Consider the following 57,671-nt stretch of genomic DNA (forward strand, 5'->3'; position numbering starts at 1 on the left):
CACATTTGTGTCGATGGGACCTGGGCATGAAATATTCGTACGGCGCGAAGATATTCTCCTCTTCGGCTCCGGGGTCATTTCGCCTGGACTGAAGTCGTCCCTCGGCGACGCCCAGCTGCTTCACTACGAAATTGTCTCGGATTGACCCGGCCGGACTCGTAGCCGCGACCGGTGTCAGGCTGGTGCGCTGACGCCGTCGATGCCGCGCCCTTAGCCAAAATTGGCTGGGCCAGCCTCGGTTCGTGCAGTCGCGATCTTCTAGTTCAGATCGCCGACGAAAGCGGCGCAGGCCGGATCGGATGTCCTTGCGCGGCGAGGGGCGGGCTTCGGCGGCCGAGAGGTTTTTAGGCGCTTCTTCGCCAGCGTGGCTCGTCAGGGGCCCATGGGCGGCGCGAGCCCAACCACTCTAGTACAGCCCCAAATTACGCTGCAGCGCCGCGGCGAAGTGGGTCTTGATGGCCTCGACTGCGCCGGCTGCATCACGCTTCCGGCACGCTTCGATGATCTCCTGGTGTTCACGCAATGAGCGCAGGGCGAGCGGAACGGACATCTTCCGATCAAGGCGCAGCAGCCTCAGATAATTCCTGATCCGTCGGTAACTCGTGTCGATGAGGGGATTGTTCAGGCTCGCGACGATGGAGCCGTGCAGCAGCTCTTCAAGTTTCTCGAGTTCGCTCATGTTTGTAAGCGTAAGTCCATCGCCCTCCAGTGCGGCTGCGACATCGCTGTGCCGCAACGCCAGCTCGGCAATTTCGACGTCGCGTGCGGTCTCGGCGAAGACGGCGACCGCGGCGGCTTCTATGATGCCGCGGAACTGATAGGTCGACCGCGTCAGCTCCATCCCCGGCTTCACGAACTGGATGCCGGCATGCGGATGGATCGTCACGACCCCTTCAGCCTGGAGCGCTCGCAACGCGTCGCGCAAGGGTCCGACAGGCACGCCGGTTAGTTCCACCAACTGGGCCTGGGATACAAAGGCGCCGGCAGCCAATCTGCGATCGTACAAGATATCGAAGATGCGCCCGTACGCCACGTCGCTTAGACGCGTCCCTTCTCCAAACGCAACGGCCGCTTTGCGCGGATTCTTGGCTGACACCCTCTTTTCCTTTCCAAGGTATTGGTCTATTGGCGCATTAGAGCGATATATCAGTGCGGTGAATTAATAGATCAAGATGCGTATTTCCTCGTTCGAACTCACCCGCTTTCAGTTTGCCCGTGACCGTGTCATCGGCGACAGCCAGGTCCGCGCCGACGAAGCCAATATCGCCGCGCTCGAACTGATTGACGAGAACGGAAATCGCGGTCTCGGCTTCGTCCAGGTCCTTTTCCACGCTTTGCCGGCAATAGGTGAAATCATCAGGGTTTTCGAGGCTGAGGCCTGGCCGGGCCTTGAGGGCCAGCCCCCACTCTCGATTGCCCACCGGGTCGGCCGGCCTCGAGGCGGTAACCAGCGTTCGTTCACGCTGCCGTTTCACGAGGCCGTGCAGGTCGCTGTCTGGGATCTCGCGGCCAAGCAGCTCGGCATGCCGCTGCACAGGCTGCTGGGTTCGCGGCGGGACAAGGTGCGCGCCTACGCCTCGGGCCTGGACTTCCATCTCAGCGACGACGAGTTCGTGGCGTTCTTTGAGAACGCCGATGCCCTGGGTTACCGGGCGTTCAAGATCAAGGTCGGGCATCCGGACTTCGATCGGGACCTGCACCGGCTCGATCTGGTCACCAAGGCGGTTCGACCGGGCGCGCAGTTCATGATCGACGCCAACGAAGCCTGGGATGGCAAGGAAGCGGTCGTCAAGCTCGAGACCATTCACCGGGCGGGCTTCGAGTTGCTGTGGGTCGAGGACCCAATCCTGCGCAACGATTTCGATGGCCTGCGCCTCCTTCGGCAGTGCGTTCCCTGGACCCTGATCAACTCAGGCGAATATCTCGACGCCGCCGGCAAGCGCCAACTCATGCTGGCTGGCGGCACCGACATCCTCAACGTACACGGCCAGGTCACCGACGTCATGCGCATCGGTTGGCTGGCGGCGGAACTCGGCATTCCGGTGTCGCTGGGAAATACCTTACTGGAGGTCGGCGTGCATATGGCCTGCGCGCTGCCCGAGGTCGAATGGCTCGAATACTCGTTCCAGAATTTCGAGCACCTGATCGAGGAACCGGTGGAGGTTCGCGACGGCTGGGCTTACGCGCCCAACCGTCCCGGCCATGGCCTCGTGCTGTCGGAAGCTGCCCGTCGCGAATGGGCACGCCCCGAAATCTTGTCGCGCGACCAGCTTGGCTCCGCACCAACCCGTCCTCGGGCTGTTCGGGAATAGGCCTCGCGACGAGCGGAGGAGAAAAGTAACAGGTAACAGGAGGACCGATATGCATAAAGTAGCACTGATGGCAGCGGTCGCTGCCATCATGGTGGCCTCACCTGCGTTGGCGCAGGAGATCACCGTGTGGGACGTGAACGTCGACGAGCCCAGCAATGCGTCATACTATGACCACGCCAAGTCGGCTTTCGAAGCTGCCCATCCAGGCGCAACCCTGACTTTCCTGTCGCAGCCCGACGCCGAATACTACACGCTGCTGGGTACGGCTCTGGCCTCGAAAACAGGCCCGGACGTGATATGGGCCAATGGCGGCGCGCAGGCGAAGAATCTGGTTGGCGGCCTGATCCCGCTCGATGACAAGCTGCCCGACCTCATCTCCAAGCTGGTCGGAAAATCGGCATTTACCGCCCCCGACGGCAAGTTGTACTTCATCCCGACGACCCTGCAGGGTCACGTCGTGTACTACAACAAGGCGCTCTACAAGGCCGCCGGGCTCGATCCGGACAAACCGCCGACGACCTGGGCCGAGATGACCAAGGTCTGCGGTGCCTTCAAGGCGCAGGGCAAGACCGCCTGCTTCCTGATGGCCAACAAGGAAGGCTACGAGGCCGAATTCTTCCTGTCGGAAATGGCGAACCAGTCGCTGACCGCGCAGCAGCAGGCCGATTGGCTGACCGGGAAGCTGCACTGGTCGGATGCGCCCATCAAGGCAATCCTGCAGACCTGGGTCGATACCGCCAAGGATGGCTGGTACCAGGAGGGCGGCAACTCGCAGACCATGTTCATGGACGAGTTCACGCTGTTCTCCCAGGGCGGCGCGGGCAACGTCTGGGGCCTGTTGTCAAACGTTGCTCACTGGAAGGTGTTCGAGAAGGACATGGGCGTCGACAATGTCGGCGTCTATCCGATGCCTTCGCCGACCGTCGCCGCCGATCAGCACCAGGGCGCACCGGGCGTGCCGCTTGATGGCGGCGTCGGCTACGGCGTGAACAAGGACTCGCCGAATGTCGATCTCGCTCTCGATGCGGTGAAGACGCTGGCTTCGCCCGAAGTGCTGACCTACCTGGTGAACGACGCGGGTATCGTTCCGGCAAACACCCTGGTCGATACATCCGGCATCGACAGCCCTGGACTGAAGCGCATCATGGGCTGGCTGGCAACCAGCGCCGTGCCGACGACCCATGCCAACTCGTCGGCAGCAGAACTCGACGAATGGCATCGCCAGAGCCAATTGCTGCTCAACGGCGATACAACGGTCGACGCTGCCGCGGCGGCCCTGGACAAGGTCCAGGCGCAGGCCAAGCCACAGAAATAATGGAACAAATTGGGGAGCGCTTCGGTGCTCCCTGTTCCTCTAAGCTTGGTGACCTGCCATGGCCAGAAGTTCGTTGACCGAAACCGCCGTAGCCCCACGAACGCGCAAGCGTTCGCACCGCAGCCGCCGAGCCGAGGCCATCGTGGCGGTGCTGTTCCTCGTTCCGGCTCTCCTGCTGGTCTTGGTGTTTCGCATCATTCCCCTGTTTTGGGGCTTCGGCATCTCGCTGACGAGCGCCACCGCGACCGATCCGGGCGAGTTCATTGGCGCGGCCAACTACCTGCGGGCACTTGACGATCCGAATTTCCGCTCCTCCATGGTCAATGCCGGGGCAATCCTGCTTGCAGTACCGTTCTTTGTGACGATCCCGATGATACTGGCGATCCTGATTGACCAGGGCGTTCCGGGACGCGGGTTTTTCCGTTCCGTCTATTTCTTTCCGGCCGTCCTTTCGAGCGTAATCATCGGCTCCATTTTCAGCATCGTGCTGGGTTTCAATGGAAGCCTCAACGGTGCGCTCAAGATGCTGGGCATCCCAGGCGTGGACTGGCTCGGTCGCTCCAGTACGGCATTGCCGGTGACGCTTATCATCCAGTCGTGGTCAACCTTCGGCATGGGGGTTCTCATCTTCCTTGCCGGCCTGTCGACCGTGCCTAGGGAGATGGTTGAAGCGGCGCGGCTCGAAGGCGCCAAGATGTGGCAGATCTGGTGGCATATCATCATCCCGGAGCTTCGCCCGATTATAGAGTTTTCGACGGTCATCACCACGATCGGCCTGCTGACGTCGATGTTCGGGCTGATCTACGTGCTGACCGGCGGCGGACCGGGCACGTCGACAACAGTCCCCGAATATCTGATCTGGACCGCGCAGGGCCGGCTCAACCAGCCCGCCTACGCCGCGGCACTTTCTATGACCCTGTTTGCCGTAACGGGCGTTCTGGCCTGGCTGCAGATCCGCATGCTGTCGCGCAACGCAAACCTCTGAGGGATCGCAGTGGCTGGAGCAGGAAAACGGCAGAGGCTGGTCCTCAGAATTGCGGCGATCCCGATGGGATTGCTGGCGCTGAGTTGTCTTTATCCAATCTTCTTCGCGGTCAACAATGCGCTCAAGACCCGGCACGACTATCTGCTGGACCGCTTCGGGCTGGCGATGCAGCCGACATTCGACAATTTCGTGCAGGCCTGGACGCGGTCGCATCTCGACCAGTATTTCCTCAATTCGGTGATCACGACGGCTGGCGCCGTGATCCTGCTGATGGTCATCTCGTCCCTTGCCGGTTTTGCACTGGCTTGCCTGCGCTTTCCCTATCGGCGCTTCGTATTCGTTGTGATCCTGTCATCGCTGATGATTCCCGTGCAGGTCGTGCTGGTGCCTTACATGCGCACCATGGTCGGCCTGCACCTGATCGACACGCGTATCGGACTGATCCTGTCCTATACGGCGTTCTTTCTGCCGTTCTCCGTCTACATGATGACGGCGTTCTATTCCGGCCTGCCTCGTGAATTGATCGAGGCGGCGCGAATCGACGGCGCCAAACTGTTACAGGTCTGGTGGCACGTGATGGTGCCACTGGGGATGCCGGCGATGATAACGCTGGGCATCCTCAACACTCTCAATTGCTGGAACGATGTCCTGATAGCCTTGCTGACCATGCAGAAGAACCGCACTCTCATGGTGGGAATTTCCGCTCTGAAAGGCCAGTATTCCGACCAGATTCCGCTGTTCACGGCCGGTATTGTCATTGCGGCGGCGCCGATCGTCATCCTTTACATCATTTTCCAGCGGCGGATCGTGACCGGCATCGCTGTCGGCGCCGTGAAAGGCTAGCCATGGCGCGTGTTGAACTTAAACACGTCAGCAAAAGCTTCGGTGCAACCCAGGTCGTCCACGATGTTTCGCTGGCCATCGAGGAAGGCGAGTTCACCGTGTTCGTTGGGCCGTCGGGCTGCGGGAAATCGACCCTGTTGCGGATGATTGCGGGCCTCGAGGAGACAAGCAGCGGAGAGATATTCATCGGTGAGACCGATGTCACCGATGCGGAGCCGTCCGACCGCGGCCTTGCGATGGTGTTCCAGTCCTATGCGCTTTACCCGCATATGACGGTGGCGGACAATATGAGCTTCGGCTTGCGCATGACGCATCGCCCCAAACCGGAAATTGCCGGGAAGGTCGCGAGGGCAGCGAAGATCCTGCGCCTGGAGGAGTATCTGCAGCGCAAGCCGGCGCAGCTTTCCGGAGGGCAGCGCCAGCGCGTCGCCATCGGCCGCGCTATCGTGCGCGACCCCAAGGTGTTTCTGTTCGACGAGCCGCTCAGCAACCTCGACGCGGAGTTGCGGGTGCAGATGCGGGTCGAGATTTCCAAGCTTCACACCATGCTTGGCAACACGATGATCTACGTCACGCACGACCAGACCGAAGCTCTGACGATGGCGGACCGGATCGTGGTGCTGCGGGACGGACGCATCGAGCAGATTGGAACGCCGCTTGGTCTCTATCACGACCCGGACAATGCGTTCGTTGCCGGGTTCATCGGCTCTCCACGAATGAATTTCCTGTCGGCGACTGCGCAAGCCGGCGGGCGGCTTGCAGCAGGGGGGATCGAAATTCAAAGCCCGGTGCCGACCAGGTTCGAACCCGGGACGAGATTGCAGCTGGGGCTGAGGCCCGAGCACCTCGACCTGCGTGAGGGCCCCGGCTTTAAGGCGACCGTGGAATTGGTTGAGGCACTGGGATCCACCTGTTACCTCCATGCGACGCTGGCAACCGGGGAGACTATAGTCGCGGAGCGCCGGTCGTCTCTGCCCAGGACAGGCGACACGATCACACTCCACTTCGCACCCGCGTCGGCGCACATCTTTGGAGAAGGCGGCGAACGCATCCGATGACCGGTGAGCGAAGAGGTTGATTGCCGCGACCGGATCGCCACTCGACGCTCGCGTATCGGTGTCGCCGCATTGAACGCGGCTCGGGCGCCCCACTCTATGAAGCGATAAGCTTCGCCAGCCGATCCGATGCCTCGGTTCCACTCACTCCGAGGTCACGAACGCTGCTCATGTGATTGGCGCCGGCGAGGGCGGTTCGAGAGACGTGCAGCCCCAGCTTTCGCAGATGCTTGGCAAATGCTTCTGCCTGGCGATGGAACGGCGGCGTTTCCGCTGCTCCGACTGCGATCTCAATCTCTACCGACGGATCGAAGCGATGTGTCAGCGGTGAGAGGCTGGCGACCTCGTCATCCGTTATCGCGATCTCGCCGGCAAGGAACGAGGTCCGCAAAGGCTTCAAGTCGTACAGTCCGCCAAGCAGCAGCGCGCCTTTGATGTTGGACGATCGATTGGGATCATTGAACAGCATCGTTGCCAGGTGGGCGCCGGCCGAGTGCCCGCTGACAGTCAGTCGATCGGGATCGCCGCCATGCTCGGCGATGTGCTCGAGCACCCAACGCTTGGCCCGGCGCACCTGATCGACTATGGCGGCCATCCTCACCGAGGGCATCAGCGCATAGTCGACGATGACCGCAATCGCGCCGGCTCGGGTGACGATGTCCGCGACATAGGAATAGTCCCGCTTGGAGAACATCCGCCAGTAGCCGCCGTGGATGAACATATGAACCGGCAGGAGGTCGCGTTTTCCCGGGGGAAAGAACAGGTCGACGGTTTCGGTGGCGTCCGGCCCATAGGCTACATCGGCGACGGTCTGAATTCTCGCCCTGGTCTCCGCGCTGCGGCGAACGATCTCGGCGACGATATCGTCGAATTCGGGAACGTGGTCGCGGATGCGAAAAGGATCCTTGATCACGCCGGCGCCCTCACATCGTCACGGCGATGTACTTGGCTTCCAGGAACTCGCTGATGCCGTGCTTTTGGCCGCCTTCGCGCCCCAACCCACTCTGCTTCACGCCTCCGAAGGGAGCTGCGGGGTCGGACATGAGGCCTCGGTTCAGCGCGATCATACCGGACTCGATCCTTGATGCCACGCGCATGCCCTTGGCAAGGTCGCTTGTGTAGATATAGGCCGCCAAGCCGTATTCGGTGTCGTTGGCGCGTGCGATGACTTCAGCCTCATCGTCGAAGCGCATGATTGGAGCGACCGGCCCGAATATTTCCTGATGCGCAATCTCGGCAGCTGGGGGCACATCGCAAAGAACGGTTGGCGGGTAGAAATAGCCCTTGTCATCCGCGACAGCGCCTCCGCACAAGATCCTTGCGCCGCGACGAACCGCATCCTTGACGAGCCGGTCGAGCTTCTCCACGGCCTTCCGAGTGATCATTGGGCCGCATTCGGTCTCGGCGTCGATGCCAGGGCCAATCTGGAGTGCGGCCATGCGTTTGCGCAGTCCCTGCGTGAACGCGTCATGGATACCCGCCTGGACATAAAGCCGGTTGGCGGCCGTGCATGCCTCGCCAGCATTGCGCATCTTGGCGATCATTGCTCCGTCGAGAGCAGCCTCCAGGTCGGCGTCGTCGAAGACTATAAAGGGGGCGTTGCCGCCAAGTTCCATCGAACAGGAGATGACGTGCCTGGCGGCTTCGGCCAGAAGAACGCGCCCGACGCCGGTGGAGCCGGTGAACGAAAGTTTGCGCACCCGCGGATCAGCCAGCATGGCGGCGGTCAGCGGCCCGGGATTGGAAGTCGTGAGAACGTTAACGACGCCAGGCGGGACGCCGGCGTCCTCATAAAGCGCGGCAAGCGCGTAGGCGGTCAACGGCGTTTCGCTGGCGGGCTTGAGGATGACGGTGCAGCCGGCAGCGAGCGCCGGCGCGATCTTGCGTGTGGCCATGGCGGCAGGGAAATTCCACGGTGTGATCAGCAAGCATATGCCGATGGGCTGGTAGTCGACGACGATACGGTTCGCACCCGAAGGTGCAAGGCCGAACTCGCCGCTGATGCGAACCGCTTCCTCTGCGTTCCAACGGAAGAACTCGGCCGCATAAGCAACTTCGCCGCGTGCGTCGCGCAGTGCCTTGCCGTTCTCCAGCGAAATCAGCGCGGCCAATGTCTCCGCCCGCTCGGTCATCAGTTCGAAGCAACGTCTCAGGATTTCCGACCGTTTGCGTGGGGCGGTCTCGCGCCATCCGGCCGCCGCCTTAGCGGCGGCGTTGACGGCGGCGGCCGCGTCGGCCGGCGTTGCATCGGGAACGGCCGCGATGACGGCTTCCGTCGATGGATCGAACACCTCGATAACGCGCTCATCGGACGAGGGCCGCCATTGCCCGCCGATATAGAGCCCGTGTGAGAACGTGGAATATTCGGAGATGTCGGCCTCCTCATCAAAAACCACCGGAGAAATATTCATGAGATGTGTCTCCCTCCTTCACATCAGACTGGCGGACATGTCGCCGTCATAAGCGGCTTGCACCAATCGTCGCATCGAAGCGGCATCGAAAGGGCGGGGGTTGTTCTTGATCAAGCGATCGATGCCGAGCGCCTGCTCGGCGGTCCACTCGATCCTGCCGGACGGCAAGCCCAACTCGCCCAGCGTTCGTGTGATGCCGATCGCGCCGAACAGCCGCGAAACCTCTGCAATGGTCGCGGAAGCTCTGTCCTTGAATTCCATGCCCGCCTGGGGGAGACCGAGCGCGCCGCCGACCTCGGCAAACTCGCTGACGGCAGCGGGCAAATTGTAGTTCATCACATAGGGAAGCATGGTCGCCACTCCCAATCCATGCGGCGTGTGGGTGAGCGCGCCAACCGGATATTGCACAGCATGGGCTGCCGCTGTTCCGGCCGTACCGAAGGCGCAACCAGCCGCCAGGGCGCCCATCATCACATCGGCGCGCGCATCTTCGTCCGAACCGTCGCGCCAGACCCTTTCCAGGCTGCGGCCAAGGAGCTTGATGGCCAGCAACGCGAAGTGGTCGGTAAGAGCGCTCTTTCCTACAAAGACATGCTGCTGCGGCAAGCTGGGGTCGCTGCCCCGTTTTGCCGCGGTAAAGGCTTCGATGGCGTGCGTAAGGGCATCAGCGCCGGCGATCGCCGTGAGCGCGGGCGGGCAGGTCGCGGTCAGTTCCGGGTCGCACAGCGCCACGGCGGCGATGAGGTGCGGACTTGAAATGCCGACCTTCAGCAGGCGCTCCGGATCGGAAATGACGGCTACGGGGGTCACTTCAGAGCCGGTGCCGGCGGTGGTCGGTACTGCAATCAACGGAAGCGTCGGCCCCGGCACCTTGAACTCACCATAATAGTCTTGAAGCCTGCCGCCGTGACTGATCAGCAGCGCCGCGCATTTGGCCATGTCGAGGCAGCTTCCACCACCGATCCCGATGACCATGTCTGGTTGGAAATCCTCCGCCTCGGTTACGCAGACCGCGACGCTGTCCCGCGGCACGTCGGGCAGGGTGCGGTCGTAGACGAGGATTTCGAGCGAAGCTTTTCTCAGCGCCTTCATCATCTCGGCAAATGCGGCCGTGGCCGCGAAGCGCTCGTCGGTGCAGACGAACGCGCGCTTGCCATGCCTGGATGCAACGTGCGGCAGCACCTGGCGCTGGCCCTTGCCGAACAAGATCTCGCGCGGCAATCGCGCTGCGGCGAACAATGTCATCGACAGGTCCTCGGTGATCCATGGTCCATCATCAGAAAGTATCTGCTATAAAATCGTATAGGATATAGGATTGAATTGGCCGGAGCATCGTGATAGTGCTCCCGCCTGTCAAGAGGCAAAAAGATGCAGAATCCCATCGTGACGGTTGATGACGAAGCGCGGCCGACAGGCCGAATCCAGCGCGCCAACAGCCTGGCGGGCGACGTCTACGACGCGATCTTCCAGCAGCTGATGTCACTCAGGATTGCGCCGGGATCCCGGATAACGGTCGACAATCTCGTCAGGGAGCTGGATGTCTCGCATACGCCGATCCGCGAGGCTCTTGGGCGGCTGGAGGGCGAGGGCCTGGTGATCAAGACCCATCTGATCGGCTATCGCGCCGCGGCGCAGATCACACGGCGGCGTTTTGACGAGCTTTACGAATTGCGCCTGTTGCTTGAGCCTGCCGCCGCGGCCAAGGCAGCGGCAGGCCTGGACGAGACCCGGCTGGCGGTCCTGCGGGAGGCCGCGGGGGTGATGACCCGCCGCGAGGGCAGGGACGAACGGCTCCGCTATTCGAACTTCGCCCGCCAGGATGCCATCTTCCATGACAAGATCATGGAGTTCGCGCAAAACGAGCTCATCCGCGAGACGCTGAACCACCAGCATACGCATTTTCACATTTTCCGCCTGATGTACCACTCGCGCGTAACCGAGGAGGCGCTCGACGAGCATGAGGCCATTCTTTCGGCTTTCGCTGCCGGCGACGCGACTGCCGCGCGAAAGGCGATGCGGGTGCACATCGAGAACTCACGCGACAGGCTCCTGCCTGCATTCGAGTAGGCAGTCATATGTCGCCAATGGCACGCGACAGCAGCCCCCGAAACACAAGCGTGACGGCGCGCCTTAGCCTGACAAACAACCAAGAGGAAGAACCATGCCAGCCAAAAAGATCCTGATGCTGACCGGAGAGTTCACCGAGGAATACGAAATCTTCGTCTATCAGCAGGCGATGGAGGCCGTAGGCCATACTATCCATGTCGTGTGTCCCGACAAAAATGCCGGAGACCGGATCAAGACCTCGCTGCACGACTTTGAGGGCGACCAGACCTACACGGAAAAGCCCGGACATTACGCGCTGATCAACAAGACGTTTTCCGAGGCGGAACGGCAGATTGCCCAGTATGATGCGGTCTATTGCGCCGGCGGCCGCGGGCCGGAATACATCCGCACCGACAAGCGCGTCCAGGCGATGGTGCGCCACTTCCACGAGGCCGAGAAGCCGATCTTCACGATCTGCCATGGTGTGCAGATCCTGATCGCGGTGGATGGTGTCGTGCGCGGCAAGAAAGTCGGCGCACTGGCGGCCTGTGAGCCGGAGGTCACCCTTGCGGGCGGCACCTATATCGACCTGTCACCCACCGACGCCTATGTGGACGGTACCATGGTTTCAGCCAAAGGATGGACCGCACTTGCCGCCTTCATTCGCGAGTGTCTCAAGGTGCTGGGTACGGAAATCCGCCACGACTAGGGCGATTTCCGGGAAAGGGCGTAGCGCTTGATCCGTTGTTCGGTGAGGAGTTCGCAGGGGAGACACCAGCAGCTTGATGCACCGCGATCAGGTCCATATCGATGTCAATATCGTTCGCGAGATGGTCTTCGGCCAGTTCCCGGAATATCGCCACGAGCGGATCGAGCAGGTAGGCGCGATTGGTACGGTCAATGCCATCTTCAGGATTGGATCGAGTGTAGCAGCAAGATTCCCCCTGCGCGCAATGGAGCCAGTCGCGTGCGCCAATATCCTGCGCAACGAGGCCGCAGCCATGACGGAGTTTGCTACGCATTCTCCGGTTGCCTGTCCTCGACCGATCGGGCTTGGTCAACCAGGCCCGCTCTATCCGTTACCGTGGGCAATGCAGACTTGGATAGAAGGTGACGTCGCCAAGCAAGATGGGCTCGCTGCTTCCACGGCCTTCGCACTGGATATCGCCAACCTGATTGCTTCGCTACGCGCAGCGAACACATATGGCCGTCGTTTTGATGGGCAAGGGAGGGGCGGCAGCCTTCATCAACATGACGACTGGATGTCGATCTGTTTCAAGAACAGCGAGGGGCTCCTGGACGTGTCTCGTCTCCGTCGCATTTGGGATCGGCTGCGTGAACTGCCGCAGTCCGGTCTCGACGTCATGAGCCACCGCGATCTTATTCCGGCGAACCTCCTCGTGCGAGGGGACCGCCTTGTTGGTGTGCTCGACACAGGCAGCTTCGGACCGGCCGATCCGGCCTTGGATCTTGTTGCCGCATGGCATCTGCTGGACCGCAGCCAGCGCGAAACCGTGCGTACCCATCTTGGATCAAGCGACGTCGAGTGGCAGCGCGGAGCGGCATGGGCTTTCCAACAGGCAATGGGCTTGGTCTGGTATTACCGGAGCACCAACCCCGCCATGAGTGCGCTTGGCCGCACCACGCTCTCCCGTATCATCGACGATGTGGAAGTCTGATCCGAACATGGGCGTTGGTCGGGTCAGTAATACCTCGAGCGGGTCGAAGGCATTGAGCCCGTTCCTTCTCGAACGCCGGGGACCAGCGTGGCTGGAGGTGATAAGCCGCGCCCGGCGCGCGGCGAAAACCCTACTCGGCAGGCGTCTCCGATGGCGCGTCTGCCGGCTCCGAAGGCTCGGCCGCGGCCCGGGGCTTGCGCGGTGAAAACAGCGACCTGACTGTGACGTAGAACACCGGCGTCAGGAACAGGCCGACGAAGGTGACGCCGAGCATGCCGGAGAACACCGCGGTGCCGAGCGACTGTCGCATTTCAGCGCCCGGGCCCGTTGCGATCATCAGCGGCACGACGCCGAGGATGAAGGCGAAGGCGGTCATCAGGATCGGCCGCAGCCTGAGCCGGCAGGCCTCGACGGCAGCCTCGGCGGCCGACAGGCCGCGTTCCTGCGCCTGCCGCGCGAATTCGACGATCAGGATCGCGTTCTTGGCGGCAAGCCCGATCAGCACGATCAGGCCGATCTGCACGAGGATGTTGTTGTCCAGCCCTCGGAACCACACGCCGAGCAACGCCGCGAGCACGCCGAGCGGCACCACCAGCACAATGGCGAACGGCAGCACCCAGCTTTCATATTGCGCCGCCAGCGCCAGGAACACGAACAGCACCGACAGCCCGAAGATATAGACAGCGGCATTGCCGGTGTTGCGCTCCTGATAGGCGAGTTCGGTCCATTCATAGGAGGTACCGGCCGGCAGTGTCGCTGCGGTTATCTTTTCCATCGATGCCAGCGCGTCGCCCGTGGAAACGCCGGGCGCGGCGTTGCCCTGCAGCGGCACCGAGACATACATGTTGTAGCGCTGGACCAGCGCCGGGCCGGTGACGTCGCGGATCTCGATCAACGTGCCGAGCGGAACCAGCGCCCCGGTCGCCGAGCGCACCTTCAGTTTCAAGATGTCGGCGCGATCGAGGCGGAACGCCTGGTCGGCCTGCGCCCGCACCTGGTAGACGCGCCCGAAAGCGTTGAAGTCATTGACGTAGGCGGTGCCCAGATTGATCGACAGCGTCTCGAAGATGTTGGGGATCGGCACGTTCAGGATGCGCGCCTTGTCGCGATCGATCGCCAGGAAGAATTGCGGGCTCGACGCGGAGAAGGTGGTGAACACACCCGTCAGCCCCGGCGTCTTGTTGGCCTTGCCGGCGATTTCGTAGGCAAGCGCCAGGATCTGCCGCATGTCGGCGCTGTTGCGTTCCTGGATCTGCAGCTTGAAGCCGCCGGCATTGCCGACGCCGCGGATCGGCGGCGGCGGCAGTGCGATAATGAAGGCTTCCTTGATGCTTTGCAGGCTGCCGAACAGATTGCCGATGACCTGGGTTGCCGACTGACCGGCTTTCAGCCGCTCGTCAAAGGGCCTGAACCTGGCGAAGATCACGCCTGCGTTGCTGGCGTTGGTGAAGGTCGCGCCGGAGAAGCCGGCGAAGGCGACGGCGTAGTCGACGCCTGGCGTTTTCTGGATGATCTGCGACGCCTGCTGGATGACGGCATCGGTCCTCGACAGCGAGGCGCCGTCCGGCAACTGGATGACGACGATCGCATAGCCCTGGTCGAGCGAGGGAATGAAACCGCGTGGCACCGTCTGCACCATGTAGACCGTGGCGTAGATCAGGGCCGCGAAAACGGCCAACATGGCGCCGATCGTTATCCACGAGCCGACCAGCACGCGGATGATGCTCGAATACCAATGGGCGAGCCTGTCGAAGCCGCGATTGAAGCCGTCGGCGAGCGCCCGGCCGAACCGCGCCAGGAAAAAGCGTGGCGGCGCCGCCGCGGCGTGGTGCGGCTTGAACAGCAGTGCGGCCAGCGCCGGCGAAAGCGTCAGCGAATTGAATGCCGAGATCGCCGTCGACACCGCGATGGTGATCGCAAACTGCAGGTAGAACTGTCCCGAAATGCCGGGGATGAAGGCTGTCGGTACGAACACGGCTATCAGCACCAGCGAGATCGCGATGACGGCCGTGCCGACTTCGTCCATGGTCAGGTGCGACGCCGGATTGGGCGCCAGCCCCGCGGCGATATTGCGCTCGACGTTTTCGACCACGACGATCGCATCATCGACGACGATGCCGATCGCAAGAACCAGGCCGAACAGCGTCAGCATGTTGAGCGAGAAGCCGGCGCCGTAAAGCACCGCCAGCGTGCCGATCAGCGACACGGGGATCGCCACGATCGGCACGATCGCCATGCGCCAGGATTGCAGGAAGACGATGATGACGATGATGACCAGCACCATCGCCTCGAGGATCGTCTTGTAGACCTCCTGGATCGACTCGGCGACGAACTCGGTCGGATTGTAGACGATGTCGTAGCTCAACCCCTTCGGGAAGTCGGCTGAAAGCTCCTTCATCTTGTCCTGGATCTCCTCGGCTGCGGCGAGCGCATTGGTGCCCGGCCGCTGGAAGATGGCGAGCGCCACCGCCGGTTTGCCGTTGAGATAGGAGTTGGTGACGTAATCCTTGGCGCCGAGCTCGATGCGTGCCACGTCCTGCAGCGAGATCAGGCGGCCGTCCTCGGTCGATTTGACGATCACGTATCGGAAGTCGCGTGCGTCGTCGAAGCGGCCTTGCGTGGTGACCGTGTACTGGAACGCCGCGCCGGTGTTGGTCGGCGGCGCGCCGATCGAGCCGCCCGACACCTGCACGTTCTGGTCGCGCAGCGCCTGCACCACATCGCCAGAGGTCATCCCCAGGGCCGACAGTTTTTCCGGATCGAGCCAGATGCGCAGCGAATATTCGCGTTCGCCGAAGATGATGAGGTCCCCGACGCCGTCCAGCCTGAGCAGTATGTCGCGCACCCGCGAGCGCGCGTAGTTCGAGACGTATAGCTGGTCGTATGTATTGTCGGGCGACAGCATGTGCACGACCATCATCAGGTCGGGCGAGCTCTTGGTGGTGGTGATGCCGAGGCGGCGGACTTCTTCGGGCAGGCGCGGCTCGGCGACCGACACGCGGTTCTGCACCAGCACCTGTGCCTGGTCGAGATCGGTGCCCAGCTTGAAGGTGATGGTCAGCGCCATCGCCCCGTCGCCCGACGAATAGGACGACATGTAGAGCATGCCCTCGACGCCATTGATCTCCTGCTCGATCGGCGTTGCCACGGTCGCTGCGACCGTCTCTGCGTCGGCGCCCGGATACTGCGCGCGAACGACGATGGTCGGCGGCGCGATCTCGGGATATTGCGCGACCGGCAGCTGGGTATAGGCAATCCCGCCGAGGATCAGCAGGACGATCGAAACGACCGATGCGAAGATCGGACGGTCGACGAAGAAATGGGCGAACCTCATTGCTGCAACCCGGCGGTTTCGACCTTGGGCGGCAACGTCACCATCTCGACCTTCACCTTGGTGCCGGGCCTGGCGTGCATCAGCCCGTTGACGATGATCGTCTCGTTGCCGGTCAGGCCCGAGCGGATCACCCGGTAGCCGTCGAGAAGCGGGCCGGTGCGCACGGGCTTTGCCGACACCATGCCGGCCTCATCCACCAGGAACACGATCCGGCGATCCTGATCGGCGCCGATCGCCTCATCGGGCACCAGCACGCCGCTGTGCGGCAGAGACCCCGGCACGTTGATGCGCCCGAACATGCCTGGCTGGAGAACGCCGTCGGCGTTGGGAAACGTTGCACGCACCCGCATGGTGCCGGTCGCGTTGTCGATGCGGTTCTCGGCAAAATCGAGCTTGCCCTTGAACACCGCCTCCGCGCGGTCGGCGACGCGAACCACCACCTCGAGCCCGCCGGCGCCTTCCTGCATCGAGCCGCCGCGCTCCTTGGCGTCGCGGGCGTAGCTGAAATACAGGCGCTCATCGACGTCGAAATAGAAGTCGATCGGATCGCGCGTAACGATGGTCGTCAGCAAGGTGGAATCCGGCTGCACGAGGTTGCCGACCGACACAAGCCGGCGGTCGATGCGGCCGGACAAGGGCGCCTTGATCTCGGTGAATTCCAGATTCAGGCTGGCCGACGTCAGCGCAGCCGTCGCGCCCTGCATCTGCGCCTGCGCCGAAAGGTATTCCCGCCGGCGGTCGTCGACCGTCGCGGCCGAGATGTTGCCGGTCTTGGCCAGTTCGTCGGCGCGATCGAGCTGCATCTTTGAGAATTCGAGAAGACTCTTGGCGACGTCCACTTGCGATTTGGCGGCATCATAAGCCGCCTGGTACGGACGCTGGTCGATGGTGAAGAGCAGGTCGCCCTTGTTGACCAGTGCGCCGTCCTGGAAGCTGACCTTGTCCAGATAGCCGCTGACGCGCGAGCGGATGGCGACCTGGTCGACGGCGTCGAAGCGCCCGACGAACTCGTCGTCTTCGACGATTTCACGAACCACCGGCTTGGCCGCCGTCACCACGGGCAGCTGCTGGTCTTGCGCAAATGCAGTGCTGCTGAAAGCCATGCCGAAGAGGAATGCCGCCGACACGGCGGCGCGGGAAAGCCAGCCGGCCGATCGACGGGGTCGCCCGCCCGCGTCGCGGTGCAACTGTCTATTGCCTGGGGTGTCCATTTGCGTCCTCACTCGCTGGACCCGGAGGTCGGTTGATCCGCTTTTACATTCAGGCTTTCGTCGAGATCAGAGCACTGCAGTGTTGTGCATAGCAACATGATAATTTTCCATGTGGGCCGAAATGTCCACCCTCTGGCTGCCCGCCATCCGCCACTGGCCTTGGTCAAACGTTAAAGCCGCCATTCCGCTCTGCATCATCTCTTGTCTGCGGCGTTCTCCTGCCGCCTAGAAAGCGGTCCAGTCGGCAAGACAGACCACCCCGCGGCGAATGACGAGTGCATTGGCGAGAGGCAAAATGGTTCCGTCCGCAAACCTTGGAACAATCTTGCAGCCATACGGTTTCTACCGTCGAAGGAGACGCTCCATGTTTAGATTCCTTATCCACCTCGGCGCGATTTATGCGGCATTCCAGATCGGAAGAGAGTTCGGCCGCAAGGAGACCGAAGTCATGCTCTTGCCGCCCGTTGACTATGAGCGGCGCCCGACATTGAGAAACGAAGCTGAGTTCGGAGAGCTTTAGGACCTCTCGATCCTCTGGGTGATTGCCGTGGTCGCCGCTTCGACGACAAGGTTGGGAGGGTCCCGGTCCGGTTGAGAGAGGCGCACTCGTCAGATAGCGAGAGGCAAAAGTGCAAAACTCATGTATGCGCTACACCTAACATTGCGCGCCGGGCGGATGGGTCTAATCATCTACGGCAACGCGGGGGAATGCGGTGGTTGCCAATCGTCGAAACGACATCCCATCGTCTGAGCGAGGGCTAGGACGCATTCTAGCGGCCGGGACCGCCCATCCGCGCACGGCTCTGCCCACCGTCGCAACTGTCGTCACGACGGTTGCTGCGCTGTATTTCGGTCGCGAGGTTTTTCTCCCGATTGCAATCGCATTGCTCTTGACCTTTGCGCTGGCGCCGGTTGTTGCCGGGCTGAAACGCGCCGGCCTGCCTCGGCTGCCCGCAGTTCTTCTCAGCGTAATTGGCGCGTTCGCGGCTCTGGGCCTGTTCAGCTTCATTGTTGCGACGCAGGTGAGCGAGCTTGCCCAGAACATTTCGGCCTACCAGGCTAATATTCTGACCAAAGTCCGTTCGCTCAAGGAAACGGGCGTCGGCGGCGGCATCATTGCAAGGCTGAGCGGCGTTATCGAGCGTGTCGGTCAGGAGATTGATAAGCAGGAGGTGCCGCCGCCCGTAACCGACAAGCCCCGGCGCGAGCCGGTTCCGGTCGAGATCGTGGCGCGCGAGCGACCTCTCGAGGTCTTGCAGAACATTATCGGACCATTGATCAGCCCGCTGGCCTCGGCGGGCCTGATCATCATCGTGGTCATCTTCATGTTGCTGGAGCGGGAGGATCTGCGCGACCGGTTCATCCGCCTGGTCGGTTACGGAGATCTCCACCGCACGACAGAAGCATTGCAGGACGCTGGCAAGCGGGTCGGTCGCTATCTGCTGATGCAGATGGTGGTCAACATTGTCTACGCCATCCCCATTGCGATCGGGCTTTGGGTGCTCGGCATTCCCAACGCGCTGCTGTGGGGATTGCTGGCACTGGCGCTTCGCTTCGTTCCCTATATCGGCCCCGTGATAGGCGCGCTGCTGCCATTGTTCCTCGCCTTGGCCGTGGCACCCGGCTGGTCGCTCGTGCTGTGGACCGCTGCACTGTTCATCGTGATGGAACTGGTAACCGGCAATGTCGTCGAACCGTGGCTCTACGGTTCGCGCACGGGACTTTCCCCTTTGGCTATCATCGTTGCTGCGATCTTCTGGACATGGCTGTGGGGGCCGCTCGGCCTGGTCCTCTCGACGCCGCTGACGGTTTGTCTCGTCGTCCTCGGCCGACACGTTCCGCAGTTCGAATTTCTCGACGTTCTGTTTGGCAACGAGCCTGTGCTCGAACCTCACGCCCGGCTCTATCAGCGTCTCCTGGCCGGCGATCCCGACGAAGCCACCGACCATGCCGAGGAAATCCTCGAGGAGAAGTATCTGATCGATTTCTACGACAAGGTCGCCATTCCCGCACTCCTGTTGGGCGAGCAGGACCGTATGCGTGGCGTAATGGGCGATCAGCAGCAGAGGCAGGTGGCGGCGAGCGCCCAGATCCTCGTCGCAAATCTCGCCGAGGATGCACTGGAAGAGGCAAGCGAGGAAGATGAGCCTGCAGCCACCGCGGAAGGGAGCGTAAACACGGAACTGGATGGCGTCGAAGCGGACGAGATCGAGCTGCCCGATGGCAAGGACATGTCGGTGCTTTGTGCCGGCGGTCGCGGGGAACTCGATGATGCCGCTGCCGCCATGCTCGCTCAGGTGCTGGAGGTGCAAGGTGCAACAGTGGCGAAGGCGAGTTTCGTCGATATGGAGCCGGCAGCTATTCGCCGTCTCGAGCTCGAAACCATCGACACCGTCGTGGTCGGCTTCCTGAACCGGGACTCCCTCATGCACGCACGCTTTCTGGTCCGCCGACTGAAACGCGCCAAGGCAGGATTGAGAATTGGGATTGTGTTCTGGTCGGACGCGGACGCAGGCGATCAAGAAGGGCCAGCTCTGGCCGCCGAAATCAGCGCCGATTTTGTAGCAAACGGCATGGTCAACGCTGTGCTTGGTGCGCTCTCTCCAGCGCCGGCCGTTCCTCTCAAAGTCGTCTCGAAACGGCGCGATCGACGCCGTCCGGCCCCTCGAAAACGAGCCACGGCTCAGGCGACCGCTGCAACGGCCTAGCTACGAATTCATGTGTCAGGCTGCTGCGCCGGCGCTGGAATGTCAGGTTCTGTCGGGGGTGAGCCAATGATGCGCGGCTCGCGATCGTGCTGAGGTCCCGCAACCAAATAGCAAAAGGCCTGCCTTGTGCGGGCCGTCTTGGTTTGTGATCATGCGAAAGGTAAGGGGCAGGGAGTCAGTTCCCCGTGAACCCCCGTAGACAGGAGCCATCGTGGACGCCAGACCCAATTCCCCTGAGGCACGTGACATCCGCTACCACCTGCATGGCTATACCAACGCCCGCAAACATCAAGAGTCGGGTCCGCTCATCATCGAAAAGGGCGATGGCATCTATGTCGAGGACCTGGCCGGCAATCGATACATCGAAGCGATGGCGGGCTTGTGGAGCGTAGCCGTCGGATTCTCGGAAAAGCGGCTGGTCGACGCCGCCACGCGGCAGATGTCGAAGCTGCCCTACTATCACGACTTTGGTTCGAAATCGCATTCGCCGCTTGTCGACCTGGCCGAGAAGCTGGTCCAGATGGCGCCGGTTCCGATGAGCAAGGCGTATTTCACCAATTCGGGCTCCGAGGCCAACGACACGGCGATGAAGATGATCTGGTACCGGTCGAATGCGCTCGGCCAGCCACTTCGCAAGAAGATCATCAGCCGCAAACGCGGCTATCACGGCGTGACGATTGCCTCGGCCAGCCTGACCGGGCTGCCCAACAACCATCTTTCATTCGATTTGCCGATCGCCAACGTGCTCCATACATCGGTTCCGCATTACTGGCGTGATGCCGAGCCGGGTGAAGGCGAAGAACAGTTCTCGAGCCGTCTTGCCGATGATCTGGAGACGCTGATCCTCGCCGAGGGACCCGAGACCATCGCCGCCTTTTTCGGCGAGCCGATCATGGGCGCGGGCGGGGTCATCGTTCCTCCGGCAGGCTATTGGGAGAAGGTCCAGGCGGTGCTGTCGAAATACGACATCCTGCTCGTCGCCGACGAGGTCATCTGCGGCTTTGGCCGGACAGGCGAGATGTTCGGCTCGCAGACCTTCGACATCAAGCCCGACATTATGGTGCTGTCTAAGCAGATCTCGTCGTCGTATCTGCCGATATCGGCGCTGCTTATCAATGAGAAGGTGTTCGAGCCAATCGCGGACGAGAGCGACCGCATCGGTACGTTCGGACATGGCTTCACGGGCGGCGGCCATCCCGTCGCCGCGGCCGTGGCGCTGGAGAATCTCAAGCTGATCGAGGAGCGCGACCTTGTCGGCAACGCGCGTAGGGTCGGTGCGCACATGCAGGCACGGTTGCGCAAGCTCGCTTCGCATCCGCTCGTCGGAGAGGTGCGTGGTGTGGGTCTGATTGCCGCCGTCGAACTGGTCGCCGACCGGACCAGCAAGGCGCCGTGGGGGAAGCCCGCCGCACTTGGCGGACTGGTCAACGGGTTCCTGCAGCAGAACGGGGTGATCTCGCGCAACATGAGCGATGCGATTGCCTTCTGCCCGCCGCTCATCATTACCGAGGCCCAGGTCGATACGTTGATCGATGCTTTCGAGCGATCGCTCGCCGCCGCTATGCCGTACGTTCGGCCGCCGGACTGAAACAAGGTCTGTGATTGCAGGCGAGTCTTGATGTGCCCACCATCGTCATCGAGCGACGTGCGGGCAGAAGAAGTAATCCTGCCCGTGTGGTTTGGTCCAACTGTCCGAACCATGCCGCATTGCACAATTTTTCTACTTAAGCAGAATGCCACGCATGATCCGCGCTCCACTCGCCGTCCTGGTGATCGATGAAAACCGCATCCGTGCCTCGATCATCGAGGCAGGCTTGCGTGAGGCCGGGCATGAGCGGGTGACAGTTATCCATGATGTGACCGGCATCGCACGCCGCATTGCCGAGATCGAGCCGGATGTCATCGTCATCGATCTCGAAAATCCGAACCGCGACATGCTGGAAAGCATGTTCCAGCTTTCACGCGCTGTGAAGCGGCCGATCGCCATGTTCGTCGACCGCTCCGACGAGGCCTCGATCGAAGCGGCGGTCGATGCCGGCGTGTCGGCCTATGTCGTCGACGGTCTCAGGCAGGAGCGCGTCAAGCCGATCCTCGACATGGCGGTCAGCCGTTTCAACGCTTTCTCGCGCATGGCGCGCGAACTGGAAGAGGTTCGCGGCGAACTCGAGAGCCGCAAGGTGATCGATCGCGCCAAAGGCATATTGATGAAATCGCGCGGCCTGACCGAAGAGGCCGCCTACACGCTGCTGCGCAAGACGGCGATGAACCAGAACCGCAAGATCAGCGACATCGCCCAGAGCCTGGTGACCGCCGCGGGTCTGCTGGGACCGATGGGGGACGAATGAGCATGACTGCTGCGCATCAGATCACCGCCGGGTTCATGCCGCTTTTCGACAGCGCCGTGCTGGTCGCTGCCCGCGAGTTGGGTTTCGCCGCCCGCGAAGGGGTGGAACTCAAGCTGCAGCGCGAGACATCCTGGGCCAACATCCGCGACCGCATCGCCATTGGCCATTTCGACGTTGCCCATATGCTGGGGCCGATGCCGCTTGCCTGCAGCCTTGGCCTGACGCCGCTCGCCTCCGACACCGTCGTGCCGTTCTCCTTGGGCCTTGGCGGCAACTGCGTCACCGTCTCCAACGCGGTCTGGGGCGGCATGGCAGCACATGGCGCCGAGCCGGATCTCGACCCGGCGCGCGCCGGAGCAGCACTTGGCGCATTTATCAGCGAGCGGGCAGCAACCGGCCGAGAGCCGCTGCGCTTTGCCGTCGTGCACCCGCATTCCGGGCACAATTACGAACTGCGCTACTGGCTTGCCGCCTGCGGCATCGATCCGCAGCGCCAGATCGAGATCGTCATCGTGCCGCCACCCTTCATGGCCGACGCCCTGGCCACTGGGCGCATCGACGGCTATTGCGTCGGCGAACCCTGGAACAGCGCCGCGGTCGCCGCCGGCACCGGCCATATCGTCACCGTCAAGGCGCTGCTGTGGAAGAACAGCCCAGAGAAGGTGATCGGCGCGCGCCAGGCCTGGGCCGAGGAAAATCCGCAGGCGCTGGCGGCGCTTCTGAGAGCGCTGCATCATTCCGCCCGCTGGTGTCAGGATGCGGCAAACCGAGCGGATCTGGCCTCGTTGATGGCGGAGCCTCGCTTCCTCGGCCAACCGTCGGCGATCCAGATGCCTGTCCTCACCGGACATCTCCAGCTTGGCGGCGGCGCGGAGCGGACGGTCGAGGATTTCTTCGTGCCGTTCGACAAGGCGGCGAACTTTCCGTGGAAGAGCCATGCGCTGTGGTTCTACACGCAGATGGTGCGCTGGGGCGACATCGCGCACACTCCGGAAAACCTCGCCATCGCCAGCAATTGCTACCGGCCCGACCTCTACCGCGCGGCGCTGAAGCCGCTTGGCGTGGCGCTGCCCGGCGCCAACGCCAAGGTCGAGGGCGCGCTGAAGACGTCAACGCCGGTCGGCTCGGCGGGGGCGAGCTTGGTGCTCGGCCCGGACGGCTTCTTCGACGGCCAGATCTTCGATCCCGATAAGATCGACGCCTACATTGCCAGCCAGAAATCGGGCCTGCTCCGGGCCTGATCATTTTCACGCCATTCTTGTGCATTGCACAAAAAATGTGCGTGCAAATTCTCTAGTGAACAATCTTTGGCCTCCCAGCCCTATGAGCCGGCGTGATGGGAATCGCTTCGAATTGCTGATTTCATTGATGTTTTGTCACTTGTTCAAAACTGGCACGGTTCCTGCTTTGAAATAATCAGGCCCTCACGGGTCACGGAACAGGCGTCCAATGGCGGGCGCCAAAAGGCAAAGCTGCCGCTCAGGTCTACACGCGATCCCGGATGTACGGACGCGAGGCCTGGACGGCAGCTTTTTTGTTTTGAGCCAATCGACGGCGCCCTCGCTTTCAACCGGAGACGACGATGAAGAAGACGATGAAGCAATGGATCGGGACGGGCACGTCGCTCAAGGATGTGACGCGTCGCGATTTTCTTGTCAGCAGTGCTATGACCGCCGGCCTGTTCATAGCGGCTCGCAAGCTCTTTCCCTCGGGCGCCTATGCCGCCACCGCTGCTCCGGAAGTCACCGGCGCCAAGCTCGGCTTCATCGCGCTGACCGATGCGGCACCTCTGATGATCGCCAAGGAGAAGGGGTTGTTCGCCAAACACGGCATGCCCGATGTCGAGGTGCTGAAGCAGGCCTCTTGGGGCGCGACGCGTGACAATCTCATGCTCGGCGGCGAAGCCAACGGCATCGACGGAGCCCACATCCTGACGCCGCTGCCTTACCTGATGCACACTGGCAAGGTGACGCAGAACAACCAGCCTATGCCGATGGCGATCGTGGCGCGGCTCAATTACGACTGCCAGGGCATTTCGGTGGCGCAGGAATATGCCGCCACCGGCGTCGGCCTTGATGCTTCCAAGCTGAAGGATGCCTTCGCCGCCAAGAAGGCGGCCGGCAAGGAAGTGAAGGCCGCCATGACCTTCCCCGGTGGTACTCACGATCTGTGGCTGCGCTACTGGCTGGCTGCCGGCGGCATCGATCCCGACAAGGACGTCTCGACCATCGTCGTGCCGCCGCCGCAGATGGTCGCCAACATGAAGGTCGGCAACATGGACGTCTTCTGCGTCGGTGAGCCGTGGAACGAACAGCTCGTCCACCAAGGCGTCGGTTTCACTGCCGCCACCACGGGCGAGTTGTGGAAGGGCCATCCCGAAAAGGCGCTCGGCCTGCGCGCCGAATTCATCGACAAATACCCGAACGCAACCAAGGCGATCGTGATGGCCGTCATGGAGGCCCAGCAATGGTGCGAGGCCAGCGAGAACAAGGACGAAATGGCCGCCATCATCGGCAAGCGGCAGTGGATGAACGTGCCTGCCGCCGACATTATCGGCCGCCTCAAGGGTGACATCAACTACGGTAACGGCCGGGTCGCCACCGCCACCGGTCTCTACATGAAATTCTGGAAGGGCGGCGTCTCCTACCCCTACAAGAGCCACGACAGCTGGTTCCTCGCAGAAAACATCCGTTGGGGAAAATTCGCGCCGACAACCGACATCAAGGCGCTGGTCGATCAGGTCAACCGCGAGGATATTTGGCGCGAGGCGGCCAGGGACCTCGGCGTCGCAGCGGCCGATATTCCGGCGTCGTCGTCGCGTGGTGTCGAGACCTTCTTCGACGGCAAGATCTTCGATCCGGCAAATCCGTCCGCCTATCTCGACAGCCTGAAGATCAAGGCGTTGGCCTAGGCCGGCGCAAACGGCGCAAGCCGTTTGTCGCCGCCAGCGCAACGGCGCCTTCGCACCGTTCTCGCTCGCACCACCCAAGGAGCTTTCCCAGACATGTCGATCCAGACTATCGAGGACACCAAGTTGAAGGCGTTTCCCGCCAAACCGGCTGCGGTGATCGCTTTCACCGCCAAGGCGCGGCGCCGCTTCGACCCGATCGCCATTGCCGGGAGATTGGCCACCGCCCTGGTGCCGCCGGTCATTGTCATCGTATTCATGCTGGTCGTCTGGCAGATCGCCTGCTCGTCGCCGACCGCAAGCCTGCCGCCGCCCAGCCAGGTCTGGAACGAGGCCTATGATCTGATAGCCCATCCGTTCTTCAACAATGGCCCCCAGGATATCGGGCTGGCGTGGCGGGCGCTGATCTCGCTGCAGCGCGTCGCCATCGGCTTTGGCCTGGCCGCGGTCGTCGGCATCGCGCTCGGCGCGCTGGTCGGCCAGTCGATCTGGGCGATGCGTGGCCTCGACCCGGTGTTCCAGATTCTGCGCACCGTACCGCCGCTGGCCTGGCTGCCTCTGTCACTGGCTGCATTCCGCGATTCCAGCCCGTCGGCGCTGTTCGTCATCTTCATCACCTCGATCTGGCCGATCATCATCAACACCGCCGTCGGTGTGCGCAACATCCCGCAGGATTGCCGCAACGTCTCGCGCATCCTGCGGCTCAACCAGTTCGAATTCTTCGTCAAGATCATGGTGCCGGCGGCCGCACCATACATCTTCACCGGCCTGAGGATCGGCATTGGTCTGTCCTGGCTCGCCATCGTCGCCGCCGAAATGCTGACCGGCGGCGTCGGCATCGGCTTCTTCATCTGGGACGCCTGGAACTCATCGCGGCTGCCCGACATCATCGTCGCGCTGGCCTATATCGGCGTCACCGGCTTCTGCCTCGACCGCCTGGTCGCGGCGGTCGGCGCTTTCGTCACCCGCGGCACAACGGCAAAGTGAGGAGAGGGTGATGAAAGCCTATCTGAAGCTCGACCATATCGACAAATCCTTCGCCCGCGGGAGCCAGGTCAGCGAGGTGCTGAAGGACATCAGGCTGGCCATCGATAAGGGCGAATTTGTCTCGATCATCGGTCATTCCGGCTGCGGCAAGTCGACCTTGCTAAACCTCATCGCCGGGCTGGCCAAAGTTTCCGCCGGCGCCGTGCTGCTCGAAGACAAGGAGGTCGACAGTCCCGGACCCGAACGCGCCGTGGTGTTCCAGAACCACAGCCTGCTGCCGTGGCTGACTGTCTACGAGAACATCAGTCTGGCGGTATCGAAGGTCTTCGGACGTTCAAAGAGCAAAGCCGAACGACATGACTGGATCATGCGCAATCTCGATCTTGTGCAGATGGCGCATGCAAGGGACAAGCGGCCGGCCGAAATATCGGGCGGCATGAAGCAGCGTGTCGGCATTGCCCGCGCTCTCGCCATGGAACCAAAGATCCTGCTGCTCGATGAGCCCTTCGGTGCGCTCGACGCGCTGACCCGCGCCCATCTGCAAGACGCGGTGATGGACATCCATTCCAGGCTTGGCTCGACGACGATCATGATCACCCATGATGTCGACGAGGCGGTGCTGTTGTCCGACCGTATCGTCATGATGACCAATGGCCCGGCGGCGACCATCGGTGAGGTGCTTGCTGTGCCGCTGGCCCGGCCGCGCCGACGCGTCGAACTCTCTTCGGATCGGGCCTTCCTGCGCTGCCGCGAGGCGGTGCTGAAGTTCCTCTACGAACGCCACCGCTTCGTCGAAGCCGCGGAGTAACGTTATGAGCGAAAGACTCGTCATCATCGGCAACGGCATGGCCCCGGGGCGCATGCTGGAGCACCTTTTCGAGCAAGCGCCCGGGCGCTACCAGGTCACCATTTTCAACGCCGAGCCGCGGGTGAACTACGACCGCATCATGCTGTCGCCGGTGCTGTCGGGCGAAAAGGCATTTGAGGAGATCATCATCCACGGCGACGGCTGGTACATCGCCAACGGCATCACCCTCTACAAGGGTCACAAGATCATCGCCATCGACCGGGCGGCGAAGACCGTTACGTCCGATCACGGCGTCACCGAGCCCTACGACAAGCTCGTCATCGCCACCGGCTCGGTGCCGTTCATCATTCCGGTGCCCGGCCATGATCTGCCGGGTGTGCTGACCTATCGCGACCTCGACGACGTGCAGGCGATGATGCTTGCCGCGCAGTCGCGCGCCAAGGCCGTGGTCATCGGCGGCGGCCTGCTCGGTCTGGAGGCGGCGGCCGGCCTCAACGCCCAAGGCATGGACGTCACCGTGCTGCATGTCATGCCGACACTGATGGAGCGCCAGCTCGATCCAGCAGCCGGTTATCTCCTGCAGCGCGCCGTCGAGGAGCGCGGCATCAAGGTCATCACCAAGGCCAACACCCAGGCGATCACCGGCAACGGCAAGGTCGGCCAAGTGGAACTGGCCGACGGCACCGTCATTCCGGCAACGCTGGTGGTCATGGCGGTCGGCATCAGGCCGAATTCGGCGTTGGCGAAACAGGCCGGCATCGCCGTCAATCGCGGCATCGTCGTCGACGCCGGCATGCGCAGCAACGACCCCGATATCTATGCACTCGGTGAATGCGCCGAGGTCAACGGCCAGGTCTATGGGCTGGTAGCACCCCTCTACGAGATGGCGCGCGTTGCCGCCAGCCAGCTTGCAGGCAACGAGGCCGCTGCCTTCGTCCATTCGGACACGCCGACCAAGCTCAAGGTCACCGGCATCGAGCTGTTCTCACTCGGTGACTTCGCCGATGGCGACGACCGCCAGGAGATCGTGCTGCGTGACGCTTCGGCCGGTGTCTACAAGCGCCTGGTGCTCAAGGACGACCGCATCATCGGCACCGTGCTCTATGGTGAGACGGCAGACGGCGCCTGGTTCAACGACCTCAAGAAGAAGCAGACCGATATTTCGGAGATGCGCGACACGCTGATCTTCGGCCAGGCATACCAGGGGGGTGCCCCGCTGGACCCTATGGCGGCCGTTGCAGCCTTGCCGGATGATGCGGAAATCTGCGGCTGCAACGGCGTTTGCAAGGGCAAGATCACCGGCGCGATTTCAGGCAAAGGCCTGACTTCGCTCGACGATGTGCGCGCCCACACCAAGGCGTCGGCCTCCTGCGGCTCTTGCACCGGGCTGGTCGAGAAACTGATGGTGCTGACCATTGGCGACAAATACAACCCGGCCGCCGTACAGCCGATGTGCGGCTGCACCACGCTCGGCCATGACGAGGTTCGGCGGCTGATCATCGCCAAGAGCCTGAGGACCATTCCGGCCGTCATGCAGGAGCTGGAATGGACGACCTCCTGCGGCTGCGCCAAATGCCGGCCAGCGCTCAACTACTATCTCGTCTGCGACTGGCCGGATGATTACGCCGACGACTATCAGTCGCGCTTCATCAACGAGCGCGTCCACGCCAACATCCAGAAGGACGGCACCTATTCGGTGGTGCCCCGCATGTGGGGCGGCGTGACAAACGCCGCGGAACTGCGCGCCATCGCCGATGTCGTCGACAAGTTCGAGATCCCCATGGTCAAGGTCACGGGCGGCCAGCGCATCGATATGCTGGGTATCCGCAAGGAGGACCTGCCGGCGGTGTGGGCCGATCTCGGTCAGGCGGGCTTCGTCTCCGGCCATGCCTATGCCAAGGGGTTGCGCACGGTGAAGACCTGCGTCGGCTCCGACTGGTGCCGCTTCGGCACGCAGGATTCGACGGGACTCGGCATCCGCATCGAGAAATTCATGTGGGGCTCGTGGACGCCGGCCAAGGTCAAGATGGCGGTGTCGGGGTGCCCGAGGAATTGCGCCGAGGCGACCTGCAAGGATGTCGGCGTCATCTGCGTCGACAGTGGCTACGAGATTCACTTCGCCGGTGCGGCCGGCCTCGACATCAAGGGCACCGAGGTGCTCGGCCTTGTGAAGACAGAAGACGAGGCGCTGGAGCATATCGTGGCGCTGACGCAGATGTATCGCGAGCAGGGCCGCTATCTCGAGCGCATCTACAAATGGGCAAAGCGCATCGGCATTCCCGAGATCAAGCGCCAGATCATGGACGATGGCGAGAAGCGCAAGGCCTATTACGAGCGCTTCGTCTTCAGCCAGAAATTCGCCCAGGTCGACCCGTGGTCGGAGCGCGTCTCCGGAAAGGACAAGCACGAGTTCAGGCCGATGGCCTCGGTCGGGTTTGCGCAGGCGGCGGAGTGATGGAGATGAACTGGATTGCAATCGGCGCCATGTCCGACATCCCTCGCCGTGGCGCGCGTTGCGTCGACACGCCGGAAGGCAAGATCGCCGTCTTCCGCACGGCGGACGATCAGGTTTATGCCATCGACGACCATTGCCCGCACAAGGGGGGGCCGCTCAGCCAGGGCATCGTCCATGGCGCGGCGGTGACCTGTCCCCTGCACAATTGGGTGATCTCGCTGGAGACGGGCAGGGCGCTCGGCGCCGATGAGGGCGCGGTGCGCACCATTCCCGTCAGGATTGAGGGCGAGCGTCTGTTCATCGCGCTCGAAGCGCTTGCCAGCCGCGCGGCCTGAAAAATGGAGATTGACGCAGCGCGCGAGGTGAGGACCACCTGCCCCTATTGCGGGGTGGGTTGCGGCGTGCTGGCGAAGGTCGCCGCGGACGGCGAAGTCAGCGTCCGCGGCGACCCCGATCACCCGGCGAATCTCGGCCGGCTTTGCTCCAAGGGCTCGGCCCTGGCCGAAACCATCGACCTCGACGGCAGGCTGCTGTACCCAGAAATCAACGGTCGCCGCGCCGGTTGGGACGAGGCGCTCGACCGCGTCGCCTCGACCTTCTCGCAAACCATTGCCGAGTACGGTCCGGACTCGGTCGCCTTCTATGTCTCCGGCCAATTGCTGACCGAAGACTACTATGTCGCCAACAAGCTGATGAAAGGCTTCATCGGCTCGGCCAACATCGACACCAATTCCCGCCTCTGCATGGCCTCATCGGTGGCCGGCCACCGCCGCGCCTTCGGCTCCGACACGGTGCCAGGCACCTACGAGGATCTCGAGCTCGCCGATCTCGTCGTGCTGGTCGGCTCCAACCTCGCCTGGTGCCATCCCGTGCTCTACCAGCGCATCGCTGCGGCGCGGGAAAAGCGGCCCGACATGAAGATTGTGCTGGTCGACCCGCGCCGCACCATGACTGCCGACATCGCCGACATGCATCTGGCGATCGCGCCGGATGGCGATGTCGCTTTGTTCACGGGTCTGCTCGCCTATCTCGGCCAGCACAACGCGCTCGACCGCGGCTACATCTCGGCGCACACCGCCGGTTTCGGCCAAGCCCTTTTTGCCGCCTCGAAACTCGACCTTGCCGGTGTCGCAGCCGCCACCGGCCTCAGCGAGGATGAGCTCACCCGTTTCTACAGCCTGGTCTCGGTCACCGCGAAGACCGTGACCGTCTACAGCCAGGGCGTTAACCAATCATCGTCCGGCACCGACAAGGTCAACGCCATCATCAACTGCCATCTCGCCACCGGCCGCATTGGCAAGCCAGGAGCAGGGCCGTTCTCGGTGACCGGCCAGCCCAACGCCATGGGTGGCCGCGAGGTCGGCGGCATGGCCAACATGCTGGCCGCTCATATGGAGATCGAAAACCCTGAGCACCGTGGCCGCGTGCAGCGCTTCTGGAACGCGCCGGCCGTGGCGCAAAAGCCCGGCCTGAAGGCGGTCGAGATGTTTCAGGCGCTGGCCGACGGGCGCATCAAGGCGCTGTGGATCATGGCCACCAATCCGGTCGATTCGATGCCGGACGCCGATGCCGTCGAAGCGGCAATCATGGCCTGCCCCTTCGTCGTGGTGTCCGACGTGTTGGCCAGGACCGACACGGTCCGCCATGCCCATGTCCGGTTGCCCGCCGCCGCATGGGGCGAGAAGGACGGTACCGTCACCAATTCAGAGCGCCGCATCTCACGCCAGCGGGCATTTCTGGGCCTGCCGGGCGAAGCGCGGCCGGACTGGAAGATCATTGCTGAAGTCGGCAGACGGATGGGCTTTGGCGCGGCGTTTGCGCACGAGGCGCCCTGGGAGGTCTTCGCCGAACACGCCGCGCTGTCAGGCTTTGAGAATGATGGTGCGCGGGATTTCGATATTGGCGCTTATCGTGCTCTTGGGGAAGAAGGCTACGGCACGCTGGAGCCGTTCCAATGGCCGGCGCCGAGTTCCCAGAAGACCGCACCTGGTCCCTCCATCACCCGTTTCTTCGCCGACGGCAATTTCTACACGCCCGACCGCAAGGCGCGCTTCGTCGGCATTCGAGCCGCCACGGAAATCCGCACCAATCCGGACTATCCGCTCATCCTCAACACCGGTCGGGTCCGCGATCACTGGCACACCATGACGCGGACCGGCAAAAGCGCGCGTCTGTCGCAGCACATCGCCGAGCCCTTCGTCGAAATCCATCCGACGGATGCACAGCAACACGGCATTGGCGACGCCGACATCGTGCGCATCTCCAGCCCGCGCGGCGAGGTGCTGGTGCGCGCAATGATCACGTCCCGCCAGCGCCGTGGCAGTCTGTTTGCGCCGATGCATTGGACCGACCAGTTCGCCGCCAGGGGCCGGCTCGACGCGCTCACTGCGCCGCTGACTGATCCTGTTTCCGGCCAGCCGGCGCTAAAACATGTCGCGGCCCACATCGAGAAATTTGCGGCAAGGGCCTTTGGTTTCGCCGTGATGCGCCGGCGGCCAGCGATGGTTGACGCGGCTTATTGGGCGATGGCCAAATGCATGGGCGGCTGGCGGCTCGAATTTGCTTTTGCCACCGACGACATCGACTGGGCAGGTTTTGCCCGGTCCCTGTTCGGCGCGACGCCGGAAGCCGAAATGCTCGCCTATCACGACCGCGAGGCGGGCCAGCACCGTATCGCCGCCTTCGATCACAAGCACCTCGCCGGGGCTTTGTTCGTTGCGCCCGGGCCGGTTGCGGTATCACGCGGCTGGGCAGCGCAACAGCTCGAGGAGGTGCACGCCAGCCAGCGCGAGCGCTTCCGCATCGTCGCCGGCCGCGCTGGAGCCGAACGGCCAGATGCCGGTGCGATCGTCTGTTCCTGTTTCGGCGTCGGGGCCAACCAGATCGCGACGGCTGCTGCGGCCGGCTGCACGACCGTTGATGCCATCGGCGGCGCCTTGAAGGCCGGCACCAATTGCGGCTCCTGCCGAGCCGAGATCAAGGCGATCATCCAGCTTAACCGCGTTCAGGCCGCAGAGTAGGTGCGCCAAGATCCAAAGCAGAGGGACCTGTGACTTATGGATCAGGAACCGGATTCTTGCCTACTGTGGCATCTCAAGTCCCGGCCGCAATCCTGTCGCGACGACTGAGACCCTGAATTTTCCGGCAAGGGCCCGGTCGAATATCGCGCCAACGATGATGTCGGCATCGGCGTCGACCTCCTCGCGGATGCGGGTGGCGGCCTCATCGACTTCGAACAGCGTCATGTCCATGCCGCCCGAGATCGAGACCAGGACGCCCTTGGCGCCGATCATCGAGGCTTCGTCGAGAAGCGGGTTTGCGATAGCGGCTTCGGCGGCCTTCCTGGCGCGGTCCTCACCCGTGGCTTCCCCGGTGCCCATCATCGCGCGGCCCATGTCGCGCATCACCGACTTCACATCGGCGAAGTCTAGATTGATCAGCCCCTCCTTGACGATGAGGTCGGTGATGCATCCGACGCCGGAATAAAGGACGCGATCGGCCATGGCGAAGGCGTCCGCGAAAGTCGTCTTGGCGTCGGCGATCCTGAACAGGTTCTGGTTCGGAATAACGATCACGGTATCGGCGCATTCGCGAAGCTGCTCGATGCCCTCTTCTGCGGCTTGCATGCGGCGTTTTCCTTCGAAGGTGAATGGTTTGGTGACGACCGCCACCGTCAGGATACCGGCTGTGCGCGCAGCGTTCGCTATGACGGGCGCGGCGCCGGTTCCAGTTCCGCCTCCCATGCCGGCGGTCACGAAGCACATATGGGTTCCCGCAAGGTGGTCCCTGATCTCGTCGATCGATTCCTCTGCGGCCGCACGGCCGACCGCGGGCAGCGATCCGGCGCCCAGGCCTTCCGTGACATGGGCTCCCAACTGGATCAGCCGCGACGCCTTGGACATGGTGAGAGCCTGGGCATCGGTGTTGGCGACGATGAATTCCGCCCCCTGCAGATTTTCCGCAATCATGTTGTTGACCGCGTTGCCGCCACCACCGCCGACACCGACAACAGTTATCTTCGGCCGCATTTCCGAGATGACGGGCTTTGCCGCTGTGCTCATCGTCTTGTCTCCTTGGAATTGATCGACAAAGAATTCATCCCGGAGCGCGCCGTTTGAACACGCCTGGTGCAAGAATCAGGTTCCATAGCCTTGGCGCAGGGAATCAGAGGGTGAGCTTTGCGGCAAGACAAGATGTGGCGCTCGTACCATATATGCTTACCCGAGCCGACCTCCTGAACGAGTCTCCAGTGCGATCGTCCGCGATTGGTGAGCCATTAGCAGTTGGCTTCGCATTCGTGGGGCCGATCGTGGAATGGCTGTGTAGCGATGTTGGGGAACCATTCGGAAGATAGGGGAAGGTTCTCGATTCTGGCCCACGAAAACGGTGAAGCTTGCGATCAATTGCCTATGTTTCCCAGAAACGGATGCGCCGTTCGGCGGCTTTCACGCGGAGGCGCACCGACGCATGACGCCTACCGTATCGGCGTCTCGCCGCGAAACAGCGGCTGGTGCGCCCGCATCAAGGTGGCAATCCGGTCGGCGACCTTTCGTACCGGCGCGGAGTGACGTTCATCGTGATGGGTGACGACCCATTGGTCGGTTTCGAGTTCGGGCAGCGGCTGGGCGACGCGAACCAGTCGCGGATCGCTGTCACCGACGAAGCACGGGAAGATCGAAAGGCCGGCGCCGGCGGCCACCAGTTCGCGCACCGAATGGCTGTCGTTGCCGCGTACGGCGATGCGGTCGCCGTGATGGGCTTGTAGCCAGCGCGCCGAGGCTATGTTTGCCCCTTCACCGGTGACGCCGACGAACAATCCGGCGGCGACGCCGTTGATCAGATGACGTCCGGAGTAAATGGCGTGGGCCACCTTGCCGCTCTGACGGCCCGCCAGCCAACGCTCGGTCGGGCGCTCGCTGCGGATGCCGATGTCGGCGGCGCGGCGGCCGATGTCGACCCGGTCAGTGGTGGTGACGAGTTCCAGCCTTATGCCGTCATCGACCGTCCAGATATCGCCGATATGGGCGGAAATGAAGGCTGAGGTCCATGGCCCGGCCGAGACGCGGACAATACGGTCGGGCAGGGTTCCTTCGCGCCAGCGGGTCAGCGATCGCATTGCCGCCTCGACGTCCTCGGCGCGCCGCAGCAGGTCCTCGCCGACCGCTGTCAGCCGGTAGCCGGTCTGCTGACGAACGAAGAGCGGTTCGCCGATCTGCTTTTCGAGCGCGGTGACGCGTCGTCCGAGGGTGGCCGCGCTGAGGCGCGTGGTTGTCGTCGCCGCGCTCAAGCCACCCAGCCGCGCAACGTCCAGAAACAACCTCAGATCGTCCCAGTCGATATCCATTTTTCAGAAATGAAAAACTCCTTGCGACCTTGGCTGTAGCGCGAAGGGGCATCACGCGCAAGTATGTAGCTATTGGAAGCGTTGAACAATTCCTGCGTGGAAGACAGTGACAATCGCTTCAACGGCCCAAAGCCAGCACAATCCTGTCGGCGGCGAATGAGCCAAGGGGTGTACGCTTTGCGCTTTCGAGTAACCCAAACGCGGAGCGTTCCGCGCACCAAGGGAGACGACCATGCCTTATGACCTTCGACGCCGTTTCGCTCGTTGGCTTGCCTATCGCCAGACGCTTGCAAGCTTGAGGCGGGTTCCGGAGCGCACGCTGGAAGATGCCGGCATTTCCCGCGAAGACATCCGCGAGCATGCCCGCTATGTCACCCTGCGTCGCTAGCACAATGGAGGCGGATGATCGAGCTTTCGGAGGGGCGCTCGGTGCCGCGCATCGGGGTCGGTACCTGGGCGGCCGGTGCGCTGGCCTCGTCAGCCGATCGATACTCCTCAACCGCCGAGCTGCGGCTAAATTGCGCCAATGCGGCGGCCATGCTTGATGCCGCCGCACTTTCGCTCCACATCGTGAGGGATGAAGGACGAGACATTTGAGCGGCGGCGGACTTTGCTGTGGGCCTTGCCCGCATCGCTGATCCTGCATGTGCTCATCGCCGCGCTCCTGATCTACCGGCTGCCCATGCCTCCTGAACAGCCGCAGGAGGAGCCGGTCAATGTCGCGCTGGTGCCTCCGCCGGAGCTGCCAAAGAAGCCCGAGGTGAAAAAGCCACCGGAACCGAAAGTGGAAAAACCGCCCGAGCGGAAGGTTGAAAAGCCTGAATCGCAAGAGCTGCCGCCCATCCCGGTCCTGAAGCCTGTTTTTCAGTTCGGCGACAAAGACACCGGCCCCAGGAAATCGCTGGAAGGCGGCAGTGCTCAAGACAACGCGCCGTCGCCGGGCAAGGCTGACGATACAAAGCCGGCTGCCGTGCCAAAGGATGCAGAAAGCAAACCCGCTTCAGCGCCCGACGCCGGAGGGTCGACAGAGCCGGCCAAGATTGACGAGAAGCCGGGAGCAGACAAACAGGAAGCCGAGGCCTCTGACGCCGACAAACAGGCATCCGCGGCCACAATGCCTTTGGCCGTTCCTGGGGACGACGGTGAGATCGACCTTCCCACGTCGGCCCAAGCGCCGAAGCCTAGACCCGACAGTACGCCGAAACCCACCCCTGCAAAGGTCTCGAAGTCTGGAAGCGGGAGCGCCAGCAGACCAAGCTCAACAAACGTGGCCGCTGCCAGGGCCTATTCGGGCCTTCCGGGCGTCCGCAGGCTCTACTCGCAAGGCGCTTCAGGCGACGCGTTCGCCACGACTGCGATAGATGGCCTGCCGCGCGATGAGAGGGCCGGCCAGCTTTGCTTCAGTGTCTTGGGACAGGAGTTGGAAGGCGGCTCATATGATCCATACGCGTGGCCCCTTTATGTGCTGAAGGAGGGCAACGTCATCGCCCAGCCGCATGCTCATTTCCTCACGCGAACAAAAACATGGTACGATCTGAGCTTCCGCTGCGAAATCGACGCCAATGCGACGCGGGTCGTGTCGTTCGCCTTTCGTGTTGGAGCGCCCAACTCGCCCGAGGAAAGCGCCCGCCTTGAGTTGCAAATTCGCCGGTAGCGCACTCCTGCGCAAACAGGGTCGCCTGCAATCCTTACCGATTGGCTTTGCGCCACTCCTCGTATTCGCCGCGGGCATCGTCATGCAGCGGATAGTAGCGCTGCAGCGGCGCGCCCTGCATCAGCTTCATGCGGGAGAATTCCTCCCAATCGTGATGCTTGCGTGATTCTTCAATCACCGTTGCGGCCATTGCGACGGGAAGCACCACCACCCCATCGTCGTCGGCGACGATGATGTCGCCGGGGATGACCGTGACGCCGCCGCAGGCAATCGGAACGTTGACGGCATTGGGATAGATGCTGGTCTGGACGTGATAATTTGGCGTCCAGCCGCGCAGCCACAGGGGCAGATCGAGCTTTTCGACATTGGGCCGATCACGCATGCATCCGTCTATGACGATGCCCGCACCGCCTCTGCCCTTGAAATAGGTCGACATCATATCGCCGAAGACGCCCGAACTCATGTCGCCGCGCGCGTCGACGACGACCACATCGCCTTCCTGCGCGTGGTAGAGCACGTGCCGGTGCAACTGCGTTTCGGGATCGGCGTATTCTCCCTCGCTGAAGAGGTCAGGCCGCTGCGGCAGGAACTGCAGCGTCAGCGCCGGCCCGACGATCGACTTCCCATGGTTCTGCGCCACCGGACCGACCATATGCGGATTGCGGAAGCCCATATGGCCGAGCGTGCCGGCGACCGTCGCTGCACCGATTTCTCTCAGCGCGTCGATCAGGTCTTTGGGCGGTCGCGTGATGTCGGGAGTATGCGTCATTTTGGACTCCGGTTGACGTTGAACTACCAGTTCGTAACTGAACCATCGCGGCGCTTGAGGTGAGGCGCTTCCCAGAAGCGGAAGCTCTGCGCCTGGATCGCCTCCTCGTTGATCTCGACGCCCAGTCCCGGCAAATCGCTGACCGGGTAATCGGGGCCGCTTAGCCGTGGTTGCACGGGAAAGAACTCGGAATTATCGAAACCCAGCTTCCTTTCCGGCGCCCTGGTCTCGAGCCACGCGAAATTCGGCACTGCCGCGGCGAGATGGATGGTTGCGGCCGTGCAGACTGGGCCAAGGGGATTGTGCGGCATCAGGTCCACATAATGCGCTTCGCTCCAGCCAGCGACCTTCATCGCCTCGGTGAGCCCGCCGACATTGCAAACATCGAGCCGGTTGAATTGGTGGATGCCGCGCTCGATGTACGGCAGAAACTGCCACTTGCTGGCAAATTCCTCGCCGATGGCGAACGGGATGTCGGTCATCGTGCGCAGGGATTCGTAGGCCTCTGGCGTCTCGTCGCGTATCGGCTCTTCAAGAAAATCGAGCACGCCACGGCCGAGCTTGTTGCAGAAGCTCGCCGCCTCGGCCACGGACAGCCGATGATGATAGTCGATACCAAGGACGACGTCATCGCCCAGCACCTCGCGTGCTTTGTTCAGCATGCTCGCGGTCGCGCCGATCGACTCGCGCGGCTCGAAGATGTCTCCGCTGCTTTGCCCGATGGGGAAGAAGCGGATCGCCTGCCACCCCTGCGCGCACAGTTCCCGGGCTCGTTCGATGGCAACATCGCCCTCGGCCTCATCTCCGGTCGAGGCGAAGGTGGGGATGCGGTCGCGCTGTTTGCCGCCGAGTAACTGGTAGACCGGCACCCCCAGCGCCTTGCCCTTGATGTCGTGAAGGGCAATGTCGATGGCGGAAATCGCCGCCTGCAGAACGCGCCCGCCTTCGAAGTACTGGCTACGATAGACCTCTTGCCAGATCCGCCCGATCTGCATCGGGTCGCGGCCGATGAGAAATTCGCGATAGTGCTCGAGCGCGCCGGCCACGGCCATTTCGCGACCGCTCAACCCGCTCTCGCCCCAACCGAAGATGCCCTGGTCGGTCTCGACCTTGACGAGCATCTGGTTGCGCGTTCCCACCCATACCGGATAAGGCTTGATCGCCCTGATCTTAAGCTTCGTGACCATTCACACGCATTCCCCGATTGCATCCGCCCCTGTCTCAATCGGCCTGGAGGGCCATCTCCGTTTCGCCGTCGAACAGATGGATGCGTTCCTGATCGAACTCGAGCCAGATGTGCTCGTCGGGTGTGACGGCGATGTTGGGAGACACGCTGATGTTCACGATCGCGCCGGAGAGGAACGCCTGCACGAAGGTGACGTCACCGGTTGGTTCCACCGTATAGGCCTTGGCCGGAATGGCGCCGGGGGCAGCGCTCTTGTGCAGCCTGATCGTCGAATGTCGCGCGCCGAGCACGACCCTCCTGGTGGTTGCTCGCAGGACCTTGCGCGCGTTGAGTTGCGACAGCGGGAGGCTCCAGCCTTCCGCGCTCGTCAGAACGGTGCTGCCGTTTGCGGTCGATGCCTCTAGCGGGATCAGGCTCATCGCCGGGCTGCCGACGAAGCTGGCAACGAACATGTTGGCGGGATGGGCGAAAACCTGCGCCGGCGAATCGTATTGCTGCAGGTGGCCGCCGTTCATCACAGCCATCCTGTCCGCCATGGTCACTGCCTCGAGTTGGTCGTGTGTCACATAGACAATCGTCGCCTTGAGGTCCTGGTGGAACCGCTTGATTTCGGACCGCATCTGCACGCGCAGCTTTGCGTCCAGATTGGAGAGCGGTTCGTCCATCAGGAATACCGCCGGATCTCGAACCAGGGCGCGACCCAGGGCAACGCGCTGCTGTTGCCCGCCCGAAAGTTCGCGTGGCTTGCGCTCGAGCAGCTGAGTCATATCGAGCACCCGCGCCGCTTCCCTGACCTTCTTGTCGATCTCGCCCCTGGGCAGCTTGCGCATTTGCAGCGGGAAGGCGAGGTTCATATAGACCGACTTCTGCGGATAGAGCGCATAGTTCTGGAACACCATTGCGATGTCCCGGTCCTTGGGGTCGAGGTCGTTGACCACCCGGTCGCCGATGAAGATATCGCCCGACGTGATCGGGATCAGCCCGGCGATGAGATTGAGCGTCGTCGTCTTGCCGCAGCCCGAGGGGCCGACAAGCGCAACGAATTCACCGTCATTGACCGTCAGCGAGACATTGTTGACGGCTTTGAAGCTGCCATAGGTCTTGACCAGATCTTTGAGGACCACGTGGGCCATCGGCAGCTCCTTAGTGCTTGACCGCGCCTTCTGTAAGGGCGCGTACGAAGTATCGTTGCAGGACGAGGAATAGCACCACGACGGGCACGCTCATCATGAAGCTGGCCGCCATCAGACCCGGAAAATCCGTCGTATTTTCCGAGAAGAAGCGCTGGATACCGACCGGCAGTGTCAACTGCTCGTTCTTTGACAGGAATGTATAGGCGTAGATGTACTCGTTCCACGCGCCGATAAAGGAATAGATCGCCGTGGCGATGATCCCCGGCGTCGAGAGCGGCATCACGATCAGGATAAAGGCCTGGAACCGTGTTGCCCCATCGATGCGCGCGGCCTGCTCGAGTTGCACCGGAATGTTGTCGTAGAAGCCCTTGAGCAGCCAGATCGCCAGCGGCAAGCCGAATGTGAGGTAGGTGAGGATGAGCGATCCATGCGTGTTCACCAGCCCCAGCATGCGCATCAGGATGAAGAGGGGTACCAGAAAGATCACGGCCGGAAACATGTTGCGCAGCAGCACGGTGAAGAACAGGAAGTTCCGGCCGGGGAAACGGAAGCGCGAAAACGCGTAGGCCGCAGGGACAGCCACGATCACCGAAAGGATTGTCGTGGCGGTCGACACGAAAAGGCTGTTCCAGAAGAAGCGGAGGAAGTCCTGGCCGACACTGTTCTGCGGATCGAGCAGCTTCTGGTAGCTGGCGAGGGTGGGTTCGTCGGGCCACCATTGCGGCGGGAATTGCATCGCCGCGAACCCGGATTTGATCGAAGTGATCAGCATCCAGACCATCGGCAACGCTGTGTAGAGCAGCATGAACACGAGGAAGATGCGTCCGGCCCACCGCCATCCGTCGACGCCCCCGCGGCGACGGGACCGGCTTCGAGAGGCAGTCTCGGCAATCGTGCTCATGAGTTCGCCTCTTTCCGTTCGTTGCCGCTCAGCGCACGGACGTAGAAGTAGCCCAGCGTCATCATGAACAGGAAGAGGAGCACCGAGTAGGCCGAAGCCACCCCCCAGCGCTGCCGGCCGAAGGCGAGTTCGTAAATATGGGTAATCCAGATATGAGATGCATTGGACGGCCCGCCCCCGGTCATGATCCAGGGGATGATGAACGAATTGAAGTTGGCCACCGCGAGCAGCAGGATCGTCACCGTCGAAACGTCCCTCAGGTGCGGGAAGGTGACGTGCCAGAAGCGCTGCCACGCATTGGCCCCGTCGACTTTGGCGGCGCGCAGCAACTGGTCGGGAACTGTCTGCAGGCCGGCCATCATCATGATCATGGCAAACGGAAACTCGCGCCAGATATTGACGACGATCAGGGAGGGCAACACCGTGCTGACGCTGTCGATGAAGTTCGGCGGCCGGTCGGTCAACCCGAGGCCGACCAGCACCGCGCCGATGATGCCGAAATCCGAATGGTAGATCCACTTCCAGATATAGGAGGCGGCGACCGCGCTGATAACCCAGGGAATGATCAGGATGGCGCGCAGGACGCCACGGCCGACAAAGTCGCGGTGGAGCGCCAGCGCGGCGGCAAAGCCGAGGGCGAAGGAGACGAAGGTGGATGCCAATGTCCAGACAAGGGTGTTCCAGGTGACTTTCCAGAACACCTCACTTGTGAGGATGGCCGTGTAGTTGTCGAAGCCGATGAAGATCTTGTCGCGGAGCTGCAGGCCCGGCGGCGTATTAAAGAACGACAGCTCGACCGTGTAGTAGATCGGGTAAGCGATGACGATGAGCATCACGACGATCGCAGGCAGCACATACGCGTAGTCTGCGCGATGCTCCCAGATATTCCGCCGCAGCAGGCTCCAACGAGCGGGCCGCAACTCTTGCCGAGCCCCGGCCTTGCCGGTCACGATCGTCACTTTGGCGTGCCCTTGTTCTTCGGAACGAACCGGCTGCACTCTCGGCGCAGCCGGTGGATGGCAGGTCAGGCTTCGGCTAGAGTCCGCCGCCCATCAGCTCTTTCACCCTCTTGGCCGCGTCGTCCGCTGCCTGGTCGACGGTCATCGCTCCGGTCAGGGCGTTCTGCAGCATGTCCGGGATGATGATGTTCATGATCTCGGGGGACTGCGGCAGCGCTGGGAACGGGATGCCGTATGGCAACATCGAAGTCGTGACATCGAGGAACTTGATGTGGTCCAGACGTTCCTTCATCCATTTGGTCTTGAAGCCGTTTAAGTTGCCGGGGTTCGAACCGGCATAGGCCATCTTCAGCGACCATTCCGGGCTCGTCCACATGCAGATGATGGCCTTTGCCGCCGGCTCGTCTACCTTGCCGCCCTCGACATATTCGGGCTTGAGGATGTGAATGTTCGAGCCGCCGAACACGACTGCGCGCTTGCCGTCCGGGCCAGTCGGTATCAGCCCATAGCGCATGTTGTCGATAACGGTCTGCGCCTTGTCCTTGTCGGTGCCGGTCGCCTTCTTCTGCAGGTCGAGCATGACGTTATAGTCGGACGGGTGCGAGACCATCATGCCAAGCTGGCCTGCCAGGAACAGGGGCTGGTTGTCTGCCTGCTGGTTGGTGAGTGCCGAGACCGGAACCGATTTGTCCCGAACATACATGTCGTAGGAGGCCTGCAGCGCCGCCTTGCTTTGCGGGCTGTTGAGTTGGATCTCCTTGTAGGTCGGGTTCGCCGTAGCTTCGTCGAAGACGCCGCCGCCATAGGCCCACAGCTGCGGCATGAAACGGTACGGCGTATTGCCGGCATTCTTGCGGGCCACAAGGCCGTAACCGGCAATGCCAAGCTTGTCGTGGATTTGCTTGGAATCCTTGACCACGTCGTCCCAGGTTGCCGGAGCCTTGTCCGGATCGAGGCCCGCACGCTTGAAGATATCGGCATTCCAGATGAACGCCATCGTCTCGTTGTTGGTTGGAATGCCGTAGGTCACCCCGTCCCAGGTTACGGCCTTCATGGCGCCGGGCCAGAAGTCGTCGGTCGAATACCCTACATCCTCCGGCTTGAGCGGCTGCAGATAGCCCTTGGAGGCGAATTCGGTGCCACCGAGGATTTGCAGGCGCACCGCCATCGGCGCGGCATTGCCAAGGAGCGCCGTGCGGAACTTGTCGAGGAGGTCGTTGTAGGTGAGAGCTTGTTCTTCCAACTGGATGTTCGGGTAGGTCTTGCGGAAGGTTTCGAAGAAATCCTTGTAATACTGGCGCAGGAGGTCGGGGTCGCCCTCGAACACGCCCTGATACCAGAAAGTCAGTCGCCCCTTGTAGTCGAGAGGGGTGACCTTGGCGCAATCGGCCGCCGTGTCAAAGTCCTGTGTGCCCGCAATGGAGCGCACATATTCCGGCGACCACTTGCTCAAGTCGACCGGCGCCGCAGCCAGCGCCGGTGCGGACATCAACGATACCATCAAAGCAGTGGAGACAGTGCCGCGCAGGACGGCACCGCCGAGTGAAATCCTCGTCATAGGTATCCTCCAGGTTTCTCTCCCACGCCGCTCTGCGTCGAGGCGAGCGGTCCTGCTCGTCGGTTTCGGGACGTTTTCCGTTCGATGTATCCCTTCGAGCCATTCGTACGTTTTCAGATCGTGAATTATCTGTCAACGCGATAAATCGTACATTGTTTATGGAAACCGTGCATGATATCCAACAGAAATGTGTATTGTTGAGGGGAGCCGGCCTTGGCCGAAGCAAGCGATTTCAAAGCGGAGCCACCCGAAGGGATCGACCCTATCGGAGCCTCCAGTGAGGGCGCGTCGCTTTATCAACTGATCAGGGATGACATCATCGAGGGGCGGCTCGCCGCCAACGAACGGCTTGTGGTCACTGATCTCGCCCGGCGTCACGGTACCTCGACCAACCCCGTGCGCGAGGCTCTGCAGCTGTTGCGCGGCGAGGGCTTTGTCACCTTTGTTGCCAACCGTGGGGCGCGCGTCCGGCCTATAGACCAGGATTTTGTTCGGGATATCTACGAGATCGGAGTCCTGATCGAGCCAGCCCTGACGCGATGGTTTGTGAATATGGCTACCGTCGAGGACATTGCCGAACTCGAACGTATCCAGAGCCTGATTGAAGAGAACAACTTTGCCGACACGTTCAGGCACAGCGAGCTGGATACCGCCTTTCACACCGTGATGTACCAGAGGCATTACAACCGGCATGCCGCCGAGCTTTGGTGGAAGCATCGCGAAGTGCTGCGGGCTGTGAGCCGGCGTTTCAATTTCACACTCGCCCGGCGTGCCGCAATCCTTCGCGAGCACCGCGAGCTCATCGCGCATGTAAAAGCGGGAAATGCCGACGAGGCCGCCGAACTGATTGCGCGCCATGTCGAGGGCTCCGGCCGGCATGTCCTCGAGCACATGCGCGCGCGTAACGCCGCTCGGGCGGGTTAGAACATCCGGTCCGGAACGTCGTTATCCCAACCGAATTCAGACAAAGGTAGTTGAGATGAAAATCACGAGCATTCGGCCGTGGCTGATCAAGTCCGATGCCTCTTATTGGGGAGAGTTCCTGTTCGTCGAAGTGACGACCGACGAGGGGGTGAGCGGCTGGGGGGAGATCACTACGACGACAAGGCTCGCCAACCGCGCCCTCTGCACGATCCTGCGGCAGATCGGTGCCGCAGTCACAGGTGAGGACCCGGCGCGTATCGAGTATTTGTGGCACAAGGTGTTCCGCAGCTTCACCTACATGGGCAGCCGCGGCGCCGCCGTCGAATGCGTGAGCGCCATCGACATAGCTCTCTGGGACATAAGGGGAAAAGTTCTTGGCAAGCCGATCTACGAGCTGCTGGGCGGACCGGTACGTGATGAAATCGCGCTCTATACCCATCCCAACCAACGCAAGTTTACCAGCAAGGAGGCTGTGGTCCGCGAAATTCGAGACATCGTCGAGTCCGGCCACACCGGGCTGAAGTTCGATCCTTTCCCCCACCAGGGTCACACCGCCGATGGCTTGTCGCGCGAACAGCGGGATGGCTACCTCGATGGCAGCATGACCCGCAAGGACGAGCGCGAGGCCGCCGAACTGACGGCACTGATCCGCGAAACGGCGGGGCCTGATGTCGACATTCTCATCGACGCGCATGGCCGCTTCGACGTTCCTACCGCCATTCGCCTCTGCCGGAGCCTCGAGGAAGCCGGCCAGATCGATTGGTTTGAGGAGCCTTGCCCGCCCGAGAGCCTCAATGCCCTCAAGCAGGTGCGTGAGAAGGTCAGCGCCCCTATCTCGTGGGGCGAGCGCGGCCACACGAAATGGGATTTCGTGCCGGTGCTCGAGAACAAGCTCGCCGACTACATCATGCCGGACGTGACCTGGACCGGCGGCATTACCGAACTCAAGAAGATTTCTGCCCTGTGCGAAGCCTACTACATCCCGGTATCGCCGCATGACGCGGCGGGACCGATCAACGTGGTTGCGGGAGCGCAGGTGATGATGACGGTTCCCAACTTCTACAAGCTCGAAACGTCGGAGTGGAACCTGGGCAAATACGATCACCTCATCGACCGACCACTCGATGTCTCGAACGGCAATCTCAAGCTGACGTCGAAAGCCGGTCTGGGTGTTGAGATGAACCGCGACTATCTGCAGGCCCACGAGATAGACCTTGCCTAGCGACGCTCTGCCCCGGCGCAGTGTGCGGGCGCCAGTCGCAGCCAATCAGAACGAGGATAAGTCATGCCAAAGACGGACGCAGCCGGCGAGGTGCTCGATCGGGTGAACACGAACTCCAGGCCGAGCGAATTGCGCATCACCGATTTGCGCGTTGCCGAGATTGTCGGCGCGCCATTCACCTCGGCGCTGGTCAAGATCTACACCAACCAGGGCATCGTCGGTTTCGGCGAAGTGCGCGACGGCGCCAGCGCGACCTATGCGCTGATGCTCAAGAGCCGGTTGCTGGGCGAGAACCCGTGTGACGTCGACCGGCTGTTCCGTCGCATCAAACAATTTGGCGGCCATGGCCGGCAAGGCGGCGGTGTCTCGGCCATCGAGATCGCGCTGTGGGACCTCGCCGGCAAGGCCTATGGCGTACCGATCTATCAGATGCTCGGGGGACGGTTTCGCGACAAGGTGCGCGTCTATTGCGATACCGACGCCGACAAGCCCAGCGGCACTGAGACCGGCAAGCGGCTCAAGGCGCGGATGGATCTCGGCTTCACCTTCCTCAAGATGGATCTCGGGCTGGCGCAGATCTCGCACATACCGGGCGCGGTGGTGGCGCCGGCCGGCGTACTTGACGGTTTGTACTCGCATGCCAGCCGTAGTCCGGCACGCACGCTGGAGGAACGCCGGGCCCGCAACCTCGCCTATGATGCGCAGAACGTGCCGCACCCCTTCACCGGCCTCCATTTCACCGAAAAGGGCATCGACTTGCTCGATCAGTACATCCACGAGGTCCGCGAGGTGATCGGCTATGAGGTCCCGCTCGCGATCGACCATGTCGGCCACATCTCGCTGCAGGACGGCATCCGTCTCGCCCGGCGGATCGAGAAGTACGCACCGGCCTGGCTCGAGGACGTGATTCCCTGGCAGTACACCGAGCAGTATCGCCAGTTGCAGCAGGCTACGTCGGTGCCGATCTGCACGGGTGAGGACATCTACCTCAAGGAGGCTTTCGAACCGCTGCTCAGCGCCGGCATCTCCGTCATCCACCCGGACCTGCTGACGTCAGGCGGCATCCTCGAAACCAAGAAGATCGGCGACGCGGCGCAGGACCACGGCGTTGCCATGGCCATTCACATGGCCGAAAGCCCGATTGCGGCGATGGCCGCCGCTCATGTCGCGGTGGCAACGGAAAACTTCATGGCGCTCGAATATCACAGCGTCGAAGTGGACTGGTGGGACGATATCGTCACCGGCCTGCCCAGGCCGCTGGTCAAGGATGGCTTTATCACCGTACCGGACAAGCCGGGCCTCGGCATCGACGACGTGGTCGACGAGGTGATCAGCAAGCATCTGCAGCCTGGTGTCACTGGGATATGGCAATCCACCGAGCATTGGGACAATGAATATAGCTGGGACCGGACCTGGAGTTAGCCCAGACCCCCTGTCCTCATTCTCCCCAGGCTGACAGGGCCAACGACCGACCATTCGTGTCGACCTCTCCCAAGGGAGAGGCGAAGAAAGAAACGGACGAAACCATGATCTACGAACTGCGTATCTATGACTGCCTGCCGGGCCAGTTGCCGGCGCTGCTCAAGCGTTTCAACGACCATACCTTGGCGCTGTGGGATAGGCACGGCATCCGCCAGGCCGGGTTCTTCACCACGGTGGTCGGCGAAAGCAGCAATCGACTGACCTATTTTGTCGCCTGGGAATCCCTTGCCGAGCGCGAAGTGAAATGGAAGGCTTTCACCACTGATCCGGCATGGCTCAAGGTCCGCGACGAGTCCGAGCGCGATGGCCCGATCCTGGCCAATATTTCCAGCCAGTTTCTCGCGCCAACCGCCTTCTCGTCGGTGAAATAGAGGACATGATGAAAATCACCGATCTCCGGTGCGCCGTCATCGGCAAGCATCCCGTCGTCCGCATCGTCACCGAGGAGGGCCTTTATGGCCTCGGCGAGGTTGAGTACACCAAGCCTTATCTCAAGCCTTGGGTGCTGCATTTCCGCGACGCGCTGATCGGCGAGGACCCGACGGACGTCGAACGCTGCATGCTGAAGATCCGCCAGCGCGGCTCGTTCAAGCCCTATGGCGCCGCCGTCAGCGCCATCGAGCATGCGCTGTGGGATATTGCCGGCAAGGCGGCCGGCGTCCCGGTCTACAAGCTGCTCGGCGGCAAGGTCCGCGACCAAGTTCGGGTCTATAACGGCTCGATCCGCAGGAAGCGCACCGGCGACAAGCCGGAAGATTATGCGGCCGACGTCAAATGGATGATGGAGCGGCCGGAAAACTTCTTCATGGTCAAGCAAGGCATCAGCTTTCACTCCAACATGAAGACCTCCGTACCCGACTTCCACTATGGCGTGCGCCAGCCGCCGACCTATCACGGCGCGATGGACCAGGGGCAGATCAGCGAGCGCGGCATGGCGCATATGATCGAATGCGTCATCGCCATGAAGGAGGTGCTCGGCGACAAGGTCTCTCTGGCGCTGGATTGCGGCCCCGGCTGGTTTCTGCCGGACGCCATCCGCTTTGCGCAGGCAGTCGAGAAATACAATCTGATGTGGCTGGAGGACATGCTGACCGGCGACTACGTGCCTTGGGTCAATCCGCAGGCTTATCGCGAACTCACGACATCCACCTCCACCCCGATCCACACGGGAGAGCAGATCTATCTGCGCCATAACTTCAAGGAGCTGATCGAAACCCAAGCTGTCCGCGTCATCGGTCCAGACCCTGCCGATATCGGTGGCATCGCCGAACTCAAATGGGTGGCCGAACATGCCTACATGCACTCAATCATGATGGCGCCGCACGGCACGGCGAACGGGCTCCTCGGTCTTGGCGCGCTGATCAACGTCTGCGCCACCTTACCCGCCAACTACATCGCCTTCGAATACCCTAGCGCTTCCGACCCCTGGTGGGAGGATATCGTCATCGGACTGCCGAAGCAGATCGTCAGGGATTCGATGGTCAACCTGCTCGAAGCGCCGGGATTGGGTCTCGACATCGACGCCAAGGGAGCGAAAAAATATCTCGCGGAAGAGGACGCCGGTTTCTTCGACTAACGTAAGGCAGCCGGACGGATCGGCCGCCGAGGGTTCTGACCCCGCCGGAGCGCCTTTTCGCGCTCTCGCCAATAAAAGCCAACCGCCACGCTTTCGAAATAGCGTTGGAATACTTTTACGATTTCCGCGCGAACTATCTTTAAACCTGTTAGTGCGATACCTACGTCATTTGTTGTAGTGTCTATCAAGGCAACACCGATGTGAGATAACTCACGGCCACGTCGCCCCCACTGGGGACTCGGGACGCGCGGTCATTTTTCCATACAATGAGCAGCCCAAACGTTCGACACGCCCTTGAGTGCGTCGAGCGTGTCGTTGCGCAAGCTCCCCGCTTCATAAATCAACACCAACCGGGTGGCCGGCGGGTGAACGAACCTGCGCGCTCCATAGGAGAGAAAAGATGGAAGCCCTACAATATCTCAGCCCGATCGGATGGACGGCGATCGAAATAGCCGTGCTGGTCATCGTGCTGGCGATCCTGTTCTGGTGGAGCGGCGTGGTCCGCTACATCCCAAACGACAGGCTCGGCATCCTGGAAAAACTATGGAGCTTTCGCGGCTCCGTCAGTAGTGGCTTCATTGCGCTCAACCGTGAGGCAGGCTACCAGCCGGAAGTTGTGCGCGGTGGCCTGCATTTCTTCATGCCGTTCCAATATTCGATGCATCGCGCCAATCTTGTCACCATCCCGCAGGGTCAGATCGGCTATGTCTTTGCCCGTGATGGCAAGCCGCTGCCTCCGACGCAGACACTTGCCTCCAACACCGACGCCGATGACTTCCAGGATGTACGCGGCTTTCTCGAAAAAGGCGGACAGAAAGGACCGCAACGCAAGATCTTGCGTGAAGGCACCTACGCCATAAATCTCGCACAATTCATCGTGCTCACCGCCCAGTCGATCTATGCCGTTAATCTAAGCTCGTCCGAACAAAACCTCTTTGCCAATATGTCCAGCATGATCTCGGAGCGCGGCGGCTTTGAGCCAATCGTCATCCATAATGCCGATGACATGATCGGCATCGTCACCATCCATGACGGTCCGGCCCTGCCGGACGGCGAGATCATCGCACCGACCGTCGCCAACGATCCGAACGACCCGAACTTCCACAACAATTTTCAGGACCCGGAGAAGTTTCTCAATGCCAGGGGCTACCGTGGCCGGCAGTTGCAGGTGCTGGCCGACGGTAGCTACTTCCTCAATCGCATTTTCGCGACCGTCGAACTGGTCGAGAAGACGATCATTGATGTTGGCACGGTGGGTGTCGTCGTCTCCTATAACGGTCGCCACGGCACGGATATATCCGGGCAGGCATACCGTCACGGCGAGCTGGTCGAAATCGGCGCACGCGGTGTCTGGTCAACGCCGCTACTGCCAGGCAAGTATGCGTTCAATACCTATGCCGGCAAAATCATCACCGTGCCGACCACCAACTTCGTGCTCAAATGGACGAAGGAGCAGTTTGGCGAACACCGGCTGGACGAGAACCTGTCTGAAGTGTCGTTGATCACCAAGGATGCGTTCGAGCCTGTGCTGCCACTCTCGGTCGTCGTGCATATCGACTATATGAAGGCGCCGCTCGTGGTGCAGCGTTTCGGTGACATCAAGCGGCTGGTCGAACAAACGCTCGATCCGATGGTCTCTGCCTACTTCAAGAATATCGCCCAGACAAAGACGCTGATCCAGCTTTTGCAGGAGCGTAGCGATATCCAGCGCAAATCGGGCGAGGAGATGCGCGAAAAATTCAATTCCTACAGCCTCGAGCTGCAGGAAGTGTTGATTGGTACGCCCCGTGCTGCCAATGGCCAGAACAGCATAGAGCAGATCCTGATCCAGCTGCGCGAGCGCCAGATCGCGGTCGAAAAGGTCGAGACTTATAAATTGCAGGAGAAGGCGGCCATTCAGGAACGCACGTTGCGTGAGAAGGAGGCGCTCGCCGAACAGCAAGCCAAGATCACGACGTCGGCACTTACCATCGAGATCAGTGAGAACGAGGGCAAGGCGCAACTGGCCCGCACCCGCCAGGAGGCGGAAACCATTCAGGTCACCGCCAAGGCAGAAGCCGAGAAGGTGCGTGTCGGCGGCCAGGGCGAGGCCGACATGATCAAGGCCGTCGCGCTTGCCGATGCCGAACGCATCAAGGCGACCGGTTTTGCGGAGGCCGAGAAGGTGCGAGCCATCGGTCTGGCGGAGGCCGAGGCCACCGAGAAGAAGGTCGCGGCCTTTGGCGGCCCGGACTATCAGCTCCACTCCCAGGTCCTCATACGCTTTGCCGAGGCGATCGAGACCGGCAGGCTGCCAATCGTGCCGCAGATCCAGATCGGTGCTACCGGTGGCGAGAAGGGGGCCGCCAATGGCCTTGTCGAGATGATGCTTTCGATGCTCGTTGCCGATCGGGTTGGACCGCAAACCCTACCGGATGAGATCCCGGCACCTGTTGAGGACGAATGATTGAGGATGGCCACGGCCCATTTTGCGCCCTGCTGGAAAACTGGGGCTGGGGCGGATTGCCGGGTGCCTGAGTATCGAAGGCGTCGGGCCGCCGGCTGACCAATCGGGCCGCCACGTTGTGGCGGCCCTCCGTCAGTCTTCAATTCTCTTGAGGCGATCCGACGGTCGCCGATCAATTGGCTGCCCAGGCGGGTGGCACAAAGCATCAAACTAGCAAGTAAGCCGGTCTGCCTGCTATCAGACAGGCGGCGTCGTCGTCTGATCATGGCGGCGCTGCTGCTGCCAGGTATCGACAGCAGGATTTCGAAAGCTTCCGGTCGCTTTGCGACCCGGCAAGCGATAGATTTGCGATAGACGACTGAACGTCAGGCGACGTCCAGCAGAAGCAGTGGGAGGAAGAATTGAAGGGTTTCATCTCAGGTCTCGCCGGAGGCGTCATGGCGCTGGCGATTTTGGGCTGCGCGAGCGCGCTTGCGGCCGACAAGGTTACCGTCGCGGTCACCGCGATCGTCGAGCATCCGTCGCTGGATGCGGCGCGCGCCGGCGTCAAGAAGGCACTGGAGGATGCCGGCTACAAGGAAGGTGACAATTTGACCTTCGAGTTCGAGTCGGCACAGGGACAGCCGGCCACCGCCGCGCAGATCGCGCAGAAATTCGCCGGCGAGAAGCCGAACGTCATCGTCGCCATCGCTACACCGTCGGCGCAGGCCGTGGTGTCGGCGACGCAGGATATTCCGGTGGTGTTCACCGCGGTGACCGATCCGGTCTCGGCGCAGATTGTCACCGACCGCGACCATCCCGGCGGCAACGTCACCGGCATTTCCGACTTCTCGCCGCTGGAACAGCAGCTCGACCTGATCCGGGAATTCCTGCCGTCGGCCGCCAAGATCGGCGTGCCCTTCAATCCGGCGGAATCGAACAGCATCGCGCTGCTGTCGGCGCTGAAGGAACTGGGCAAGGCCAAGGGCTTCGAGATCGTCGAAGCGCCGGCATCCAAGTCGGCCGATGTCGCGGGTGCGGCGCAGAATCTGGTCGGCAAGGTCGATGTCATCTACCTGCCGACCGACAACACGATCATCTCGGCGCTGGAGACGATCCTGGCCGTCGGCGCCGAAAACAAGCTGCCGGTGTTCTCGGCCGAGAACGACACCGTCAAGCGAGGGGCGATCGCCTCCGTCGGCTTCGACTATTATCAGGTCGGCCTTGAGACCGGTGCCATCGTGGTGCGCGTGCTCAAGGGCGAGAAGCCGGGCGACATCGCGGTGCGCAATGCAACCGGCACGGACCTGATGGTCAACGCCAAGGCCGCCGAGGCCATGGGTGTGACCATTCCGAAAAGCGTGCGCGACCGCGCCAAGCAGGTCATCGAATAGGACCGTTTCGCCTGGGCGCGATGCCGCGCCCTGCAGAACAAGACGGATCAGGCGTGGCGCGCAAGCGCCTCGCCTGATTTGCTAGAAGATAACGGAGCGGTTCATGAACCTGATTTCCCTGATCGGCGCTGTCGAGATCGGGCTTGTCTTCGCGCTCGTGGCGCTCGGCGTCTACATCTCGTTTCGCGTTCTCGACTTTCCCGATTTGACGGTTGACGGCTCGTTTCCGCTGGGTGCGGCGGTTGCAGCGGCGATGATCTCGGGCGGCATCAATCCCGTCACCGGCACGCTGGCGGCGATCGTCGCCGGCTGCCTTGCGGGCATCGTCACCGCCTGGCTGAACATCCGCTTCGGCATCCTGCATCTGCTCGCCGGTATCCTCACCATGACCGCGCTGTTCTCCGTCAATCTGCGCATCATGGGCCGGCCCAACATCCCGCTGATGAACCAACCGACGGTGATCGACCTGTTTGCTTGGTTGCGCCCGCTGGTGGAGGCTTCCGAACTGCCGGGAAGGCCGACGCTCAAGGTGCTGGCACTGCTGATCATCGTCAGTGCCGTCGGCGCCTTGCTTGCCCGCTTCCTGACCTCGGAGTTCGGCCTGGCGATGCGCGCCACCGGCGCCAATCCGCGCATGGCGCAGGCGCAAGGCATCCCGACCGAGATGCACACCTATATCGGCGTGGCGCTCGCCAATGGCCTCGTCGCGCTGGCGGGCGCGCTGTTTGCGCAGACCGCCGGTTTCGCCGATGTCACCGTCGGCACCGGCACGGCAATTGCCGGCCTTGCCGCCGTGATCCTGGGCGAGACGATCTTCCGGACGCGGTCGATCGTGATCGGCATCTTCTCCTGCGTCTTCGGTGCGATCGCCTATCGCATCGCCATCGCGCTGGCGCTGAACACCGGCTGGCTCGGCCTGCAGTCCTCCGACCTCAATCTCGTCACCGCCGTGCTGGTGGCGATGGCGCTGATCCTGCCCAAGGTCGCCAACCCGATGCGCAGCCTGTTGAAAAGGGGCGCGGCATGATCAGCCTCAGCGATGTTCACGTCACCTTCGGGCGCGGCACGCCGCTCGAACACCGCGCGCTGCGTGGCCTGAACTTGGTCATTCCCGAAGGCGAGTTCGTCACCGTCATCGGCTCCAACGGTGCCGGCAAATCGACGCTGCTCAATGTGCTGAGCGGCACGGCGAGGGCGGAGAAAGGTTCGATCGTCGTCGACGGCACCGAGGTCACCCGCTGGCCGGCGCCGAAGCGGGCGAAGCTGATCGCCCGCGTCTTCCAGGATCCCATGGCCGGCACCTGCGAGCGTCTGTCGATCGAGGAAAACATGGCGCTCGCTTTTTCGCGCGGCAGCGTGCGGAGCTTCGGCCGCGCGCTCGATGCCACCCGCCGTGCGTTGTTTCGCGAAAAACTGTCGATGCTGGGCCTCGGCCTGGAGAACCGCCTGAGCGATTCGATGGGGCTGTTGTCGGGCGGCCAGCGCCAGGCGGTCAGCCTGCTGATGTCGACGCTGACCGGCATGAAGATCCTGCTGCTGGACGAGCACACCGCAGCGCTCGACCCACGCACGGCGGCCTTCGTGCTCGACCTGACGCGCCGCATCGTCGAGGAGCAGAAACTGACCGCGCTGATGGTCACCCATTCGATGCGCGACGCGCTCGACCACGGCACGCGCACCGTCATGCTGCATGAGGGCACTATCGTGTTCGACATTGCCGGTGACCAGCGCAAGAGCCTTGACGTTCCCGATATGCTGAACCTGTTCCGGCAGGCGAGGGGAGATGAGCTCTCCGATGACAATCTGCTGCTTGGGATGGGCGCGAAGCAGGCAGCGGTAGGGGCGAGCAAGACGGCCTGAGGGCTGACCAACGTCTGTGTGCGGTGCTTCGAACAGCCTCTGGCACACTCGATCCCGCGGACCAGATCGCGACGACCATCATCCACGACTGTACCGTGCGCTGGGGCTCTTCCTGTTAATCGAATGGACTGGGTCGACATGGCGTTATCGCCTATTTGACACCTCTCGGCCGTGGGCACATAAATCGCGCCCCAAGTTAGGGAGACCCCGATGACTGTCGACCAGACGCTGCCGAATGCGCCGCCCGTTGAGGCCGGGGCCAGGCCCGACGTGACGACGCTGATCGTCTATTTCGGCGCGCTGATCGCGATGTTCATGGCCACCATCGACATGCAAATCGTCGTCACTGCCTTGCCCACCATTGCCGGTGAACTGGGCAATTTGCATCTGTTCGGCTGGGTGGGTGCTGCGTACCTGCTCTCGACTGCCGCGGTCTCGCCGTTCTACGGCAAGCTCGGGGATATGTATGGCCGCAAGAATGTGGTGCTGACGGCGATCGGCCTGTTCCTGCTGGGGTCGCTGGTCTGCGGCATGGCATGGTCGATGGAGAGCCTGATCGCCGCGCGCGTGCTGCAAGGCATAGGCGGCGGCGGCCTGATGGTGTCGGCCTTCGCCATGATCGGCGAATTGTTCGGACCGCGCGATCGTGCCAAATACCAGGGCTACAGTTCGGCGGTGTTTGCGCTGTCGTCGGTGCTCGGTCCGTTGGCCGGCGGCTACATCACCAGCCTGTTCGGCTGGCGCTGGGTGTTCCTGGTCAACCTGCCGATCGGCATCGTCGTGATGGCGGTGCTGGCCTTCGCCATGGGCAGCCGGTTCAACGAGAAGCGGCACCGCATCGACTATCTCGGCGGCGCGCTGCTCGCCATCGGCACAACGGCCATCGTCTATTGGGGCTATCATGTGCTCGACCTCTCAGGGCCGGACCTCTTCACCTTCGCGCTGCCGGTGCTGGCGCTGGTGGCAATATGCCTGTTCATCATGGTCGAGCGGCGGGCCGAGGAGCCGATCGTGCCGTTGCGGCTGTTCGGCAATTCGACGGTCAGCATCGTGTCCTGCGTGTCTCTGGTCGCCGGAACGGTGACGCTCGGCATGTTCTTCTATTTCGCCCTCTACATGCAGACGCTGACGGGTCTCAGCCCCGCCGAAGTCGGCTTTCTGTTCCTGCCGGCGTCGTTGACGTCGATGGTGATCTCGATCGTCGCCGGGCGGGTGATCGCGGCAACCGGACGCTACAAATGGATGCCGGTGGTGGCGATGGGGATTGGCGGGCTGTTGATGCTCGGCTTTGTCATCACCAACCAGCACACGCCGATCTGGGTGTTGGCGCTGATGATGGCCGTGTTCGGCGTCAGCATGGGCCTGCAATTCCAGGTGCTGATCGTGGCGATCCAGGCGGCGGCGCCTCTGCAGGACATCGGCGCGGTTACGTCGCTGATCACCCAGGCGCGGACGCTCGGAGCATCTCTCGGCCTGGCACTGAACGGCGCGGTGATGATCTGGGCGCTCAACGGGCAGACTGCCGAACTCCCAGCCGATGCTGCCGCCCTGCTGCCGCAGGGCCTGAACGGGTTGACCCCGCACCTCGCATCAAGCTTGCCGGTCGCGATCCGCGAAGTTGTGCTCGACCACTACTCCAGTGGTTTTAACGTGATGTTCATCTGGGTGGCGGCGCTCTATTTCGTTGCCATGGGGCTGACACTGCTGCTCGAGGATAAAGAGATTCCGAAGCGGGGCTGATGCGAAAGCTAGCTCTGCCCTTTGTGAGAGACTGCCACCGAATCAATCTCTACTTAAAGGAGACCTTTAGTTGAAATCGATCAAGGCGTTCCTTTTTCTCGCGCCAATAATTGGTTGGGGATTATCTATGATGGTGTGGAATTATCGCAAGCACCTGCTTGTAAAAAAATACAACGGTTATCGATCATTCGCCCACAATGATGGGGCGGGCCATGTTCGCGTAGACTGGGAAAATAATAAAATTACTCCCGAATTCTTGAATGAATGGGAGGAAGTAACGCGACCATATAAAGCAGTTGCATGGATTTTATCGGGCCTTTTGGTCGTTGACGTCGTCTTCATTTCAATCCTAGGCCTTTGAAATTTCCGGCTCGCGCGGGCTGACGCTGCCGCTGATGAGGATAAGGAAATCCCGAAACGGGGCTGAGCAACATATTTCATGCGCCGGCGCGGGCATCCGGCCATGAAAGGAAACCGATCCGGCGAGGAAAGCATGATTATCGACACCCATCTGCATCTGATCGACCTGTCGGCGCTGCGCTATCCCTGGCTTGGCGGCGTGCCGGCGCTCAACCGCGATTTTTCGCACGAAGAATATGCCACTCAGGCGCGGCGCGCGGGGATCGAGGCGGCGCTTCACATGGAGGTCGATGTCGATGCCGCCGACATCGAGGCCGAGACCAGCCATGTCAGGGCGCAGTCGCTGGAGGAGGGAAGCCTGCTCAGCGGCGCGATCGCGTCCTGCCGGCCGGAGGAGGGCGGCTTTGCCGACTATCTCGAGCGCCAGCAGGCCAATCCGTTCGTCAAGGGATTTCGTCGCGTGCTGCATGTCATGCCGGACGAGCTTTCGGACAGCGGGCTGTTTCGAGACAACATCAAACGGCTTGCCGGCACTGGGCTGACCTTCGATTTCGTCGTTCTGCCGCACCAGATTCCGCGCGCCATCGCGCTTGCCGACCTCGCACCCGATGTTCAGTTCGTGCTCGATCATTGTGGCGTGCCCGACATAAAGGGCAATGGCGAACATCCCTGGCGCGAGCACATGGCCGAGATCGCGCGGCGCCCCAATGTGACGGCCAAGATCTCTGGCGTGGTCGCTTACGCCGACGCCGGTTCGTGGACCGTCGAAACCTTGCGCCCCTATGTCGAGCACACGATCGGCAGTTTCGGCTGGGACCGGGTCGTGTGGGGAAGCGACTGGCCGGTGTGCACTCTGGGCGGCGGCCTGGCGACCTGGGTGGCTGCGACGCATGCGCTGATCGCCGGCGCAAGCACCGGCGAGCGGGCGAAGCTGCTGTCGGGTAACGCAAGGCGGATGTGGAGCCTGTAGTTTTCTGTCCGTGGCTGTCGCTCGTCGGTGGACTACTTAACACCGATGCCTGCGGTCAGGCCGCCATCGATCCTGTAATCGGCGCCGGTGCAGAAACCGGCTTTCGCCGAACACAGGAAGGCGATGAGTTCCGCCACTTCCTCCGGTTCGCCGATGCGGCCGAGTGGATGCGCCGCGCCGAAGCGTTTGTAGGCCTCTTCGACATCGGCATCGCTGCCACTCTCGCCACGCGCGGCCTTTTCCAGGATGGGCGTGCGGATCGAGCCCGGGCTGACCGAATTCACCCGGATGCCAACCGCCGCATAGTCGAGCGCCAGCGAGCGCGTCAGCGTGTGGATGGCGCCCTTGGTCGTGGCATAGGCGGCGACGTTCTGCTGGCAGGCAAAGCCCTGCACCGAGGCGACGTTGACGATGGCGCCGCCGCCGCGCTTGATCATTTCCGGAATGCCGAAATGGGCAGTCAGATAGATCGAACCGACATTGACCGTCATTGCGCGGTTCCAGGTTTCCCAGTCGGTCGTCGTGGCGGTGCCATAGGGATGGACCGCGGCCGAATTGACGATGACGTCGAGGCCGCCGAACTTTGTGACGCCAGCCGCCACCGCGTCGCGCACCTGGTCGGAGACGGAGACGTCGGTGTCGACGACCAGCGCTGCTGCTCCAGCCCTTTCCAACTGCGCTTTCATCGCCGCATTGGCGGCGCGGTCGATGCCGCAGGCGATAATTGCGGCGCCACCGGCCGCAAGGCGTCGGGCGGTCGCCAGGCCGATGCCTGTGGTCCCCGTCACCAAGGCCACCTTGCCGTTGAAATC

General features: G+C 62.2%; 50 protein-coding genes (1 of these 50 running past the window's edge). 34 read left to right on the forward strand and 16 right to left on the reverse strand.

Features of this window, described 5'->3' with window-relative positions; genetic code table 11:
* Window positions 1–406: 406 nt before the first annotated feature.
* Both ACWTU9_RS25395 and ACWTU9_RS25400 read right to left on the reverse strand, forming a co-directional pair.
* Complete coding sequence (locus ACWTU9_RS25395; RefSeq protein ID WP_454585412.1) at window positions 407–1,096, reverse strand: GntR family transcriptional regulator; 690 nt, start codon at window positions 1,094–1,096, stop codon at window positions 407–409.
* Between the two features lie 37 nt (window positions 1,097–1,133).
* Window positions 1,134–1,535 (reverse strand): hypothetical protein, encoded by a 402-nt coding sequence (locus ACWTU9_RS25400; protein ID WP_455860701.1) that lies wholly within the window; start codon window positions 1,533–1,535, stop codon window positions 1,134–1,136.
* On the opposite strand from ACWTU9_RS25400, the gene ACWTU9_RS25405 reads away from it, so the two are divergent.
* The 5 genes from ACWTU9_RS25405 to ACWTU9_RS25425 are packed head-to-tail and all read left to right on the forward strand — an operon-like array spanning window position 1,524 to window position 6,513.
* Window positions 1,524–2,312 (forward strand): enolase C-terminal domain-like protein, encoded by a 789-nt coding sequence (locus ACWTU9_RS25405; RefSeq protein ID WP_455860702.1) that lies wholly within the window; start codon window positions 1,524–1,526, stop codon window positions 2,310–2,312. The genes ACWTU9_RS25400 and ACWTU9_RS25405 overlap by 12 nt on opposite strands.
* A 49-nt stretch (window positions 2,313–2,361) precedes the next feature.
* The gene (locus ACWTU9_RS25410; protein ID WP_455860703.1) at window positions 2,362–3,627 is read left to right on the forward strand and encodes an ABC transporter substrate-binding protein; all 1,266 of its coding nucleotides are present in this window, start codon (window positions 2,362–2,364) and stop codon (window positions 3,625–3,627) included.
* Between the two features lie 58 nt (window positions 3,628–3,685).
* Complete coding sequence (locus ACWTU9_RS25415; protein WP_455860704.1) at window positions 3,686–4,612, forward strand: carbohydrate ABC transporter permease; 927 nt, start codon at window positions 3,686–3,688, stop codon at window positions 4,610–4,612.
* Between the two features lie 9 nt (window positions 4,613–4,621).
* The gene (locus ACWTU9_RS25420; protein ID WP_455860705.1) at window positions 4,622–5,455 is read left to right on the forward strand and encodes a carbohydrate ABC transporter permease; all 834 of its coding nucleotides are present in this window, start codon (window positions 4,622–4,624) and stop codon (window positions 5,453–5,455) included.
* Between the two features lie 2 nt (window positions 5,456–5,457).
* Entirely contained in the window at window positions 5,458–6,513 is a 1,056-nt protein-coding gene (locus tag ACWTU9_RS25425; protein ID WP_455860706.1) for an ABC transporter ATP-binding protein, read from the forward strand.
* Between the two features lie 94 nt (window positions 6,514–6,607).
* Here ACWTU9_RS25425 and ACWTU9_RS25430 read toward each other — a convergent pair whose 3' ends face one another.
* The 3 genes from ACWTU9_RS25430 to ACWTU9_RS25440 are packed head-to-tail and all read right to left on the reverse strand — an operon-like array spanning window position 6,608 to window position 10,166.
* Window positions 6,608–7,423, reverse strand: coding sequence for an alpha/beta hydrolase (locus ACWTU9_RS25430; protein WP_455860707.1), 816 nt, complete (start codon window positions 7,421–7,423; stop codon window positions 6,608–6,610).
* Window positions 7,424–7,433: 10 nt separating this feature from the next.
* The gene (locus ACWTU9_RS25435; protein WP_455860708.1) at window positions 7,434–8,921 is read right to left on the reverse strand and encodes an NAD-dependent succinate-semialdehyde dehydrogenase; all 1,488 of its coding nucleotides are present in this window, start codon (window positions 8,919–8,921) and stop codon (window positions 7,434–7,436) included.
* A gap of 18 nt (window positions 8,922–8,939) precedes the next feature.
* A complete protein-coding gene (locus tag ACWTU9_RS25440; RefSeq protein ID WP_455860709.1) occupies window positions 8,940–10,166 on the reverse strand; it encodes an iron-containing alcohol dehydrogenase in 1,227 nt (408 codons plus the stop codon).
* A gap of 123 nt (window positions 10,167–10,289) precedes the next feature.
* Between ACWTU9_RS25440 and ACWTU9_RS25445 the strand changes: the two genes are divergently transcribed.
* The 3 genes from ACWTU9_RS25445 (at window position 10,290) to ACWTU9_RS25455 (ending at window position 12,646) form a co-directional block, all read left to right on the forward strand.
* A complete protein-coding gene (locus ACWTU9_RS25445) occupies window positions 10,290–10,988 on the forward strand; it encodes a GntR family transcriptional regulator (RefSeq protein WP_455860710.1) in 699 nt (232 codons plus the stop codon).
* A gap of 94 nt (window positions 10,989–11,082) precedes the next feature.
* Window positions 11,083–11,676 (forward strand): DJ-1/PfpI family protein, encoded by a 594-nt coding sequence (locus tag ACWTU9_RS25450; RefSeq protein ID WP_455860711.1) that lies wholly within the window; start codon window positions 11,083–11,085, stop codon window positions 11,674–11,676.
* 76 nt (window positions 11,677–11,752) lie between these two features.
* On the forward strand, window positions 11,753–12,646 hold the full coding sequence (locus ACWTU9_RS25455) for an aminoglycoside phosphotransferase family protein (protein ID WP_455860808.1): 894 nt from the start codon (window positions 11,753–11,755) through the stop codon (window positions 12,644–12,646).
* A 130-nt stretch (window positions 12,647–12,776) separates the two neighbouring features.
* Here the strand turns inward: ACWTU9_RS25455 and ACWTU9_RS25460 are convergent, their stop codons facing one another.
* Window positions 12,777–15,980 carry an efflux RND transporter permease subunit gene (locus ACWTU9_RS25460; RefSeq protein ID WP_455860712.1) on the reverse strand — a complete coding sequence of 1,068 codons (3,204 nt, stop codon included), beginning with the start codon at window positions 15,978–15,980 and terminating at the stop codon, window positions 12,777–12,779.
* A complete protein-coding gene (locus ACWTU9_RS25465; protein ID WP_455860713.1) occupies window positions 15,977–17,083 on the reverse strand; it encodes an efflux RND transporter periplasmic adaptor subunit in 1,107 nt (368 codons plus the stop codon). The genes ACWTU9_RS25460 and ACWTU9_RS25465 overlap by 4 nt, the downstream gene beginning before the upstream one ends.
* A 472-nt stretch (window positions 17,084–17,555) precedes the next feature.
* Between ACWTU9_RS25465 and ACWTU9_RS25470 the strand changes: the two genes are divergently transcribed.
* The 11 genes from ACWTU9_RS25470 (at window position 17,556) to ACWTU9_RS25520 (ending at window position 32,422) form a co-directional block, all read left to right on the forward strand.
* A complete protein-coding gene (locus ACWTU9_RS25470; RefSeq protein WP_455860714.1) occupies window positions 17,556–17,711 on the forward strand; it encodes a hypothetical protein in 156 nt (51 codons plus the stop codon).
* A 193-nt stretch (window positions 17,712–17,904) separates the two neighbouring features.
* Window positions 17,905–19,899: an AI-2E family transporter gene (locus tag ACWTU9_RS25475; protein ID WP_455860715.1), complete on the forward strand. Its 1,995-nt coding sequence runs from the start codon at window positions 17,905–17,907 to the stop codon at window positions 19,897–19,899.
* Window positions 19,900–20,110: 211 nt separating this feature from the next.
* Window positions 20,111–21,487: an aspartate aminotransferase family protein gene (locus ACWTU9_RS25480; RefSeq protein WP_455860716.1), complete on the forward strand. Its 1,377-nt coding sequence runs from the start codon at window positions 20,111–20,113 to the stop codon at window positions 21,485–21,487.
* Between the two features lie 154 nt (window positions 21,488–21,641).
* Complete coding sequence (locus tag ACWTU9_RS25485) at window positions 21,642–22,244, forward strand: ANTAR domain-containing response regulator (protein ID WP_455860717.1); 603 nt, start codon at window positions 21,642–21,644, stop codon at window positions 22,242–22,244.
* Between the two features lie 2 nt (window positions 22,245–22,246).
* On the forward strand, window positions 22,247–23,485 hold the full coding sequence (locus tag ACWTU9_RS25490; RefSeq protein ID WP_455860718.1) for a CmpA/NrtA family ABC transporter substrate-binding protein: 1,239 nt from the start codon (window positions 22,247–22,249) through the stop codon (window positions 23,483–23,485).
* A gap of 341 nt (window positions 23,486–23,826) precedes the next feature.
* A complete protein-coding gene (locus ACWTU9_RS25495; RefSeq protein ID WP_455860719.1) occupies window positions 23,827–25,155 on the forward strand; it encodes a CmpA/NrtA family ABC transporter substrate-binding protein in 1,329 nt (442 codons plus the stop codon).
* 93 nt (window positions 25,156–25,248) lie between these two features.
* The gene (gene ntrB, locus ACWTU9_RS25500) at window positions 25,249–26,139 is read left to right on the forward strand and encodes a nitrate ABC transporter permease (protein WP_455860720.1); all 891 of its coding nucleotides are present in this window, start codon (window positions 25,249–25,251) and stop codon (window positions 26,137–26,139) included.
* Between the two features lie 10 nt (window positions 26,140–26,149).
* The gene (locus ACWTU9_RS25505; protein WP_455860721.1) at window positions 26,150–26,947 is read left to right on the forward strand and encodes an ABC transporter ATP-binding protein; all 798 of its coding nucleotides are present in this window, start codon (window positions 26,150–26,152) and stop codon (window positions 26,945–26,947) included.
* A 4-nt stretch (window positions 26,948–26,951) separates the two neighbouring features.
* Complete coding sequence (nirB, locus tag ACWTU9_RS25510) at window positions 26,952–29,402, forward strand: nitrite reductase large subunit NirB (RefSeq protein ID WP_455860722.1); 2,451 nt, start codon at window positions 26,952–26,954, stop codon at window positions 29,400–29,402.
* Window positions 29,402–29,737, forward strand: coding sequence for a nitrite reductase small subunit NirD (nirD, locus tag ACWTU9_RS25515; protein WP_454585389.1), 336 nt, complete (start codon window positions 29,402–29,404; stop codon window positions 29,735–29,737). Before nirB ends, nirD begins: the two co-directional genes overlap by 1 nt.
* A 3-nt stretch (window positions 29,738–29,740) precedes the next feature.
* Window positions 29,741–32,422, forward strand: a complete 2,682-nt coding sequence (locus ACWTU9_RS25520) for a nitrate reductase (RefSeq protein WP_455860723.1) — start codon at window positions 29,741–29,743, stop codon at window positions 32,420–32,422.
* Window positions 32,423–32,482: 60 nt separating this feature from the next.
* Here the strand turns inward: ACWTU9_RS25520 and ftsZ are convergent, their stop codons facing one another.
* Both ftsZ and ACWTU9_RS25530 read right to left on the reverse strand, forming a co-directional pair.
* Entirely contained in the window at window positions 32,483–33,463 is a 981-nt protein-coding gene (gene ftsZ / locus ACWTU9_RS25525) for a cell division protein FtsZ (protein ID WP_455860724.1), read from the reverse strand.
* A 413-nt stretch (window positions 33,464–33,876) separates the two neighbouring features.
* Window positions 33,877–34,746 carry a LysR family transcriptional regulator gene (locus tag ACWTU9_RS25530; RefSeq protein WP_455860725.1) on the reverse strand — a complete coding sequence of 290 codons (870 nt, stop codon included), beginning with the start codon at window positions 34,744–34,746 and terminating at the stop codon, window positions 33,877–33,879.
* Between the two features lie 232 nt (window positions 34,747–34,978).
* Between ACWTU9_RS25530 and ACWTU9_RS25535 the strand changes: the two genes are divergently transcribed.
* Genes ACWTU9_RS25535 through ACWTU9_RS25545 form a run of 3 tightly spaced genes read left to right on the forward strand, consistent with a single transcriptional unit; the run spans window position 34,979 to window position 36,400 of the window.
* Entirely contained in the window at window positions 34,979–35,134 is a 156-nt protein-coding gene (locus ACWTU9_RS25535) for a DUF1127 domain-containing protein (protein ID WP_455860726.1), read from the forward strand.
* A 14-nt stretch (window positions 35,135–35,148) separates the two neighbouring features.
* Window positions 35,149–35,343, forward strand: a complete 195-nt coding sequence (locus ACWTU9_RS25540) for a hypothetical protein (protein ID WP_455860727.1) — start codon at window positions 35,149–35,151, stop codon at window positions 35,341–35,343.
* Window positions 35,324–36,400, forward strand: coding sequence for a DUF930 domain-containing protein (locus tag ACWTU9_RS25545; RefSeq protein WP_455860728.1), 1,077 nt, complete (start codon window positions 35,324–35,326; stop codon window positions 36,398–36,400). Before ACWTU9_RS25540 ends, ACWTU9_RS25545 begins: the two co-directional genes overlap by 20 nt.
* A gap of 34 nt (window positions 36,401–36,434) precedes the next feature.
* On the opposite strand, the gene ACWTU9_RS25550 is transcribed toward ACWTU9_RS25545, so the two are convergent.
* The 6 genes from ACWTU9_RS25550 to ACWTU9_RS25575 form a co-directional block, all read right to left on the reverse strand.
* A complete protein-coding gene (locus ACWTU9_RS25550; RefSeq protein ID WP_454585383.1) occupies window positions 36,435–37,169 on the reverse strand; it encodes a ribonuclease activity regulator RraA in 735 nt (244 codons plus the stop codon).
* Between the two features lie 23 nt (window positions 37,170–37,192).
* Window positions 37,193–38,356 (reverse strand): mandelate racemase/muconate lactonizing enzyme family protein, encoded by a 1,164-nt coding sequence (locus ACWTU9_RS25555; protein WP_455860729.1) that lies wholly within the window; start codon window positions 38,354–38,356, stop codon window positions 37,193–37,195.
* Window positions 38,357–38,390: 34 nt separating this feature from the next.
* Window positions 38,391–39,488 (reverse strand): ABC transporter ATP-binding protein, encoded by a 1,098-nt coding sequence (locus tag ACWTU9_RS25560; RefSeq protein WP_455860730.1) that lies wholly within the window; start codon window positions 39,486–39,488, stop codon window positions 38,391–38,393.
* 10 nt (window positions 39,489–39,498) lie between these two features.
* Window positions 39,499–40,389 carry a carbohydrate ABC transporter permease gene (locus ACWTU9_RS25565; protein ID WP_454585380.1) on the reverse strand — a complete coding sequence of 297 codons (891 nt, stop codon included), beginning with the start codon at window positions 40,387–40,389 and terminating at the stop codon, window positions 39,499–39,501.
* Complete coding sequence (locus tag ACWTU9_RS25570; protein WP_454574706.1) at window positions 40,386–41,348, reverse strand: carbohydrate ABC transporter permease; 963 nt, start codon at window positions 41,346–41,348, stop codon at window positions 40,386–40,388. Before ACWTU9_RS25570 ends, ACWTU9_RS25565 begins: the two co-directional genes overlap by 4 nt.
* 76 nt (window positions 41,349–41,424) lie before the next feature.
* Complete coding sequence (locus ACWTU9_RS25575) at window positions 41,425–42,906, reverse strand: ABC transporter substrate-binding protein (RefSeq protein WP_455860731.1); 1,482 nt, start codon at window positions 42,904–42,906, stop codon at window positions 41,425–41,427.
* 213 nt (window positions 42,907–43,119) lie between these two features.
* On the opposite strand from ACWTU9_RS25575, the gene ACWTU9_RS25580 reads away from it, so the two are divergent.
* The 12 genes from ACWTU9_RS25580 to ACWTU9_RS25635 all read left to right on the forward strand — a co-directional run bounded on the left by ACWTU9_RS25580 (window position 43,120) and on the right by ACWTU9_RS25635 (window position 56,859).
* Window positions 43,120–43,830 (forward strand): GntR family transcriptional regulator, encoded by a 711-nt coding sequence (locus ACWTU9_RS25580; protein WP_455860732.1) that lies wholly within the window; start codon window positions 43,120–43,122, stop codon window positions 43,828–43,830.
* Window positions 43,784–45,052, forward strand: coding sequence for a mandelate racemase/muconate lactonizing enzyme family protein (locus tag ACWTU9_RS25585; protein ID WP_455860809.1), 1,269 nt, complete (start codon window positions 43,784–43,786; stop codon window positions 45,050–45,052). The genes ACWTU9_RS25580 and ACWTU9_RS25585 overlap by 47 nt, the downstream gene beginning before the upstream one ends.
* A gap of 63 nt (window positions 45,053–45,115) precedes the next feature.
* Window positions 45,116–46,474 (forward strand): mandelate racemase/muconate lactonizing enzyme family protein, encoded by a 1,359-nt coding sequence (locus tag ACWTU9_RS25590; protein WP_455860733.1) that lies wholly within the window; start codon window positions 45,116–45,118, stop codon window positions 46,472–46,474.
* Window positions 46,475–46,578: 104 nt separating this feature from the next.
* Window positions 46,579–46,905: an NIPSNAP family protein gene (locus tag ACWTU9_RS25595; protein WP_455860734.1), complete on the forward strand. Its 327-nt coding sequence runs from the start codon at window positions 46,579–46,581 to the stop codon at window positions 46,903–46,905.
* Between the two features lie 8 nt (window positions 46,906–46,913).
* A complete protein-coding gene (locus tag ACWTU9_RS25600; RefSeq protein ID WP_455860810.1) occupies window positions 46,914–48,110 on the forward strand; it encodes a mandelate racemase/muconate lactonizing enzyme family protein in 1,197 nt (398 codons plus the stop codon).
* Between the two features lie 400 nt (window positions 48,111–48,510).
* The gene (locus ACWTU9_RS25605) at window positions 48,511–50,556 is read left to right on the forward strand and encodes an SPFH domain-containing protein (protein WP_455860735.1); all 2,046 of its coding nucleotides are present in this window, start codon (window positions 48,511–48,513) and stop codon (window positions 50,554–50,556) included.
* Between the two features lie 437 nt (window positions 50,557–50,993).
* Window positions 50,994–51,929: an ABC transporter substrate-binding protein gene (locus ACWTU9_RS25610; protein ID WP_454574933.1), complete on the forward strand. Its 936-nt coding sequence runs from the start codon at window positions 50,994–50,996 to the stop codon at window positions 51,927–51,929.
* Window positions 51,930–52,032: 103 nt separating this feature from the next.
* Window positions 52,033–52,956, forward strand: a complete 924-nt coding sequence (locus tag ACWTU9_RS25615; RefSeq protein ID WP_455860736.1) for an ABC transporter permease — start codon at window positions 52,033–52,035, stop codon at window positions 52,954–52,956.
* On the forward strand, window positions 52,953–53,789 hold the full coding sequence (locus ACWTU9_RS25620; protein WP_455860737.1) for an ABC transporter ATP-binding protein: 837 nt from the start codon (window positions 52,953–52,955) through the stop codon (window positions 53,787–53,789). Before ACWTU9_RS25615 ends, ACWTU9_RS25620 begins: the two co-directional genes overlap by 4 nt.
* A 210-nt stretch (window positions 53,790–53,999) precedes the next feature.
* On the forward strand, window positions 54,000–55,529 hold the full coding sequence (locus ACWTU9_RS25625; RefSeq protein ID WP_455860738.1) for an MDR family MFS transporter: 1,530 nt from the start codon (window positions 54,000–54,002) through the stop codon (window positions 55,527–55,529).
* A 70-nt stretch (window positions 55,530–55,599) separates the two neighbouring features.
* A complete protein-coding gene (locus ACWTU9_RS25630; protein WP_455860739.1) occupies window positions 55,600–55,890 on the forward strand; it encodes a hypothetical protein in 291 nt (96 codons plus the stop codon).
* Window positions 55,891–56,022: 132 nt separating this feature from the next.
* Window positions 56,023–56,859, forward strand: a complete 837-nt coding sequence (locus ACWTU9_RS25635) for an amidohydrolase family protein (RefSeq protein WP_455860740.1) — start codon at window positions 56,023–56,025, stop codon at window positions 56,857–56,859.
* Window positions 56,860–56,891: 32 nt separating this feature from the next.
* Here the strand turns inward: ACWTU9_RS25635 and ACWTU9_RS25640 are convergent, their stop codons facing one another.
* Window positions 56,892–57,671: the 3' portion of an SDR family NAD(P)-dependent oxidoreductase gene (locus ACWTU9_RS25640; RefSeq protein ID WP_455860741.1), read on the reverse strand. It continues 6 nt past the right edge of the window; 780 of the gene's 786 nt are visible here — the last part of the coding sequence; its start codon lies off the right edge, out of view; it ends in the stop codon at window positions 56,892–56,894.

Source organism: Mesorhizobium sp. 128a (genome assembly GCF_053848025.1).

Bases quoted from the DNA above. Each gene is read 5' to 3' on its own strand.
- ACWTU9_RS25545 (WP_455860728.1), top strand. From the start codon at position 35,324: ATGAAGGACGAGACATTTGAGCGGCGGCGGACTTTGCTGTGGGCCTTG.
- ACWTU9_RS25450 (WP_455860711.1), top strand. From the start codon at position 11,083: ATGCCAGCCAAAAAGATCCTGATGCTGACCGGAGAGTTCACCGAGGAA.
- ACWTU9_RS25565 (WP_454585380.1), bottom strand. From the start codon at position 40,389: ATGAGCACGATTGCCGAGACTGCCTCTCGAAGCCGGTCCCGTCGCCGC.
- ACWTU9_RS25460 (WP_455860712.1), bottom strand. From the start codon at position 15,980: ATGAGGTTCGCCCATTTCTTCGTCGACCGTCCGATCTTCGCATCGGTC.
- ACWTU9_RS25520 (WP_455860723.1), top strand. From the start codon at position 29,741: ATGGAGATTGACGCAGCGCGCGAGGTGAGGACCACCTGCCCCTATTGC.
- ACWTU9_RS25490 (WP_455860718.1), top strand. From the start codon at position 22,247: ATGACTGCTGCGCATCAGATCACCGCCGGGTTCATGCCGCTTTTCGAC.
- ACWTU9_RS25605 (WP_455860735.1), top strand. From the start codon at position 48,511: ATGGAAGCCCTACAATATCTCAGCCCGATCGGATGGACGGCGATCGAA.
- ntrB (WP_455860720.1), top strand. From the start codon at position 25,249: ATGTCGATCCAGACTATCGAGGACACCAAGTTGAAGGCGTTTCCCGCC.
- ACWTU9_RS25535 (WP_455860726.1), top strand. From the start codon at position 34,979: ATGCCTTATGACCTTCGACGCCGTTTCGCTCGTTGGCTTGCCTATCGC.
- ACWTU9_RS25625 (WP_455860738.1), top strand. From the start codon at position 54,000: ATGACTGTCGACCAGACGCTGCCGAATGCGCCGCCCGTTGAGGCCGGG.
- ACWTU9_RS25445 (WP_455860710.1), top strand. From the start codon at position 10,290: ATGCAGAATCCCATCGTGACGGTTGATGACGAAGCGCGGCCGACAGGC.
- ACWTU9_RS25555 (WP_455860729.1), bottom strand. From the start codon at position 38,356: ATGGTCACGAAGCTTAAGATCAGGGCGATCAAGCCTTATCCGGTATGG.
- ACWTU9_RS25585 (WP_455860809.1), top strand. From the start codon at position 43,784: ATGTCCTCGAGCACATGCGCGCGCGTAACGCCGCTCGGGCGGGTTAGA.
- ACWTU9_RS25455 (WP_455860808.1), top strand. From the start codon at position 11,753: ATGCACCGCGATCAGGTCCATATCGATGTCAATATCGTTCGCGAGATG.
- ACWTU9_RS25495 (WP_455860719.1), top strand. From the start codon at position 23,827: ATGAAGAAGACGATGAAGCAATGGATCGGGACGGGCACGTCGCTCAAG.
- ftsZ (WP_455860724.1), bottom strand. From the start codon at position 33,463: ATGAGCACAGCGGCAAAGCCCGTCATCTCGGAAATGCGGCCGAAGATA.
- ACWTU9_RS25635 (WP_455860740.1), top strand. From the start codon at position 56,023: ATGATTATCGACACCCATCTGCATCTGATCGACCTGTCGGCGCTGCGC.
- ACWTU9_RS25465 (WP_455860713.1), bottom strand. From the start codon at position 17,083: ATGGCTTTCAGCAGCACTGCATTTGCGCAAGACCAGCAGCTGCCCGTG.
- ACWTU9_RS25560 (WP_455860730.1), bottom strand. From the start codon at position 39,488: ATGGCCCACGTGGTCCTCAAAGATCTGGTCAAGACCTATGGCAGCTTC.
- ACWTU9_RS25410 (WP_455860703.1), top strand. From the start codon at position 2,362: ATGCATAAAGTAGCACTGATGGCAGCGGTCGCTGCCATCATGGTGGCC.
- ACWTU9_RS25470 (WP_455860714.1), top strand. From the start codon at position 17,556: ATGTTTAGATTCCTTATCCACCTCGGCGCGATTTATGCGGCATTCCAG.
- ACWTU9_RS25415 (WP_455860704.1), top strand. From the start codon at position 3,686: ATGGCCAGAAGTTCGTTGACCGAAACCGCCGTAGCCCCACGAACGCGC.
- ACWTU9_RS25595 (WP_455860734.1), top strand. From the start codon at position 46,579: ATGATCTACGAACTGCGTATCTATGACTGCCTGCCGGGCCAGTTGCCG.
- ACWTU9_RS25435 (WP_455860708.1), bottom strand. From the start codon at position 8,921: ATGAATATTTCTCCGGTGGTTTTTGATGAGGAGGCCGACATCTCCGAA.
- ACWTU9_RS25610 (WP_454574933.1), top strand. From the start codon at position 50,994: ATGGCGCTGGCGATTTTGGGCTGCGCGAGCGCGCTTGCGGCCGACAAG.
- ACWTU9_RS25550 (WP_454585383.1), bottom strand. From the start codon at position 37,169: ATGACGCATACTCCCGACATCACGCGACCGCCCAAAGACCTGATCGAC.
- nirD (WP_454585389.1), top strand. From the start codon at position 29,402: ATGGAGATGAACTGGATTGCAATCGGCGCCATGTCCGACATCCCTCGC.
- ACWTU9_RS25505 (WP_455860721.1), top strand. From the start codon at position 26,150: ATGAAAGCCTATCTGAAGCTCGACCATATCGACAAATCCTTCGCCCGC.
- ACWTU9_RS25600 (WP_455860810.1), top strand. From the start codon at position 46,914: ATGAAAATCACCGATCTCCGGTGCGCCGTCATCGGCAAGCATCCCGTC.
- ACWTU9_RS25405 (WP_455860702.1), top strand. From the start codon at position 1,524: ATGCCGCTGCACAGGCTGCTGGGTTCGCGGCGGGACAAGGTGCGCGCC.
- ACWTU9_RS25530 (WP_455860725.1), bottom strand. From the start codon at position 34,746: ATGGATATCGACTGGGACGATCTGAGGTTGTTTCTGGACGTTGCGCGG.
- ACWTU9_RS25440 (WP_455860709.1), bottom strand. From the start codon at position 10,166: ATGACATTGTTCGCCGCAGCGCGATTGCCGCGCGAGATCTTGTTCGGC.
- ACWTU9_RS25590 (WP_455860733.1), top strand. From the start codon at position 45,116: ATGCCAAAGACGGACGCAGCCGGCGAGGTGCTCGATCGGGTGAACACG.
- ACWTU9_RS25615 (WP_455860736.1), top strand. From the start codon at position 52,033: ATGAACCTGATTTCCCTGATCGGCGCTGTCGAGATCGGGCTTGTCTTC.
- ACWTU9_RS25575 (WP_455860731.1), bottom strand. From the start codon at position 42,906: ATGACGAGGATTTCACTCGGCGGTGCCGTCCTGCGCGGCACTGTCTCC.
- ACWTU9_RS25620 (WP_455860737.1), top strand. From the start codon at position 52,953: ATGATCAGCCTCAGCGATGTTCACGTCACCTTCGGGCGCGGCACGCCG.
- ACWTU9_RS25425 (WP_455860706.1), top strand. From the start codon at position 5,458: ATGGCGCGTGTTGAACTTAAACACGTCAGCAAAAGCTTCGGTGCAACC.
- nirB (WP_455860722.1), top strand. From the start codon at position 26,952: ATGAGCGAAAGACTCGTCATCATCGGCAACGGCATGGCCCCGGGGCGC.
- ACWTU9_RS25540 (WP_455860727.1), top strand. From the start codon at position 35,149: ATGATCGAGCTTTCGGAGGGGCGCTCGGTGCCGCGCATCGGGGTCGGT.
- ACWTU9_RS25485 (WP_455860717.1), top strand. From the start codon at position 21,642: ATGATCCGCGCTCCACTCGCCGTCCTGGTGATCGATGAAAACCGCATC.